This window comes from Chryseobacterium sp. RU37D (assembly GCF_900156075.1).
Taxonomy (GTDB): domain Bacteria; phylum Bacteroidota; class Bacteroidia; order Flavobacteriales; family Weeksellaceae; genus Chryseobacterium.
In genome coordinates, this window is record NZ_FTMM01000018.1 from 1 (window position 1) to 57,671 (window position 57,671).

A 57,671-nucleotide genomic window follows, 5' to 3' on the forward strand; every position below is an offset into this window, starting at 1 on the left:
ATAAGATTTGAAACGTTGGATATTACTTGGAAGAATCTGCATTTTTTAGCATTTTCTTTAAGATTAATCAAAAAATTAAAAGTTTAAACAACTTCATTGATAATACTTTCATCCTCATTCTTCTATCTTCCAACTTTTGACAAAATCAGGATAATTTAAAATACAATTATCATTTAGTTCAAGATCAGTTTACAAACAATATCTACTTTCGCTTCCAATAAAAGTGAACATGAAAAAATTCTTAGTACCCTTTCTTGCTAGTGTTACTTTAACGGCCTGCAATGATGATAATGTGAGCAATCAGGATATTAACTACTCTAAGCTTCCACAGGAATTTCCTTTCTCCACGCTGGTAACGTTAAACGGAATTAATGTGATCAATGGCGGCTTTGGTTCAGGGGCTACGGCCCATCCCAGCCGGAAAGGAGAATTTTATGTAATCACCGATCGTGGCCCAAATGTAGCCTATTCCAACGGTATCAAAATCCTTGTTCCAAATTTTACGCCGACGATTATGCATTTTAAAATTAATGCAGATGGAAACATAGAAGTGATCAAATATATTAAACTTAAAAATCCTTCCGGGCTGCCCATTACAGGCCTTCCAAATCCTACAGGTATGGGAAGCACGGGAGAAACTGCCTATGCTGCAGATGGAAGTGTCTTGGGGACGGATTCTTATGGGCTTGACAGTGAAAGTATTGTAGCTGCAGCAGACGGAACATTTTGGGTTTCTGATGAATACGGCCCTCATATTGTTCATTACAGTGCAGATGGAGTCGAAATGGAAAGGATCAGCCCTATCGGTGTGAATACGGGTACAAGAAAACTGCCGGCTGTTTTTGCAAAGAGAAGACCCAACCGTGGAATGGAGGGAATGTGCATGACACCCGACGGGAAAATACTGGTAGGAACGATGCAGTCTACCATGTATGTACCGACAAAAGCGCTCGCAATCAACACTACGCTGACCAGAATTGTAACGTTTGACATCGCAACGGGGCAGACAAAACAATATTTATATAAACAGGATGGCGGAGCTTCTGATTCTGTCTGTGATATTACTCCGATAAGCAATACGGAGTTCTTGGTCATTGAACGGGATGGGAATTTCGGTTCTGCTGGCGGACTTAAAAAAGTTTACAGAATAAATATAGCCGGAGCTACGGATGTTTCCGGAACTGATCTTTCGGCCGTGGACGGAATGAAGATCAACGGGAAGGCACTGGAGCAGTCTACCTGGGATGAAATCAATACCGCAGGAATAAAGCCCGTAACTAAGGTTTTAGCTGTTGATTTAGTTGCCAAGCTGGGTTATGAGCATGATAAGTTTGAAGGAATTGTGTATTTAGGAAATAATAAGCTGGCTGTTTTTAATGATGATGATTTCGGTGTTGCCGATGATGGAAATGGAAATCCAAAAACGAAAATTCTCCCTAAAACTGGGAAACAGGATAAAGGGACAATGTATATAGTCGATATTCAATAATTAGATTTTGTAAAAAGTGGCGGCATCGAAGATGCCGCCGCTTTTTAATTATTTATATCTGTGGGAAAAATAAATTAATTAAAAGCTTCAATAATTTTAGAGAAATCTTCTAATTTCAAAGCTGCTCCGCCAATCAATCCACCATCAATGTCAGGTTGAGAGAAAATTTCCTTTGCGTTATCAGGCTTTACTGATCCGCCGTAAAGAATGGAAACTTCATCAGCTACTTCCTGTCCGTATTTCGCAGCGATAATGCTTCTGATGTGAGCGTGAATTTCCTGAGCCTGTTCAGGAGTTGCTGTTTCCCCGGTTCCGATAGCCCAAACCGGCTCATAAGCGATCACTACCTTTTTGATTTCTTCAGCAGAAAGAGTGAAAAGTGCCACTTCGGTCTGGTTTTTTACTACTTCTAAATGCTGTCCGGCTTTTCTTTGGTCTAATGTTTCTCCGTTGCAGTAAATAGGGATTAATCCTTTATCTAAAGCTAATTTGATCTTTCTGTTGCAGTGAGAATCGGTTTCTCCGTGATACTGTCTTCTTTCGGAATGGCCGATCAAAGAACCCGTTGCATCAATTGATTCCAGCATATCTGCAGAAATTTCTCCGGTATAAGCGCCACTTTCATGCTCACTCATATCTTGAGAAAATACACCGATTTCGTCTTTTTCGAAAATATCTTTCGCCATCATTAAATATAAAGACGGAGGTGCAATCCACACTTCACAGTTTGTCGTATTGTTGTTTTTATAGCTTAGTAACTGAACCATTAATTGTTGGGCATCAATTACATTTTTATTCATTTTCCAGTTTCCTGCAACTATTTTTCTTCTCATAGATTTATTTAATTATTTATTTATTAATTCCTTCTAGTTTAAACATGAAAGCATATACCAAAGCTAGATCCTTAAGATAATCAAATCTTCCGGAAGCTCCACCGTGACCATAATCCATATCTGTTTTTAATAACAAGACGTTTTTGTCTGTTTTTAGATTTCTCATTTTTGCGACCCATTTTGCAGGTTCAAAATATTGCACTTGAGAGTCATGCAGACCTGTTGTTACTAAAATATTAGGATAATTTTTCTTTTCTACATTTTCATACGGAGAATAAGACTTCATATAGAAATAAGCCTCTTTATTATTAGGATTTCCCCATTCATCGTATTCATTGGTCGTCAATGGAATGCTTTCATCAAGCATTGTATTCACCACATCTACAAACGGAACCTGTGAAACTACACCGTTCCATAAATTTGGATTCATATTCACAACAGCTCCCATGAGTAATCCTCCTGCACTTCTTCCTTGAGCATACAAATGTTTTGGAGAAGTATATTTTTCTTTAACCAAATATTCTCCTGTGTTGATGAAGTCGGTAAAAGTATTTTTCTTCATCATCATTTTCCCATCCTCATACCATTGTCTCCCCATTTCCTGACCACCTCTTATGTGTGCAACTGCAAAAGCAAATCCTCTGTTTAAAAGACTTAATCTGGAACTATTAAAGGTGGCATCCATAGAATAACCATAGGAACCATAGCCGTAAAGAAGGAGAGGGCCTTTACCGTCTTTTTTATATCCTTTTTTATAAACAATGGAAATAGGAATTTTAGTACCGTCATTAGCTGTGGCTAGGAGCCTTTCTGTTATGTAATTTTGCTTGTCATAACCACCGACTACTTCCTGTTGTTTCAGTAATGTTCTTTTTCCTGTTTTTAAATCCTGTTCGTATTGAGAATTAGGAGTAATCATAGATGTGTAAACAAACCTGAAATTATCTGTGTTGTACTCAGGATTGTCTGCTCCTGAGATTGTATAAGTTGGCTCATCGAACTTCAAAAATTCCTTTTTACCGGTTTTTCGGTCAAAAATTACAAGCTGAGTAAGCCCATTTTGCCTTTCTGTGAATACAAGATAATTTTTAAATGGGTCAACATTCTGCATAAGTACATCATTTCTGTGTGGAATAAAATCTTTCCAGTTTTCAACACTTGTTTTGTCTAAAGGAGTTTCTACAATTTTGAAATTGAGTGCATCTTTATTGGTTCTGATTAAGAATTTGTCTTCTAACGAGGTCACCGTGTACAAAACATTTTTCAATCTCGGCTGGAAGATTATAAATTCTTCATTTGGTTTATCAGCATCTAAGAATCTTGTTTCAGAAGAGGTTGTTGCGCCTGAATAGATTAGAATAAATTTTTGATTTTTTGATTTGTATACAGAAATATAGTTGGTTTTATCTTTTTCTTCATATACTGTAATATCTTTATTGGAATCTGTTCCCAATGTATGTCTTTTAATTTTTTCTGATAAAAGGGTAACAGGATTATTTTGCGTGTAAAAAATAGTTTTATTATCATTAGCCCATTCGGATGAACCACTGGTATCTTTAATTCCCAGATAGGTTATTGTTCCTGTTTCAAGATCTTTTAGAAACAGCTTATATTGTCTTCTTGAAACATCATCAACAGCATAGATCATTTTACTATTATCCGGACTAATGCTGAAGTCTGTAGCAGAGTAATAAGGATGACCTTCGGCAAGCTTATCTACATCAAGAAGGATTTCTTCAGTAGCACTAAGACTGCCTTTTTTTCTGCAATATTTGAAATACTGTTTTCCTGGTTCCGTTCGGGTATAATAATAGTAGCCATTTTTGAAGACGGGTACAGACTCATCTTTTTCCTTTATTCTTGCCTTCATTTCTTGAAAAAGCAGATTTCTGAAAGACTCTGTATCCTTCATCATTTCTTCTAAATAGCTGTTTTCAGCTTTCAGATAGTCAACTACTTTAGTAGAATCTTTTCCTTTCTTAAAATAATCGATCATCCAATAATAAGGATCGTTTACCTTATCAGAGTGAATGTCTCTGATGTGTTCCTGCTTATCGGCAATTGGTGCTTTAAGGTCTGGCCACTTTTGAGCTTGCATTGTTGAAATACTCATGATTAATAAACCGAAATAAATTTTTCTCATATTTATGTATTATTTATTAAAAGTCAGAAATCAGTATTATTTAGTTCTTACTGATTTCTAGCTTTTTTAGATTTAATTAATTTTCCAGAGGTTTTTCAAAAGCGTATAAAAAATATGCTCTTCATCAGTCACTTTATTATCGGCTTTAATCAACGTTTTTGCAAATTGTATAAAACTCAGACGCTCTTCTTCCGTGGAATCATCGTAGAAGCAGCGGGCATGGAATTCAAAATGATCTTTCCATTCTTCCGGCTTTAATAAAGCGATTACTTCGAGCTCATTATCCAAATTTATTTTAAAAGGAAACTCATCAGCAAGATACTGCTGGACAAGCATTCCTTCTTCTGGGGCAAACTCCCCGTCCACAGAGGAAAGTATCATTAATAAGTGGTAACCGGCGATCGGTTTATTTGACTTTTGCATTTTTAAATTTATAGTTTAAAGTTTAGTGTTTAATCTTTTTTATTTTGGGTTTCGGGATTCTCGGTTAAAATCTACGATTGGTTATTTCACATAATCTTTTGCAGGCTGCTTATCCACAATTTTGCCATTTTGTAAAACTAAAACAAAAGGATTGCTTCTCGCGATAGTTTTAATGGCGGTTCCGTCCATCATCATATTTTTAATGGTTTTAAAAGTATTAGGATCAGTGGAAACTCCATATACTACATTGGCTCCCTGGCTATTAACTTTAGCTTCTACCTGCTTTAGCAGATTTTGGGAAACATCTTTCGGGTGATAAGAGAAAACAAGGATAGCTTTTGGGGCATTGATGACCTCGTCAGTTACTTCCATTCCGGTTGGATCTTCAATTTTAAACTTTACGATTTCAGATTTATAACCTTCTTTTACCAGCACAGATTCATTTTTTCCTTCTTCAATTTTCCATGGTGACCCTTCTGCCCAATATTCTGTTTTCTTGATATAATCGTCTTGGTTTACCTTTAAAACCTCTCCGGTTTTCTGATTTTTAAGAGAGTAAAAAGTTTTATATTCAGAAGGGTTTTTGTTGATTTTTTCCTTTTCAGCTTTCAAGTCTGTCCCGATTTTATAATCACGGAAATCAATAAGCGGCTCATGTGCAATTCCTTGATACATTACGTAAACCATTACAAAAGAAAATACCCCTAAAAGAATATACTTAAATGTATCCGGTGAATTTCTTCTTTGGTCAGAACTATACTCGTCTTTTCTTCCGAACTCTTTTCTGTGGAGAATAAATACTATAATTAATCCTGAAAGTAGTACAATATCCTTAATAAAGCTCTGCCATGGTGTAAATTTTATAGCATCCCCGAAACATCCGCAATCCGTTACTACATTGTAATAAGCGGAATAGAAGGTAAGGAATCCAAAGAAAATACAAAGGGCAATTAATGTGGAAAGGGTGAACTTAAGCTTTAATTTTAATAAAAGCATAAACCCTAAAAAAAGCTCTAAAACCACTACAATGATTGACAGCGGAAGGGCAAATTTTTCAAAAAAAAGCATATTAAAAACAGCAGGAGAGAAGTATTCTTCCATTTTAAAGGAAAAACCTACCAGATCCACCGCTTTTACAAATCCAGAAAGGATGAAAATAACAGCAATAACGAAACGTAATAAACCTTTTATCATATTAAATAGTTTTAGATTCAACATTGTTTTCTTTTTCAGAGAATTTTATTAAGCAGAATACTGCGTAGTTCAGCATATCAAAATAATTGGCGTTTAGGCCTTCTGAAACAATGGTAACTCCTTGATTGTCTTCAATTTGTTTTGTTCTTAAAACTTTCTGGTAAATTAAATCCGTAATAGAAGAAATTCTCATGTCTCTCCACGCTTCCCCATAATCATGGTTTTTTCTTTCCATTAATTGCTGAGCTTCAGCGGAATATTTATCGTAAAGATTCAAAATCTCCTCTTTATTTTCGTTAAAATCATTAGAAAAGCCTTTTTCAAGCTGTATAAGTCCAATAATTGAATAGTTGACAATAGCAATGAATTCATCTTCTTCGCTTTCATCAACCATTTTTTTGTCGGTCATCTGTAATGTACGGATTCTGTTGACTTTAATATAAATCTGGTCCGTAATAGAACTTGGCCTTAAAACCCGCCACGCAGCACCGTAATCCTGTAATTTTTTGCTGAAAAGTTCACGGCACTGATCAATAATTTTCTCGAACTGTATTGATGTATCTGACATAAATCCTCTTAATCTTCCAAATATACGAATTAGGTTTTAGGTAGCAGAGATCGAGGCTCAGTTTTTTGGCTTGAAGTTGGAGTTTATAGAGCAGAATAGTATTTTTGCGATATGCAAAATCGTTTCTCATCTATCAATTATCATTCATTAAATTGTAACGGAAGACTGGTTGATCTGTCGACTCCAAAAATCATGGGAATTCTGAATCTTACACCGGATTCTTTTTCTGATGGAGGACAATTTAACAACGAAAAATTAGCACTAGAGTATGCCGGGAAGTTACTGAAAGAAGGTGCGGAAATTATTGATATCGGGCCGCAGTCAACACGCCCGAAAGCAGATTTTTTAAGCAGCGAAGAAGAAATAAGAAGAATCGGGAATGTTATTTCTTTAATAAAAAAAGAATTTCCGCAGGCATTGGTATCATTAGATACTTTTTATGCTGAAACTGTAAGGTTCGGCTTTGATGAAGGAATTGATATTATTAATGATATTTCGGGAGGCCATTATGATGATAAAATGTTTGATACAGCGGTAGAAACAAAATTGCCTTATATTTTAATGCATGTAAATCCTTTATATGAAATGATGCACAGTAAAATAAAATTCGCGGATATTACTCTTTCTGTGAATCAGTATTTTTCTGAAAAAACGTTGGAGCTATTAGAAAAAGGGGTGACAGACATTATTATTGATCCCGGTATTGGCTTCGGAAAAACGGTGGAAGATCAGATTAAAATAATAGATGAGACAAGATTTTTAGGTTTTGAAAAATTTCCTTTATTAATTGGGATTTCGAGAAAATCTTTCATTTACAAGCCTTTGAAAAAATCACCTTTGGATATTAATAACGAGACACAAAAACTTCACATGAAAGTTTTAGAGCAGGGCGCAAAAATTTTACGCGTTCATGATATTGCTGAAGCAAAGAAAACAGTTGATGCTTTTTTGAGCTATCAATTATGAGTTAATACTTATGAGTTTGAGGAGTTATAATTAATTAAGGTTCGCTAGCTTATCTGCAAACTGTTTTGAAAATTCTTTTCTGTCTTCTTCCAATTTTTCCTTATTTGATGGTAAAATGTAGTTGAATAATGTTTTTTCTTCATTATCCAGAAAGATGATTTCTTTTTCATTTCCGTCAATCATTTGGGAGAAAATTTCCCACATGGAAGTGTCTTTTAGCTTTAATAATTCGAAGAATTGTTCTGCTTTTATTTCTATTTTCTGCATTGTATTCTGATTATTTTTGTTGCTCATTACTAATTTCTATTTATCTACCACCCGTCAAAAATCCTTTGAATTTTTACCACTCCTCCGGAGGAGAGAAATTTTCAATGTACGAAATTAAAATTCTAATAATTTTAATTTAAACTGCACGGCAAAGTTTTGCATAAAATTTGGGGTTGTATAGTATCCGACTCTGTAAAATAATCCCAGATTAAAGTAAGAAGAAAGAAAATTATTCCATTCAAGCCCAACTTCCTGATAGAGATGATCCAGGGGTCTGAATTTAAACTGGTGATCTTCCGGGTGATTCATATTTCCAATCGTTCCTCTTAAAACAAAATCAAAGCTTGTAATATTCTTCCCGAAACTTTTAAAGTAAAAAGGAAGCTTATGGGTAAAATAATACGCTATAAACTTATCATTGTAGTATTTTCCGCCCTCCAATGTTGCAAAACCAAGGAATGAGGTAAGGTTAAAGTTAAAATCTTTTCCTGGTGAAGCAAGCCCGTTCATTGTGAAGTTTTTCCAGATCGGGGCACCCCCGAAAACCATTCCTCCGTATAATCTGAAACCGGTAGTTCCTAGCATTGTTTTGAAATTATGTACGAAAAGCGCATCAAATCGGGCATAGGTAAGGTCTCCACCGAAAATTTTATAGCTTTGTTCATAATTAAAATACAGTTCAGGATATTTCTGGTCTATCAGAGATTTTCCCTGCGGTGTCATTATATTGGTGGAATTTGGAGAATATTTTAAAGTAAATAACGTATTAATGTTATCAAACGACGAGCCTCTCTCCCTGAATGAGTAATCAAATAAGGCTTCTTCAATATTTCTTCTTGCTGCGAAAACGAGTGTTAACCCGTTGGTTATATCATTTAGATAAGAAACGGATGCTCCTTTGTATCGGTAATAACGGTCGTTATTCAGGTTATTTCCAAAATTGGCCATTCTCATTTTAAAATTCCAGAGTCTTCTGTAAAATTCGCCGGAAGCCGTCACATCATCATAATAATCAAGCCTGAAATAAGAATCTTTTACTAAAGAAGTTTTTATATCGAGACCGATTCTGTATTTCCATTTATCATCTTTGAGGCCGTAAGCAAAGGTGTAATCAGGAGAAAAATAAGGACTGAAATTTTCATTAAGTTTAGCTTTTAATCCTAGCCTGAAACCCTCATACGAGTTGAAATTTACGATTTCATCCACTGCAAAATCCAAAATCCCGACTCTGATCTGTCCGTTTAGTAATCCGCTTAAAACCTGTGCCTTACTGTCAATATTGTATTTTTTTCCAAGACTGTCAATGGTCGTATATGTATTTTTTTCGCGCTCGGTGAGAGGATCGGTCCTATATTGGTCCAATGTTTTTCCGGTTATGTTTTTTACGGTAAATGTATAGCCTTCAAAATCTTTTTTATCATTTTCAGCCGGTGATTTGTAATCGAAATATTTTGAGCTTAAAAAAGCATAAGTCCCGAAACTTTGTTTATCTTTTTTCTCATGTTTTTCTTCGGGATGTTTTTTGTCTTCTTCCTGCATTTTCATGTTGCTCATCTTCAATTTTACGGTTTCGCGGGCAAGAAACCATTTATTGTTGAAGAAAGTCCATGTACTGGTAATAATCCCTTCATTTTTATTTTTACTGAAATTTTCGATTTTTTTGATCCCGTAAGTTTTAGTATCAATGTAAATTGCACCGTTATATTTTCTTTTTTTGTCTGGTTTTTTATAATTAACCTCTCTGAAGCGGATGACGAAATTTTTTCTTCCGTCCATTTCAATAGTGTCTGTTAAAAAGAATCTGTAAAGGCCTCTGTTTTCTTGTTTCAGCTGATCCGGAAGCTTGTCTCTGTTGCTTTGCTGAAGAGCGATCATTTCATAAATAGGCTGTTTAAGGCCGGAAATCCTGTTATCCAGAATGTTGATCTTTTCACCGTAAGTTTTAGAATATAAAAATTCCTGAGCCCTTTCCCAAAGGAATAATTTGCTTTTGGAGAATATTTTTCGGGCAGAAATATTATTTAATGAATCTTTTGTCCTTTTTTTCTTGAAGAAGTCACTGTTTTCAAAAAATTGATTGAATTGCGAAATGCTGTCTTCATCAATATCCAGTGAAACTTTTTCATACGATTTGTAAGAGTAGGAATCAAGAGTTTTTGGAGAATTTTCCCTGAAAAAATGATTTACCTTTTTTAAAATTTCCAGAGCCTTGGGATCGCTTTTATCCTGAATGATAACACCTTCAATAGATGTAACTTTTGATTGTGAAAAACCAAAAATGCAGGTCTGTAAAAATAAAAGCAATAAAATCCTTTTCATAGAAAAAACTGACTCAAAATTAATAATATTTATTGTTACATAAAAGTTTTATTAATTGATATTAATATGATGTCTCATTGGATTTTTCTCTTAAAAAATAAAAAAGAAACTCCCGAAATTCCCGGGAGTTCCAAATGTTGAGATAAATTTAAACTTAAAGGTTCATTTTTTATATGAGATCTTTTGTCACTTTAAAATTGGGTTTACGAAGAACATTATCATAAGTGGATGTCAATGGGGCGTCCCTGTCGATTGCATAAGAAAATACTCCGCCTTTTCTTCCGTGTACAGGCTGCCAGGCTGCAAAATCATAAGCTCTTCCGGTACCATTCTGAGGGTAGGTCACATCATTCCAGTAATTTCCGGGATATCCGTTTTCCTCATAAAATGAGAAGCCGGGAAGGAATTTCTCCATGCTAATATACGGTGCATACATTCCCGAAATTGTTGTAAGATAAGATGTGCTGTTTCCATAAGCCTGAAGAAACACAAAGTTGTACCGGGAAGATGTCTGAGTAAAAAAAGAGGTGGGAGGCATATTGGTATCGTATACAAATATTTTACCTGTTGAAGATTTGGGGCCAAAATATTTTGAAAGAGCTTTTGCTGCTGCTACGAATTTGGTAAGGTTCGCCCCAATAGGATTGCTCTCAACATCTATATCGATGCCGTCCAGATTGTATTGGCCTACCCATTTATTATATATTCCTTTTGCCCAGGCAGAATAACCGATAGAATCCTGAGTTCCGCTGGTTGTTGCGCTGCTTAGATCTCCAAGGGTAATGATTGCTTTTGTTCCTCTTTTATGGAGATGAGGAACATATTTTGTCTTCAATGTATTCCAGTAAGGATTATTGTCCGGAGTAAAGTCCGGAAAAACCATTACCATATCAAGGCTGTCCGGAAGCCACCTCATTGTAGGGAGATTTCCGCTTGCTGTAGCGCTGTCACGCCATGTCCGGTAATATCCTACAGAGAGCTGATGATTACTGTTTTTGTAAGCAATAAGCTTTTCGAAATATTGATCTTTGACTGGTGCAGATGGTTGAAAATCAGACTCATATTCACTTCTACATTGGGTAAGGAACATCATACCTATGGTAAAGCACCATACAAAATAGTAATTTGTAGTTTTCATCATTTGTTGATTTAATTTTTACTTCTCTAAAATAGGAAAAAAACTTAAATCAACAAATGAAGGTGGAATATTTTGTAAATAATTAAATATTTAAAGCTTTTTGATAAGCATTCTCTAATCCGTCAATATTTTTTCCTCCTGCTGTTGCGAAGCCCGGGTTTCCGCCGCCGCCGCCCTGGATTTCTTTAGCCAAATCTTTTACGATAGCACCAGCCTGATAATTGGTTGCCAAGTCATCAGAAACGCCAACCGTAATCATCGGTTTTCCGTCTGCATCAGAAAGAATAATCGTCACAGAAGCTGGGATTTCTTTCTTCAATTGGAACACGATATCCTTTACAGAACCCGCATCAAGGGAGGTTTTCTTCACTAAAAGCTGCTTGTCGCCTTTTTGTTGGTAAGCGTTTTTCCAGTCACCGATTTCCCCTTTTGCTTTTTCTTTTTTCAAGGCGTCAACCTCAGATTTTAATGAAGTGTTTTCTTCGATTAATTTTTCGATGGATTTTACAATATCCTTAGATTTTAACAATTGAGAAAGCTCGCTGATCTGTTTTTCCAAATTTTTGAAATATTCCTCAGCTTTATCTCCCGAAATAGCTTCAATCCTTCTGATTCCTGCTGCTGCAGAGCTTTCAGAAACAATTTTAAAATAACCGATCTCTATTGTGTTTTTTACATGGGTACCTCCACAAAGTTCTTTTGAGCTTCCAAACTGGATCATTCTTACATTATCACCATATTTTTCACCGAACAAAGCCATTGCGCCTCTGTCCAAAGCCTCCTGAATAGGGATATTTCTAAATTCCTGTAAAGCAATGCTTCCCTTGATCTTTTGATTCACTTTATCTTCAACCAAAGTGAGTTCTTCCTCTGTCATTTTACTGAAGTGCGAGAAATCAAAACGCAGATAATCAGGGCCTACAAATGAACCTTTCTGCTCAACATGCGTACCTAGAACTTCTCTTAAAGCTTCGTGCAGTAAGTGCGTTACAGAGTGGTTAGCCTGAGAATTTTTTCTGTCGGTTGCATTTACTTTTGCGTAGAAAAGTGCGCCTGCATCTTTTGGAAGGCCATTGATCAAAGAAATAATCAAACCGTTTTCCTTTTTTGTATCTAAAACTTCAAAGCTTTCTGCAGCATTTTCAAGGACACCTTTATCACCGATTTGCCCTCCGCCTTCCGGATAGAAAGGGGATTCGCTTAATACAATCTGATAAAATTCGCCGTCTTTATTTTCTACTTTTCTGTATCTTGTAATATAAGTTTCAGATTCAAATTGGTCATAGCCGACAAACTTTTCGTCTCTTTCCTCTAACGAAACCCAGTCGTAAACTTTTTGGGCAGAATCAGCTTTTGAACGTTGTTTTTGTTCATTTAAGGCCTGTTCGAAGCCTTTTTCATCAATGGTTAATCCTTTTTCCTCAGCGATAATTCTCGTTAAATCATCCGGGAAGCCATAAGTATCGTACAATTCGAAAACTTCTTCTGTTGGAAGCACCTTAGTATTGTTGGCAATCGTCTGCTGGATGAGTTTTTCAACTCTTATTAATCCGTTTTCAATCGTTCTTAAGAAAGATTCTTCTTCACTTTTAATTACTTCCTTTACCAAAGTTCCCTGTTTTTCAAGTTCCGGGAAGAATTTACCCATTTGTTCCTGAAGAACGGCAACTAATTGATAAAGGAAAGGTTCTTTCATATCAAGGAATCGGTAAGAATAAGAAATTCCTCTTCTTAAAATTCTTCTGATCACATAACCGGCACCCCCGTTTGAAGGCAACTGTCCATCTGCAATCGCGAAAGAAACCGCTCTGATGTGGTCTACCACAACACGGATGGCGATGTCTTTTTCAACTTCTAAAATTCCAGTATATTTTTTACTGGAAAGTTCCTCAACTTTAGCAATTAAAGGTGTGAAAACATCCGTATCATAGTTGGAAGATTTCCCCTGAAGCGCCATACAAAGACGTTCGAAGCCCATTCCTGTATCCACGTGCTGTGCAGGAAGTTTTTCCAATGATTTATCTGCTTTTCTGTTGAATTCCATGAATACCAGGTTCCAGACTTCCACTACCTGAGGATGGTCATTATTCACCAAAGTGATTCCGGGAACCGCCGCTTTTTCTTCCGGTGTTCTTAAATCAACGTGGATTTCCGAGCAAGGTCCGCAAGGCCCACTTTCACCCATTTCCCAGAAATTATCTTTTTTATTTCCGTTAATAATTCTGTCTTCTGAAATATGAGATTTCCAGAAATCATAAGCATCCTGATCTCTTTCCAGATTTTCGGATTCATCACCTTCAAAAATGGTTACATAAAGATTCTCTTTCGGAATTCCGTAAACTTCTGTTAGCAATTCCCAGGCAAAAGCAATAGCATCTTTTTTGAAATAATCACCAAAAGACCAATTCCCCAGCATCTCAAACATGGTATGGTGATAAGTATCTCTACCTACATCATCCAAATCGTTATGTTTTCCTGAAACTCTCAGGCATTTCTGTGTATCAGCAATTCTTGGGGCTTTAGGCTCTTTGTAACCTAAAAAATAGTCTTTGAACTGCGTCATTCCTGAGTTGGAAAACATAAGGGTAGGGTCGTCTTTCAGGACAATAGGTGCAGAAGGAACGATAAGGTGGCCTTTACTTTTAAAATAATCTAAAAATTTTTGACGAATCTCTTGTGATGTCATAATGATATATTGCTTTGCTTTTTACAATTTTTTGATAGGATGCAAATTTAATATTTTTTAGCTGATTTTTAGGAGCTTTTTCCCGCTTTCCGTTACAATCTTTTTTTCAAAAAAGGATTTCCACTGCAATCGGGGCTAGGGGTGAAAGGACTGGTGGCTTCGAGTTCCCTCAGCCACCATAGAAATGACAGTCTTTTTCACTCATTTATTTTTTTAAGAAACCTAACAGGTTTTCAAAACCTGTTAGGTTTGATCGCATAAAATTTTGTTGATTTCCTTTTAACTTATTATCTTCGTTACCGTCTGAAAAAGATAAAAGTTAATATGACAAAAAACGAAACACTCAAAAGCTGGGTTGAGCAGCATTCTGGGCCACTGCTGAGAAGGGCAATCTATCTGCTTTCGGATAAAGTAGAGGCGGAAGATATTGTTCAGGAAGTTTTTATTGCTGCCGTTTCGTCTTATGATTCATTTGAAGGGAAAAGTCAGCCTTTGACGTGGCTCATGACTATTTTAAACAGAAAAGTAGCTGATTTTTACCGAAAAAAATATAAATCTGAGCCGGAAATCAAGCTGGATCACTTTTTCGACGAAACAGGATCCTGGAAAAACAATGATGTTTTGAATGACTGGAATGCTTCGGAGAAAGAAAACGAACTCCTGGATGATTCGGATTTTAATAAAACATTAGAAGATTGTATAGAAGATCTGCCTTCCAGATGGAAAATTCCCATGAAGATGTATTACCTTGAAGAAAAAAAAGCACCCGAAGTGAGTCAGGAATTGAATATTTCTACGACTAATCTTTGGAAGATTTTACAGCGAAGCAGAATGCAGCTGAGAGAGTGTCTGGAGTTTAACTGGTTTGCAAAGTCATAAGTCATTAAAAATGTTACAAAAATTCATTCATATCATTTTTTTACCATGCAGTGAAGCAACTTTACTCATGGAAAAGCGAAATGCGGAAAACATTTCTCCGAAAGAGAATTGGAAACTTTCTGTACACCTGAAGATATGCAAATGGTGCAGGGCTTATAAAGAAAAACTGGAAATCTTAGATACGATTCTTAAAAGAAAGTTTTCAAAAGAAGAAGATGTGAAAATTAAAGATTCTGAAATTCAAGGTTTTAAAGATGAAGTGCTAAAAAAATTAAATATTTGAGAATAATTCTGTCAGGATTTTAAAATGGTTCCGACTATACTTTTGAAAATAAATAAAGTATTAATTTAAAATCGTAAAGATATGAACGGAACTATAAAATTCAACCAAAAAAGCCCGACTTATAAACTGGGATATTATATTTCTCTATTCGGAGCGGCACTTATTCTCTTGTGGATTGGGATTTTTAAATTCACTCCCACAGAAGCTCAGGCTATAAAACCTTTAGTAGAAAACCATTTTCTCACATGCTTTGTATATGATTTTGCAAGTGTTCAGACTGTGTCAAATGCTATCGGAGCGATAGAAATTATCATTGCCTTACTGCTGGTATTTAGTGTGAAATTTGCATCATTGAAAAGGTTCGCGGGAATAGGTATGGTGATTACCTTTTTGATTACGTTAAGTTATTTATTTACCACTCCGGGCGTCTGGAAAATAGTAGACGGAGTTCCCGTGACAGATTTTTTCATCTTGAAAGATCTGATGCTTTTAGGTTTTGGTTTAATGATATTAAATGAAAGAAAATGAATACAAATAACAAGATAAAAATGAAAAATATATTAATATTACTCGGAATGTTTCTGGGAATAGCAGTATTTGCAGCCAGCTGCGGAGATTCAAAGAAATTGAAATCTTCAGAAATTAAAAAAGAAAATGAGACCAATATGGATACTAAAAATGTAAAAGAAATCTATTTTGCAGGGGGATGTTTTTGGGGTACGGAGCACTTTTTTCAACAGATCAGAGGGGTGGTAGGAACTGAAGTTGGCTATGCCAACGGAAACAAGGAAAATCCTACTTATGAAGAAGTGATCAGCCATACGACAGGCTTTGCGGAAACCGTAAAAGTGAAATATGATCCTGAGCAGGTGGATCTTAGGCTTTTAATTGATTTATATTTTAAAACAATTGACCCAACAAGCTTGAATAAGCAGGGCAACGACCGCGGAGATCAGTACAGAACAGGAATTTACTCTACAGATAAGGAAGCGGAAGCTATTGTAAAAGAAGAAGTTCAGAAATTAGCTAAAAATTATACAAAACCTGTACTGGTAGAAACAATTCCGTTGAAAAATTTCTACAGAGCGGAAGATTATCATCAGGATTATCTGGATAAAAATCCAGGAGGCTACTGCCACATCGAGCCGGGGCTTTTTGAAATGGCAAGAAATGCAAACCCTCCTAAAAAACAAACCCAAGAAACAAAATACCAAAAGCAGGATAAAAAAGTTTTAAAAGAAAAACTGACTGCAGAACAATACAACGTAACTCAGGAAAACGGTACGGAAAGACCTTTCCAGAACGAATATTGGGACGAAACACGTGAAGGAATTTATGTAGATATTACAACAGGAGAACCATTATTTATTTCAACCGATAAGTTTGAATCCGGCTGTGGATGGCCAAGTTTTTCAAAGCCAATTACGAAACAATTAATTGATGAAAAATTAGACCGTACCCACGGAATGACAAGGGTAGAAGTAAGAAGTAAAACCGGAGATGCGCATTTGGGACACGTTTTCAATGACGGACCAGCCGATAAAGGCGGACTTCGCTACTGTATCAATTCTGCTTCCCTGAAGTTTATCCCAAAAGCGGAAATGAAAGAGAAAGGCTATGGAGAATATATTTCTCTTCTTGATAAAAAATAAGTGTAATAAAAAGTGTAAGTGATTGAACGACTGTCGAAAGGCAGTCTTTTTTTGTAACTGTATACATGAAAAAAGTGATCCAAAACCAGACTACCTTATTTTTAAATGAATATGACAGACTTTATTTAAGCATTAAGAAATTAAGATTAATTGCTTTGGAAAATATAGATAAGAAATTAAGATTAGTTTTATCCCTAATAAATCTTATGTAAAATCAATGAATTGATTTCTTAATTCATAAAAAAAGCTATTCGTCTCTTAAATTCTTAATGTTAAAAATATCTTAATTTAAGTTCGGACAAATTTAATCTTTCAATCAAGAGATTACCAATCTCTTTTTCTCAAAACCCAATAAGATCCTAAAATAAAAATCCCGCACCATACCAAACACGCAATCAGATTTTCTGTAGGATAATGGAATTCGTATTTTAAACCCATCATTTTGGCCATATTCAGCCTTATCATTGGATTGGGAATTAGTCTTGACATACTTTCCAAGGGTAAATAATCCGTATAGAAAATACTGTTTTTAATAGCTTCCATTTGCTGTGCCCCTTTCAAGCCGCCTATTTTCTGGTACATTTCAATCTTATTTACAATATTTTCAGCGATCCAATACACAAAAAAGGCAAGGAAAACAAACATGGATTTTCTCAATACAACAGAAAGAAATAAGAGAAAACAGAAGAAAGTAAATAATTTCACAAAATAATTTCCGATAAAGAAAATCTCCTCAAACACTTTTTCAGAGTTCGTTGTGGCAGAATAGGTATAGCCTAGAAACATCGTAATTGCAAAAACAATAATGGTGGAAATAACAGTGAAAACCGTAATGGTCCATAGCTTACAAAGAATAAATTCTTTTCTGCTCAATCCGTCAATAATGTTTTGCTTAAACATTCTGTTGCTGAATTCCTGCGAAATGGAAAAAACAATGATTAATCCTAAGAATATTTTCAATAAAGCAACTATCCATGTCGTAAAATTCCATATTTCAGGGAAATTATACATTCCCTGTTCTTTCAGGTTGATCGGACTTCCAAAAAGGTTCATATCAAACAACCCGATGCAAAGAAAAGCAATAAGGATCGCAAAATAAAGAGCGGTAAAAATCTTGAATGGTCTATAATTCAGATTTTTATAATATTCTAGTTTTAATAATTTTATCATAGTTACTTTGTATTTTTTACAAGTTCAAGGAATTGAGATTCAAGAGACAGTTTTTTTCTTACCAGATGTGATAAAAAAATACCTTTTTCAGTAAGCTTCTGATTTAAAGTTGATGCCGAGATGGATGTATCATCCTTTATCTGGGCTTTCAGGAGGTCACCATCCTGATTCACCGCTGAAAACCATTGCAATTCATTCAAAGTATTCAAGAGCAAGGTATTGTTGTCGGCTTTCAATTCAAAATAACCGTTATTGGCTGTCATTTCATCCACCCTTCCACAATAAATGGAGTTTCCTTCTTTTAAAACAATTACATGGCTGCATATTTTTTCTATTTCATCTAAAAGATGACTTGCAATAATGATGGTAATGCCCTGTTTTGCAATATTGCTGATGATCTCCCTGATCTGGATAATTCCCTCAGGATCAAGCCCGTTGGTAGGTTCATCAAGAATTAAAACTTCAGGGTTGTTCAGCATGGCAGAAGCAATAGCAAGACGCTGTTTCATCCCAAGTGAATAGGTTTTAAAGGTATCTTTTTTCCTTTCCAGAAGGCCGACTGTTTTTAAAACTTCGTCAATTCTGGATGATGGTGCTCCCTTAATTTCCGCAACAATTTTCAGGTTGGTTTCTGCACTCAGATAAGGATAAAAATTTGGCTGTTCGATAATTGCCCCGATTTTTTTCAGTGTTTCAGAATCGGTACCTTCTTTCCCAAACCAGGACCATTCTCCCTGTGTAGGATTAATGGTTGAAAGAAGCATCCCAAAGGTTGTGGATTTCCCGCTTCCGTTTGGTCCTAAAAGCCCATAAACATTACCTTTTTCTACATCAAAAGAAATGTTGTTTACAACGATTCTCTTAAATTTTTTAGTCAAATTCTTTACTGACAAAATTTTTTCCATGTAAATTGTTTTACATAGTAGTAGTCTATATAAACGATATATTGTTACAAATTATATCCTACATCAATAAAGTTTAAGATTTAAAAATGCTAAATTTGGTAGAATTAATCGATAATTATGAAGCTAATCGAATTGGCGAAAGAACTCAATGTTTCCGCCGAAGCCATAAAACAGTTTATCCAGGATTTTGAGCTGGAATTGGTAGAATGCATCAGTACAAATTTTGAAGTAAAAAAAGATTTTGAAAAATTTGCCCGCGAAAATATCGATTTTTTAAGGCTTTACGAAAAAGATCTTGACAAAACCAAAACGGTAGAACAGATCGCAGAAACCATCAATCAGCCCAAAGAAAAAGTAGTTGAAGCTATTAAAGAATCAGATCCTAATATTTTTGATAACGGATTTTTCAAATCATCTATCTCAAGCTACGGGATTGATAATAAGTTAGGCGGGAACTACCAGTTTGTCTATGATTATTTCGGACATAAAACAAGCCTTCAAAAAAGGGATTTCATAGGGTACAGAGATTTGTTTTTCTATATTTCAAGTGTTTTGGAGCCGTTTTTAAATCCTCAGCAGATTAAAGACTGGGGGATCAATAAGCCGGCAGGAATTATTTTGTACGGACCTCCCGGAAGTGGAAAAATTTTCTGGGCCAATAAAATTGCAGAAATTATTGGTTATCAGTTTAAAGAAGTTAAAAAATATTATATGGGGACTTCATTTGTGGATGGAAATGAGACCAATTTTAATGATTTTCTGTTAACCATAATGAAAGAGGATAAGGTGCTGATGTTCCTTGATGATTTTGATGAGATCATGATGGCAAGAAAAGCTGAAACCAACGTCGCTTCGTGTAACCTTGAAACCCAGGAATTAATTCTTCATTACATCGGGAAATTCGAGCAGGAAGACCTTCTGATGATCGGTTCTGCAAAATCTGTAGCAGAAATTGATGAAGAAATCCTGGCTCCGGGAAGATTTGATGTGATGATCCCTGTTTTCCCACCCAACCACGAGGAAAGATCAGAGATTATCCTGTATGCAATGACCAAAAACCTTGAAAAAGACTCCTTTTTATTTAAAATTTTAAGAAACAATAAAGCAGATAAAGTTCCTTTCTGGCACGAGGTTTCTTCTCAGATGAAGGCTTTCAGCAATACCATGCTGATTGATTTTACCCAAAGCTTAAAGAAGAGGATTAAAAATCAGTATCAAAGAACAAAAAATGAAAAACTTAGCATTGATCAAAACCTTTTGAACCGTGCGCTAAGGGACGCTGCCGGAAAACTTACCGAAGAATACCTGGATCAGAATGCCAATTTCCTGCGAGATGTCATTATCAATAATTTTGACCAGTTTCAATACAGGGTTCAGAGCCTCAAGGCAGAACTCGATGCTTATAAGGTAGTGGAAGAACCAAGAAGGGCTATTGGTTTTCATCACAATGGTGAGGGTGAAGATGATTCTATAGGATAATTTAAATTTTATATTAAAAAATACAGAATTATATTCTTTGTTTTTTAGCTTAAATAAGTAATAATAATAGCTTTGAAAAATAATCCATTCATTGTTATGGAAAGAATGTAAAAAAGTACACATTTGAGCTTTAAAATACGGACGTATGTTTCAGGCAAGCTTAAACGGAAGCTATATGCTTCCTGCTTTTTTCGATCTTTTTGCTGTTTTTCTTTTTGCATTTTCCGGATCGATAAAGGCCATTGACAGAGGATATGATTTTGTAGGGGTTTATATTGTAGCGATGGTTACAAGCACGGGAGGCAGCCTCATAAGGGATACCCTTCTTCAGAGTGGGGTTCCAGCTCCTTTGCTCGATTATAAATATCTTTTATGTATTTTTTTAGCAGGAAGCTTTGCTATGGTTTTGTACAGGCAGAGCCGGCATCTTACGATTTTAATTAATATTATTGATGCTGTTTCTTTAGGTATGTATGCTGTTTTTGGAACTCAGAAAGCTATTTCCTTGGGTTTAAGTATATTTTCAGCGTTTATCCTTGGGTTTATTAATGCTGTTGGCGGAGGTTTACTCAGAGATATTTTAATGAAAGAAGAGTCTCATTTTTTCAAGCCTGGACAATACTATGCAGTAAATTCTATTGCAGCCATTACAGTTTTCCTGCTTTTAGGAGTCTGGGTTGGTCTTCATGCAGAAGTAGCTGCTATTATTTCTATTATTTTTTCAACGCTTCTTCGATATTTTGCCGTAAGGTATAATCTGCAGACAAAAGCTGTTAAAAACTGGAAGTTAAATAGATAATACATGGAGATATAAGCAATTGCTTTTTTCTAATACATAAATAAAAAGCTTCTTCAAAGCCATACAGTCTATGGTTATCAACAAATATCGTATTTTTGCAAAAAATAAACATTCGTGATTAACAACGACCAGATAAAAGAAATTCAATCAAGAATTGAAGACCTTCATAAATATCTTCAAATCGACAAAAAAAAGGTAGAAATTGCCAATGATGATGAAAAAACTGCGGCTCCGGAATTTTGGGATAACCCGAAAGAGGCGGAGGTGTTTCTGAAACAGCTTCGTTCCAAGAAAAAATGGGTGGAGGCTTATGATGAGATCAGCACTCAGTTTGAAGATCTTCAGGTCTTGACAGAATTTGCAAGAGAAGATCCTGATTCTGAGAAAGAGCTAGATGAAACCTTTCCTCAATTAGTCGAAAAAATTGAAGATCTTGAATTTAAAAATATGCTTTCCAATGAAGGCGATGAGCTTTCTGCGGTTCTACAGATTACAGCCGGGGCAGGAGGTACGGAAAGCTGCGACTGGGCTTCCATGCTGATGAGAATGTATACCATGTGGGCAGAAAAGCAGGGGTATAAAATCCGTGAGCTGAATTTTCAGGCTGGTGATGTTACAGGAGTAAAAACCGTGACGTTGGAAATTGAAGGCGAATTTGCCTTCGGGTATCTGAGAGGGGAAAACGGGGTGCACAGACTGGTAAGGATTTCGCCTTTCGATTCCAATGCCAAACGCCATACAAGCTTTGTTTCCGTATATGTTTATCCTTTGGTAGATGATACAATTGAAATTAATATTAACCCTGCGGATATTAGCTTTGAAACAATGAGAGCTTCCGGAGCGGGAGGCCAGAATGTAAACAAAGTTGAGACGGCGGTTCGTCTTCGCCATGCTCCTACAGGCATTATTATTGAAAATTCAGAATCACGTTCACAGCTTCAGAATAAGGAAAAAGCGATGCAGCTCCTTCGTTCACGGCTTTATGAAATGGAATTGGAAGAACGGATGAAAGCCCGAAACGAGATCGAAGCCAATAAAATGAAAATAGAGTGGGGAAGCCAGATCAGAAATTACGTGATGCATCCTTACAAACTGGTAAAAGATGTACGTTCAGGTTATGAAACTTCCGATGTGGATTCTGTAATGAACGGAAATATCACACCATTTCTGAAAGCGTTTCTGATGGCGGATGGGACGGCGGCTTCAGATGCCGATTTAGACTTATAAATCATCTTTTAAATTTAGTTAAAATCTTATAATATATTTCCGTTTGACGTTTATTAGTACTATTTTTGTTACTTATCAAAACGTATGGAAGATTTCAATAGTTGGAAAGATTTATTAAATCCGGAGTTTTATATAAAACTTGGAGGATTTTGGCTTATTTTATTTATCATTTTTGCTGAAACCGGGCTTTTTGTAGGTTTTTTTTTACCAGGAGACTCGCTGCTTTTTGTTTCGGGAATTTATGCTGTTGATATCATCAAAGAGACTTTTGGCTCCACCGGAAGCGACTTTCTCGATACGTTTATTCTGGCATCGGCTGTTGCCCTTGCTGCAATTATCGGTAATGAAGTAGGATATTATTTCGGAAGAAAAACGGGTTCTGCTTTATATAAAAAACAGGATACGGTTCTTTTTAAGAAGAAATACCTTTACCAGGCACATGATTTTTTTGAGAAAAATGGAGCTTTGGCGATTATTATGGCAAGATTTTTACCGGTGGTGAGAACTTTTACACCTATTGTTGCCGGTATTGTAAAGATGGATAAAAAAGATTTTCTCAGGGATAACATCATTGGAGCCGTTTTATGGTCATTCTTATTAATCTTTGCGGGGCATTATTTAGATAAGCTATTTATCGAACAATTCGGGATCGATCTAAAGAAAAAACTTGAATTAATCATTATTGTTATTGTTTTAGTAACAACTTTGCCTGTGATCATTAAATTTTTGTTTGGAAAAAAACAAGACTTCTCAAAATATGAAAATCATAATTTTGACGACGAAGAATAATTAGAATTAATTAAATGAACTATATAAAATAGCCTGCTCTGTAGAGTGGGTTATTTTTTTAGAAATCATTCCGGCTTAGTTATTACAATTACTGATACCTAATCTTGAATCCATTCCAGGATATTGGGATAAATAATGCTATCCCTTTTTCTTTTGCTGAAAAATCTGGGTGCATGGCCTGTATTTTTCATAAAAACCAATTTATGCGCAATATTTTTCGATTTTAAAGCCGAATCCAGAGCCAAACCCTGACGTTGGCTGACCAAAATATCCTGATCTCCCTGAAAGATAAGGGTGGGAATATTAGAAATATTGGCGATTGGGCTTGCTTTTATAAACTCTTTAGATAAATTTTTACGTTGAAATTTCTCTCCTACCACTTTCTGAATCGTTGGCGATGAGTATTTTGAATAAAAAGAACGCAGATATTCTGGTGAATAAAAGTCTGTCGGAGCGCTAAGTGATATAATTTTTTTAACCTGGTCCGGGTTTTGATAGCCATACAGCAATGCCAGATGACCTCCTGCACTTTCTCCCAGCAGGATATAATTATCCGGCAGGAGTTCAGCCTTCTCAGCCAAAGAATTAAATTTTATAATGGCTGATCTGATGTCTTCCAGCTGTTCCCTGTAAGTGATTTTTTTTGATTTTGAAACCAGCCTGTAATTCATATTAATACTCGGAATATTATTCTTAAAAAGCATTTTCTGAATCTGGATCATGTGTTCTTTCCGGCCGTATTTCCAGGCGCCGCCGTGAACAATCAACACAACCGGAGAATTTTCAGGGTAGCTGGAAGGCAGGAAAACATCCATTTTCTGTCGCTTGTGTTCACCGTATTTCAGATTGTAAATTTTCTGATCATTATGAGTTCCCACCCAAACCCGGAATTTTAAATTGCAGGAATTTAAAACAAAGCCAATGATCCCTAAAACAAATAAATGGTATTTAAGAATCAGCTTTTTCATGGAATAAAAATACAGAAATTTTAAATTTAATATTTAAGTTTTAAGATGATTTTGTACAGTTATTTTAAATCTGTCCGTCAACCTTCGCAGTGGATGGATATGTATTTATTTTAAAATATAATTCCCGAATTTTGTTGAATTAATTTAAATAAAGCCAGTTCAGTCATATTAATAATCGAATTAAATAATTATTTTTGCTCTTTAACTATTATTAAAAAAATATTAGATCTATGGCGTCCGGTTTTTTTGCAATTTTGGATGATATCGCAGCTTTAATGGATGACGTTGCCGTTACAAGTAAAATAGCCACCCAGAAAACGGCAGGTATTCTGGGCGACGATCTGGCTGTAAATGCTGAAAAGGCTACCGGCTTCCTTTCTTCCCGGGAACTTCCGGTTTTATGGGCTATCACAAAAGGTTCTTTTATCAATAAACTGATCATTCTGCCTGTTGTATTTTTACTCAACTGGCTGTATGCTCCTGCCATTAATTATATCTTGATTCTTGGAGGCTTATACCTTGCTTTTGAAGGAGTCGAAAAGATTATAGAATTTCTTTTTCACCGCGATAAGGAAGGTCATGAGGTGGTAGAAGAAATAGTGGAAGACGAAAAAAGCGATGAAGAAATAGAAAAGGCAAAGGTAAAATCGGCAATTACAACAGATTTTATTTTATCCATTGAGATTGTGATTATTGCTTTAGGAACGGTTTTGGAAGAAAACCATCCTTTCATTACACAGATCTTAGTGACAAGTTTGGTTGCCTTTATTGCCACGGTAGGAGTTTATGGAATTGTTGCCCTGATTGTAAGAATGGATGATGCAGGATTTAAATTAATTAAAAAGAGTAATAATAAAGGATTTTTTGGAAAGTTGGGGAATATATTGGTAAAAGCATTGCCCATTGTTATAAAAGCTTTGGGGATTATCGGAACAATTGCTCTGATTATGGTAGCAGGAGGTATTTTTGCACACAGAGTAGAATTCCTTCATCATATTTTACCTTCCTGGTCTTCCAATGAGTTCCTGACTATTTTGAAAGAGATCATTCTTGGACTTGTGGGAGGACTAGGGACTGTTTTATTTTTTACCATAGGAAAAGGGGTTGTTACTTTGGTGAAAAAAAAATAATATTGTTTTATAATATTATCTATATTCGTTAAATCAATATTATTGTAATTAATATTTTAAAATTATTGTGATGAAAAATAATGCACTGAAAATAATACCCGGTAAAACTTTCTGATCATGAGAAATTTATCAATTGATATACTCAAGATTGTACTTGCTTTTTTTGTGGTTTTTTTACATATGCATCTTCTGAAATATTCTTATCCCACCCTATGCTATCTAACGGTTAATGGACTTTTCAGAATTGCGGTACCCGTTTTTCTTATTATAACAGGATATTATTTTTATTATATAGATAACTCGATAAAATTGAAGAAATGGGCAATCAGAACATTTCTGCTTTATACTATCTGGACAATAATTTACATACCTTTTTGGAGGGATAATAAGGTTTTCCCTTATTTGGTATTTGGATATTATCATCTTTGGTATTTGATCGGGACCTTCTTATCGGGTCTTGTTTTATATTTTTTAAGAAAAAAGTCTGCGAAAACATTGATATTGCTGAGTGTTATTTTCTTTAGTTTAGGGTATATGATCCAGCTTTTAGGATGTTTGCATTATTTCAAAGGAAAGTTGGATCTTACGCTTAATTCTTTCCCTTATTACAGAAATTTTTTATTCGCCTGCTTTCCGTTCCTTACGATCGGATTCCTAATTCAAAAACTAAACATCCGGATCATGAAAAAGAATTCCTATCTGCTCGTAATGAGTTCTACACTTTTAGTAATTCTGGAGGCATATTTTAATTATAAATTTATTAGCGCTGAAGCAGATATAGATCTCCTATTTTCTTTATTAATAGCCTGTCCGATATTGTTTTTGTTTTGTAAAAATATCACAATTAAAACAGATTCTAAGATTTTAGCGAGCTTATCAACAGCTATTTATCTGGTGCATCCTTTATTGATGGGATATATACTCAGGTTAAATATCCCTTCTTTTAAAACAATAATATTTATTGCTATTTTAATTGGTGTAAGTTTGGCTTTAGTTTTTGTTAATAAAAAAGTGAAGTATTTACTTTGATCAATTAGCTTTAATTAAATAAAAAGAGACTTAATAATTTTAAGCCTCTTTAAATATTTTAATTAAATAAATCTTTCACCTTATCAAAGAAAGTTTTTTCTTTTCCGGAAGGCTCTGCAATCATTTCTCCGCTGTCCATTTGCTTTTCAAAGAAATCTTTCTGTTCTTTGTTAAGATTTTGTGGTGTCCACACATTGATGTGAATGAACATGTCGCCTTTTCCATAGCTGTCAATGCTTGGAAGGCCTTTTCCTGCTAATCTCAGGATTTTTCCGGATTGGGTTCCTGCATCTACGGTAATTTTCACTTTTCCGCCCACGGTAGGAATCTCTTTTTTCGTGCCCAAAGCGGCTTCCGCAAAAGAAACATACAATTCCTGATGAAGATTATCGCCTTCTCTTTTGATGACTTTGTCAACTTCTTCCTCGATGATTACCAATAAATCTCCCGGAATACCGCCAAAAGGAGCATCATTACCTTTTCCTCTTACATTTAATTGGATTCCGTCTCTTGCCCCTGCAGGAATATTGATAGAAATTTCTTCCTCATCTTTTACCAATCCCTGAGCATTAGCTCCGGCCGGAATTTTATCTGCCACTTTACCAATTCCCTGGCAGGTTCCACAAGTAGTCTGAGTTTGCATCTGACCGAACATGGTGTTCATTACCTTTAGCTGAACTCCGGAACCACCACAGGTAGGGCAGGTTTTTGAAGTAGCACCTTCAGCCATCTTCATTTTTTTTACTTTGATGGTTTTTTGGGTTCCGTTCACCATTTCTTCAAGATTCAGCTTGATTCTGATTCTTAAATTAGAACCTTTCACCTGCTGACGGCCGCCGCCAAATCCTCCGAAACTACCTCCGAAAATATCTCCAAACTGACTGAAAATATCTTCCATATTCATACCGCCACCGAAACCTCCGCCGCCGAACCCGCCATTTCCGCCAACTCCTGCGTGGCCGAACTGGTCGTATCTTGCACGTTTCTGTTCGTCACTCAAAACTTCATAAGCTTCTGCAGCTTCTTTGAATTTATCCTCAGCCTCCTTATCGCCTGGATTTTTGTCCGGGTGATATTTAATAGCCATTTTACGGTATGCTTTCTTTATTTCGTCGGCTGATGCAGATTTGCTGATCTCAAGAACCTCGTAATAATCTCTTTTTGACATCTTTTTAATAATTGATTATTGATAAATGATAAAAGATATTAAGTTGAAAAATTGAAATATACATCAATTATCACTCATCACTTACCATTTATGAATTTAGTTTCCTGTTACTACTTTTGCAAAACGAATCACCTTATCATTCAGGGTGTATCCTGTTTCGATTACATCTACGATTTTTCCTTTCAAATCTTCCGATGGAGTCGGAATTTGGGTGATAGCCTCATGGAAATCTACGTTGAAAGAGTCTCCGGCCTTCACTTCCATTGTTTTCAGGCCTTTTTCTACCAATTTATTTTTGAATTTGTTATAAATTAATTCAACTCCTTGTAGATCAGCAGGATTTCCATTTTTAGCGATTTCTTTGATTGCTCTTTCAAAATCATCCAATACTCCAAGCATAGAAATCATCATATCTTGGTTAGCATACTGGAAAAACTCCATTTTTTCTTTAGAAGTTCTTTTTTTATAGTTTTCGAATTCTGCATACAATCTGATGTAACGGTCTTTTTCTTCTGCCAAAAGTTCTTCTGCACTAGGTTTTGCTGTCACATTGTCCTCAGATGCTGCTTCATTATTAATGTTCGTATTTTCCTGATTATTGATGCTTTCTTCGTTGATATCCTGATTTTCCATAATTCAATATTTATTTTCCTTATTATTGACAAAGATTCTGCCAAAGGGAAAACCATGACAATTAGTCAGGAAATGAGTATTGAGAATTTTATATATAGTAATTTTTAAGAATAAAAACGTATTTTTTAAGATATAAGTTTTTGCTTTTTGTATGGATTAGATTTTATGATAACCCAAAGGAGTACCAGAATCAATAATGCTTTTCCAAACAAAAATCCGTTTCCGTAATCATTTAAGGAGGTAAATTGGAAGATAAGTAGATCTGCAATAATATAAATGTTGTATACTGCAATACTCATTGCAGAAAAGAAAATTAATTTTTTCATAATAAAAAATTGGCGGTGAAGAACATTCACCGCCAGTTGATTATTTTGTAATAGTTGTAGTTGTAGGAGTATAAATTCCAAAAGTAACTGCTGAGATCAGTCCGTTTAAAAAGGTCTGCTTTGTGTTAATTGTGTAATTTTCAGCACCATCAGCCATTTTTTTAGAATCTGATACAGAAACCGGTACTAATCCTTCGAGAATATAATGATTCCATTTAGAAACTTTAGCTGTACCTTGAGCGCCTTTACCTACAGCACTTGTGTAAGAATAGCATGAAGTTAAAGTAACTGAAGCTACAATTGCAATTGTCATCGTTTTAAGTGTGTTTTTCATTTGTTTAAATTAAATTATTTATAATTAATTAAAAGTGGTTTTATATTATCAATTTACGTGCCATCGTTTTTTTATCGTTTTAATATTAACAGTAATCTGTGGGTTTGTTTAATAAGTAAATAATATTTGTGTTTATGTTTTTTTTTGGATTTAATTTTTAAATAATAATTGAACGTAAGATTTTTGATCTTAATAAATGATTTATTCGCCAAAAAATGTTTGAAATAAAAGGTAAAGATTTAATACAATAATAATGAAAGAAATAATCCAGACGCTGATTTTTAAAACCGGCTTATTTACAAATTCACCCATTTTGGCTTTATCACTCGTAAACATTACCAGAGGAACGACAGCAAAGCTCAACTGCATGGATAAGATGACCTGGCTTAGAACCAATAATTCCGTTGTACCTTCTTCACCGTAAAGAAGGGCAACAATCAAAGCTGGGATTACTGCAATTAATCTTGTGATGAGACGTCTTAACCAAGGCTTTAATCTGATATTCAGAAAACCTTCCATTACAATCTGGCCGGCAAGAGTTCCCGTCAATGTAGAGTTTTGCCCGGAAGCCAATAACGCTATGGCAAAAGCAATACTTGCCATAGAAGCACCTAAAATAGGAGTCAACATTTTATATGCATCATGAATATCTGCAATATGCTTATTTCCGGTAATATGAAAGGTGGCGGCAGCTAAAATTAAGATGGCAGCATTGATGAAAAACGCCAGCATCAAAGAAAAAGTACTGTCTAAAGTTGCAAACTTTATCGCTTCTTTCTTTCCTTCTTTAGTACGCTCATAATCCCTTGTCTGGACGATGCTGCTGTGAAGGTATAGGTTGTGGGGCATCACCGTTGCTCCCAAAATCCCGATAGCTATATAAAGCATGGCAGGATTTTGAACAATCTCTTTTTTAGGAACCAAACCTCCCAGGACTTCAGTAAAAGCCGGCTGGGAAATTATAATTTCGTAAATGAAACAGGCGAGGATAATAAAAATAAGTCCGCCCACAATACTTTCAATCCAGCGAAAACCTCTTGACTGTAGCAAAAGTATAACTAATACATCTAAAGTTGTTATAACAATTCCCCAGGTTAAAGGTATTTGAAACAATAGATTTAAAGCAATAGCAGAACCAATAACCTCGGCAAGATCACAAGCTGCAATGGCAATTTCGCAGAATATCCAAAGAAAAAAATTGGTCGTAGGGTTGAAATGATCTCTACAGGCTTGGGCAAGATCCCTTTCTGCAACAACGCCCAGCTTTACGGATAAATGCTGTAAAACGATGGCAAAAACATTCGAAATTAAGATTACTGAAAGCAGGGTATACCCAAACTGTGCTCCTCCCGCAATATCTGTGGCCCAGTTTCCGGGGTCCATATATCCTACGGCCACCATCAATCCAGGGCCTGCAAATGCTAAATATTTTCTCCAAAAACTAGCATTCTTAGGAATTTTTATCGAAGAATAAACTTCTGATAAGGAGTTGGATGTTTTATCTTGTCGCCAGGCGTTTTTTAAGTTCAAATTCATAAATGTTAGAAATGACTAACAAATTTAATTAAATTAAAATAAATAGAAAAATCAAGTCACAAAAAAATCCCGGAAAATTAATTCCGGGACTTGTTTTTATAACTTTAAGATTTATTTTGTAAATCTTACAGACATTTTTCTATCTGTAGCTCTTTCTGCGTCAGAAGCAGAGGCATCCACTTTTGCAAACTGGCTTCCATATCCTTCTGCACCCAGCACCTGATTTCCAACTCCTTGTTTTTCAAGCGAGCTTTTAATAAAGTTAGCTCTTTCTGCGGAGATTTTCAGGTTGGTAGCTTCATTGCCTGTTTTATCGGTGTATCCTCCGATTTTGATTTTTGCATCAGGATAAGCTTTCAAAATAGCTACTAAATTTTGTAGCTGGCCTTCTGATCCGGCTTCCAGCTGATTTCCGCTTCCTGATTTGAAGTTGACATGATCAAAATCAAACCATTGGTTTTTTAAAGCATCATCATTGGCTGCATTTGTATATGCTCCGGATTTCATGAAGTTGATCATTTGGTCTTCCATTCCCCCTTTGTAACCCTTCAGGTTTGTACCATTTAAGCTAATATTTTCATCAACTCTTGCATTGGTTGGGGTTGACATTGAGGCGGTAGTATCAGAATGAGCTACCGCTGTTGCCGTGTCTTGAATTACAGCTGTAGAATTAGCAGTTGATGATACTGTTGTTGTTTTATTTTTCTCACATTGTTTCCATAGGAAATATGCCGCGGCAATTAAAAGTAAAAGTGGCAACAGCCATTTCCAGATCGAGCCTCCTCCGTCATTATTATTTCTGTCAGGGAATGTTCCGGTAGGAGTGGTACTTCTTGTTACTTCTATTTTCGGTTCTTCCAGACTAGCAGATTTTATGGTATCATTATCATTATCAAACTTATATCCTTTAGCCCAATCACCAATGTTTAGAGATGCTAAAGAAAGTCCTGCAGGCAATAGTGAAGAAAGAATCCCTTTATGTTCGCTCAGAAGGCTTGATATTCCGGATTTGTCCAAATTATTATCAGCAGCATATTTCCCAATAGATCCTACTATAGCTCCAGTTACTAGATTTAATAAAGAGCTTGAAGAATTGTTGCTGATTCCTGCGTAAGTAGCAATTGCATTCACAACTCCACTGATTTTGTCACCGAAGATAGAAGACAATAGACCTGGAATCCATGAATTGTTGGAAGAACCTCCCATTAAATTTCCTAAAATTCCACTGGATGAGGCATTTGTAATAGCATCCAAAACTCCGGGATTACCCGAATTGTTGGCCAATCCTCCCAGAACTGCAGGTAATAACCCGCCAATTGCTTTTGAAATTGCCGATTCACTTTCTCCATACTGCGATGCAGCCTGAGATACTAATGCAGGTCCCAATTGACCTTTAATTAAATCAATAACATTTAAAGACATAATAATTTATTTTGAAATTAATGTTCTATAAATTTAAATAAAAAATCGTCTAAATAGTATATTTAAATAAAAAATCTTTAAAAAACATAAATTTTTTAAAAAAATTATCAATTATTATGTTAAATTTTAATATGCCTTTGCGAATAAAACTCTTCTTTTAGAAGGCTTTCCAGAGATAAGAGAAATCCCTTCTTCAATATCATCATCCAATGGGATACATCTAATGGTTGCTTTTGTTTCTTCCTTAATTTGCTCTTCCTCTTCAGCTGTTCCGTCCCAGTGTGCATAGATGAATCCTCCTTTTTCTTCTAAAACTTTTTTAAACTCTTCATAAGTATCAACTTTCGTGATATTATTTTTTCTGAACTCAAAAGCTTTATTGTAAATATCCTGTTGAATAGTTTCCAATAATTCTTCGATGTAAGAATCCAATCCTTCGATAGAGCGAACTTCTTTCGTTAAATTATCTCTTCTGGCGATTTCCACGGATCTGTTTTCAATATCTCTTGGTCCCATAGCGATTCTTACAGGAACACCTTTCAGTTCGTATTCTGCAAATTTCCAGCCTGGTTTGTTTTGGGTATCATCGTCGAATTTTACTGAAATTCCTTTTGCTCTCAATTTAGTTTGAATATCCAATGCTACTTCACTGATCTGCTCCAGTTGCTCTTCACCTTTAAATATAGGAACAATCACCACCTGAATCGGTGCTAAAGTCGGAGGTAATACCAAACCGAAATCATCGGAGTGTGTCATAATCAAAGCTCCCATCAGACGGGTAGAAGTTCCCCATGATGTTGCCCATGCATGCTCTATCTTACCTTCTTTATTGGTGAATTTTACGTCAAATGCTTTTGCGAAATTTTGTCCTAAAAAGTGTGAAGTTCCCGCCTGAAGAGCTTTCCCATCCTGCATTAATGCTTCGATACAATATGTTTCATCAGCACCCGCGAATCTCTCAGAAGGAGTTTTCAACCCCTGGATTACAGGAATGGCCATAAAGTTTTCTGCAAAATCTGCATATACCTTATTCATTTTTTCTGCTTCTTCAATTGCTTCTTCCTTTGTAGCGTGAGCAGTGTGACCTTCCTGCCATAAAAATTCTGCAGTTCTTAAGAATAAACGGGTTCTCATTTCCCAACGAACAACGTTTGCCCATTGGTTAATTAATATTGGTAAATCTCTGTAAGACTGAATCCAGTTTTTATAAGTGTTCCAGATAATTGCTTCTGAAGTAGGGCGAACGATCAGCTCTTCTTCAAGTTTGGCATCCGGATCTACAATCAGTTTTGAGGGATTGTCAGGATCGGTTTTAAGTCTGTAGTGAGTAACTACGGCACATTCTTTAGCAAAACCTTCTGCATTTTTTTCTTCAGCCTCAAACAAGCTTTTGGGTACAAAAAGCGGGAAATAAGCATTTACGTGACCTGTTTCTTTAAATTTTTTGTCCATCTCATCACGCATTTTCTCCCAGATTGCATACCCATATGGTTTTATTACCATGCAACCTCTTACTCCTGAGTTTTCAGCCAGGTCGGCTTTAACAACCAACTCATTATACCATTTGCTGTAGTCTTCGCTTCTTGAGGTTAATTTTGCCATTATTTTTTAAAATTTTTTTAACTTTTTACTATTATTGTTATCTAAAAATAAAAATCTATTTTTGATAGATTTTTTACCACATGTTTGGTACATTTTTGGTACAGATTGCAAATATAATTTAAATTAAAAATCTTTACGTTATCATGAAAAAAAATATACATAAAAATTTGTTTGGTATGTTAAAATCTAAAGGGATTCTAGCAATATCAGGCGGATTATTACTTGTATCCTGCGGTACTCAGATGGGTGGCTATAGCGAGACAGACGGAGTTTATTACGACCCGAATAAAGATACACTTCCTGAGGGTGTAATTATTAATGACAGAGGAAACAGAGTAGGAGAAGACTATAATTATTACCAGGATGATTCTAATGTTATCCAAAACGCAGAAGCCAATTCAAAAGAAGGAAGATACCAGGACTGGAATAATTATAATTGGAATACCACTACAAATGATTCTGACTGGGGAAGCTATGCAGGGAGTCAAACCAATTACTATAATAATTCCTGGGGCTGGGGATCTCCTTGGGGTTGGTATGGTGGATATAGCCCTTACTGGGGCTACGGCGGCTGGGGTCTTGGTATTTCCTGGGGCTGGGGAAGCTCGTGGGGTTGGGGCTGGAATATGGGCTGGGGGTATTCACCATACTGGGGGTACAATCCTTGGGGCTGGGGTGGTTACTACGGCGGATATTACGGATATCCTTACTGGGGATATGGCGGATACTGGGGAAATTATTATTACCCTAACTACAGAAGAAGCGGAGCCAACGGAAGAGGATTTAATACCTACAACGGAAGCTTTTCCAATAAATATGGTTTAAATTCAGGTGGTTTCAGAAGAAGCGATACCAATACCGGAGGTTTCAGAAACGGAAACACTGCTACAGGAGGATTCAGAGGATCTAATACGAATGACGGTTTCCGAGGTAACGGAACAAATGGCGGATTCAGAGATCAAAGCGGTGTAAGAAGCCAGCAAGGTGGATTCCGTAACCCAAGATCTGTCTATAACCAACAATCTCCTCCTCCTAGAAGTAATGACGGAGGTTTTAGAAATGACGGTGGCTTCAGAAATAATGGAGGCTTTAACAGCTCTAATAGTGGTGGAGGCTTCAGATCAGGCGGCGGCGGCTTCGGCGGCGGCGGCGGTTTTAGATCCGGCGGCGGAGGCGGCGGCTTCAGAGGCGGTAGATAATCTTAAAATTAATAACTATTAAAAAAATAATGTTGAAAAAATCTTTAGCGATAATGAGCATTTCTGCGGCTTTTTTTGCGCAGGCTCAAGATGTTTCCGTGATAAGGAATACAGTAGATGTTTACTCAGGTTCTGTAAATGTTGGTTCTGCTAAATTTAATGCAATGGCGGGTTCCAACGGGGCTTTAGGGGGAGATGCTAATTCTTTACTTACAAACCCGGCAGGTCTGGGGGTGGCTATTTCAGGAGAGATTTCGGGAACGCTTTCTATAACAAATAACAAGAATACTTCCTCTTATCTTGGATCATCTTACGGATATAAAATTAATAAAGGAGATCTTGGAAATGTTGGTGCAGTAATGACATTTCAGCTAATGTCTGAAAGTGCCTGGAAGTTTATCAATATCGGAATAAATTATTCTAATCAGTCTATTGAAGATTATGTTGAAACTCCGGGGAACAGTAATTGGATTTATGATTTCCCTAATGGTGGAAGTTCTTCGTTCGGAAGACATGCCTATGACAGATATGGATATGTTTCCAAAACCAGCTTTGGTGTAGGTGCTAATTATAACAACAACCTTTATTTAGGAGCGGGATTGAATTTTTTAAATGCATCAGTTGACCAGTCTGATACTGCAATATTTAATTCCCTGAGTAATGGAGGATCGGAATATTTCAGCAAGCAAAATACACCATATTCGGAAAGAGGAAATGGATTTTCTGCCTCTTTAGGGGTGATCGGAAAATTAAGCCCGAACTTCAGAATAGGGGCAGCATTGGAAACACCAACATTTTGGAATATTGACAGAAGCTACAACTTCTACAATGATGCTATCTACGGTGATGATTATGCTTCAGAAAGCAGGAAATTAACTTCTCCGTTTAAGGCAACCGTAAGTGCGGCTTTCATTGCGAGTAAAAGTTTTGCTTTAAATGTTGATTATACACTAGGATTAACAAAGCCTAAATACAAAGTGTATGGTCCTGCTGAAACAGAATTGAACAATTTCTTTAATGATAATTATAAAAACTTATCAGAATTAAAAATAGGTGCAGAATATAGAATTAAGCAATTCAGATTGAGAGGAGGGTACGCTTATACCTCTAGTCCGTTTGATGCATTGACGGTAAGCAGATATACTGATAGTGGTGATAATAAGGTGGATCAGTCATATAATAATATGATCCTGAGTGACAGGAATGCTTTGTCTTTCGGTATCGGGTATGATTTCAGATCTTTCTATATTGATGCTTCTTATCAAAATATAACTTCAAAATACAATAACCCATTATTATATGGTGTAGTTGATAATAATTATGAAGCTGGATATTATTCACCAAACAGGCTGATCTCAAGCAATGCTTATGTAGTATCAGATGTGAAAAATGTCAAAAATAACTTCTTTCTTACATTTGGATGGAAATTCTAATTTCCAGAGCATGATGTAATGAGTGATTAAATTGAGGCTCCGGATCAAAGATCCGGAGCCTTTTAAAATACTATAATATGAATATATTAATCGGGGTTCTGAATTAAATTAGGCTGAATCTGTATTTGCTGTTCCGGGATATATTCCACAACTCTATTGTGAGTATAAGGTATTGTGTAGAAAGGGTTGGTCCCGTTAAGATGTGAGCCAGGGTATTGTCTGTTCATGTCTAATTTATTTCTGTAGACATCGTTTCTTCGGTGTCCTTCGAAAGCTAATTCCAGTCGTCTTTCATCAAGAACAACATTTAAAAGGGTTTGTCCTGCCGGAACGGAAGTGTATGTCGGGATTCCTGCTCTTGTTCGTATTACATTTACATCAGCTAATGCAGAAGTGGTATTTCCCTTTTTAGCATAAGCTTCAGCTCTATTCAGATACATTTCGGCTAATCTTACAACAAGAGGTGACCACAATTGAGGAACTCCTTCCTGTAAAGAACATTTTAAAACAAAAAATTTAGGATAGCCATTTCTTTTTTCTATATCATAATCTAGATAAATATACACTTTAGCTCCTGAAGAATTGATAAAATAATAGTTGGTTTTATCAGGCGTGACTTCTGTGTAAACCTGATAATTCACATTATCCATCGTGAAATAGGTATTCCCATTTTGCTGGAAAGTCTTTTGGAAAATGTAATTGTAATTGATGCCACCGGAAGCATTGGTACCTTTCTGAACCCAATATGCCACCGGAACCTGCGGTGAAGCATATTTAGGTGAAATGAACTTTAATCTGGCATCTTCAGGATGCTGATTGATAAGATCTAAATAAGAGGAAGAAGGGTACATTTCACCCCAACCCACATTCTGAATAGTAGAATACATCGATCCTATACTTTCCCAGCCATCCGTATAATCACCATCTTTATTAAATTTAAAAGCAAAAATAGTTTCTGCATTAATTTCAGGAGTTTTTGTTGAATATAAAGGTAATTCTGTCTTGGATAAAAGAGAAAATTTTCCTGAATTGATTACTTTGTTTGCATATTCTATAGCCTGATCATTATTTTCCATGTATAAATAAACCCTGGACAGCAAAGCCTGTGCAGCTTCTTTGGTAGCGTAAATGTTGGGTTTATTTATAGTCATCAGCTGTTCGGCTTTTTTAAGATCGCTTATCACTTGATCATATACAGCACCCACGGTAGCTCTTGGAGGAAGATCATTTACATCATCAGACGTTTTTAACGGGACACCTAAATTTGCAGGACCTTGATTATAAGGCCTTCCAAACATATTAACTAAGGAAAAGTATACATATGCTCTCAGAAAATAGTTTTCACCAATTAGCTGATCTGTGTCTGCATCTTTACCCTGGGCAAATCTGGTGATGATCTTGTTGCAACCTATAATAGCTTTGTAGCCGGTATTCCAGGTTATATTGGTGCGGTAATTATTTTTAATATTTTTGTAATTGTAGTAGTAGAAGAAGTTATCGGAAGTAGTTCCGCTAATGTCGATATTATCTCCACTATATTCGTTGTATCTGTATAAATTATTGTAGAAGCCTCCGGAGCCTCCGTCACCTTTCAGCAAGGCATAATTTCCAAGGGTGATGGTCTGCAGCCCTGTTGGGTCGTTCAAAATAACATCAGATTCTTTTGAGTCATAAGGTGAGCGGTCGATATTGCATGAAACTAATGACACCATTACTAATGAAATAAATATTTTTTTCATAATTATTTAAATTTTAAAAAGAAAAGTTTAATCCTAAAGAATATCTTCTAGGAATTGGATAGATAGCTCCTGCACCTCCTGAATAAGTTGTTTGTCCGTCTGCAGGACCAATTTCAGGATCTACACCTGAGAATTTGGTGATGGTAAGGAGATTTTCTCCCATAATATAAATGCTTGCGGACTTAATCCCTAGTTTCTCTATTAAAGATGAGGGAAGATTATATCCCATTCTTACAGATCTTAATTTTACATAGCTTGCATCTTCCAAATAACGTGATGAGGTATTATTTGTTAAGTTATTATTATCAAATAAAGCGATAGGGTGTGTGGCAATATCGCCAGGTTTTTCCCATCTTTTCCATCCGTCCTGGAAAACCATTTGATTATAATAAGGATAAGTACCGTCAGAATCGAAAAATTCTCTGTAGTAATTATAAATCTGGCCGCCTTGAGAAAAATAAACATTAGCGTTCAGATAGAAATTTTTTATGGTAAGATTGGTAAAGACGGAGCCGTAATAATCTGGTGTGGCGGTACCTACAATTTGTCTTGTAGCCTGGTTGTAATTGGTGGTAGCGCTTGTGGTTCCGTCTGCATTTACAACTTCCCACATTCCCATTCCATTATCCTGATTTACTCCCAGCCATTTTCTCATATAGAATGAGTTTACATCAAACCCCGGGATTGCAGCATGATTGTTTGCTAAAACCTGAGTTCCGTTATTTCGCGTGGAGGTAACAACGTTTTTATAAGTGCTTATATTAAATCCTAAATCCCAGGTAATATCTTTATTTTTAATAATAGCATAGCTTGCATTAAATTCCCAGCCTTTATTTTTTACATCTCCGATATTGAGATATTGCCGATCTGCACCTGTTAGAGGGGAAAGTGTAACTAGTTGCAATAAGTCTTTTGTCTTGTTGTTAAAATAATCAATATTAATGCTCAGCCTATTGTTAAATGCCCTGATATCTGTTCCAATGTTGTTTTGGATGATAGATTCCCAGGTTAGATCCGGATTTCCTAATTGATACACTGTTGCTCCGATCTGGCCGTCATATCTTTGTGTTAAAGCATAAAGATCCTGCCATCCGTAGTTAGGATCCGGGGTATTTCCTACAAGTCCTCGGCTGGCCCTTAATTTCCACTCATTAATTTGTTTTACCTGGAAAAATTTTTCCCGGTTAACATTCCATCCTAGGCTGTAAGAGTAAAATAAACCACTTCTATGGCTTGCCCCGAATGCTGAGGAAGATTCATTTCTTAAAGATCCCTGAACAAAATATTTTTTATCATAGACATATTCAGCATTGAACAAAAATGCATTGTAAGCCCTGTCATACTTGGTTCCGGAAGGTTTTACCCCTGTTGCTGCCCCGGTGTCAAATACATCGGTTCATGGTACGACTCCGTATACACCGGCGGTAGAAGTTTTGAAAAACCTGTCGGTGTATTCATAGGCGGCAAGGGCATTCAGATTATGTGCACCAAAATCTTTATCGAATTTCAACATCTGGTTAAAAAACTTACTGATATCTCTGATCGAGGATTCTGTCAAAGCACCTTTTGTACTTACCCCGGCCAAAGACCTGGGATCTGTATAGTACATGGTATTAAGATTTTTATAAGTAACGTTGTTAGTAGTAACAAACTTTAAATAATCTGTAATTTTGATTTCTGCATCCATATTTCCGATCAGGTCCAGCTGGTTGCTTTTACCATAATTCCATTGCAGGTCATAAAGATAGTTGGCGTGATCTCTTCCGTACCAGGTATCGGTAATAGGATTTATATAATTTCCATAATCATCTGTAGGTTTGTCCCAAGGTACATTAAGGTACATTTCAAATAAAGATGCTCTTACATCTTTTCCTGTGGTGTAGGATAAGCTTACTTTAGGTTTTAAAATAAGCCACGGTTTTACGGTCTGCTCATGATTGATTCTAAAAGACAATCTATTATAATCGTATCCTTTCACTGTTCCGGTTTCATCATAATAATTCCCTGAAATATAGGTTTTAGAGTTTTGAGAACCGCCCCTGAAGTCAATGGTGTAGTTTTTCGCAACTCCGGTTTGTGTCCCGTTTTTCAGCCAGTCATATCCGGGAGTTCTAAGGCTGGAGGGTACTGCATTGGCAGGAACATTTTTTAAAGAGTAAAAATTATCGTACAGTTGTACACCGTCCATCAGTTTAAACTTTCCGTTGGTAAAGGTATTAAAAGACGTATTCATTGATACATTTAGGCTTCCTTTTCCTGAACTTCCTGATTTTGTAAAAACCTGTACAACTCCATTAGCTCCTCTTGAGCCGTATAACGCGGTGGAAGTTGCATCTTTTAGAATATTAATGCTCTCAATTTGGTTAGGATCCAGATTGGGAGTTCCTGTCATAATAACACCATCCACTACCCAAAGTGCGGCGGTAGGACCATTAATAGTTGAAGTTCCTCTTATTTTTACAGTTGCAGTGGAGCCGGGAGCTCCGTTTTGCATGATCTGTGCTCCGGCGGCCTTTCCCTGTAGCATGCTGGAAACATCAGAATTGTTGGTATCTTTCAGCTTTTTATCCGAAATTACTGAAACGGAGGCTGTAAGACTGGATCTTTTCTGGGTTTTATAGCCAATAACTACTACATCCTCAATTTTTTGCTCTTTTAAAGAGTCCTTTTCTTGAGTGTTTTGGGAATAGATAAACCCTGGCATCAAAAAAAATAGAACACCTATTCTTTGTGAAACGGTAATTTGTTTTTTCATACAATTGCGAATTTTAGTAATCACTAATGTATAAAAAATCTCTATTATATTGCTTGTAATTTATTAAAAAATGTTAAAGAATTGAATTTAATATATTTATAAGTTTAATTAATTATTTAATATTTATTTTTTTTTTATTAAAAAAGAAACATTTTAATAATTATTGAATTTATTTTTTCGTTGAATGTATTTTAGAAATTAAATATTTTTTTCAAGCGCGCCAATTCTGCTCAATTTATATGAATAATTGAATGTAAATTCAGAATTAAAAGAAGAATATTAATTTAAATATCTACTTAAAGTGAATTATATATATGATTCTATAATCGCTAAGACCTTATGATTTTTCCTAATGATGATGCCCCGCATGCTCATGACTATGGAAAAGATGCATAATTAAGGCCAGAGAAACTCCCAAAATTACTAATCCAATCTTCGTCCAGTCAATATTATGGTTTTTATTGCTCTCAAAAATGATGACAGAGGAGATGTGCAAAAATATACCTCCAACAATGGCTAAAAAGTAGGGCTGTAAGTCAGGATTAAAATAATTTCCCAATAGCATTCCCAAGGGTGATGCCAATGCAAACAGCGCGACAATCAATAAGGAAGGATAAGAAGGATATGTTTTGGATTCATATTTCCTGTTAAATAAAAAAGCTCCCAGGATAAAGGAAATCGGAAGGTTATGGAAAACAATTCCTAATAAATAAGGTGATAATTCGTGATCCTCATTCGCCAAAGGAATTCCTTCGATAAAGGCATGGATAAAAAGTCCTACCATCAAGGCGACAGGAAGAATGTTGTGTTCGTTATGATGATGAAAATGTCCGTGCTCGAATCCCTTCGTAAGAGCTTCTAAAACCATTTGCAACAGAACTCCTGTGATCACAAAAATCCCAAGATTATTTGCTGTTTCGGAAGTGTACACCTTTGGAAAAACTTCGTTGAGACAAATAGTAATTAAAAAACCGGCACTTAAAATCAATAAATTTTTTGCGATTTTTTCTTTTTTACCGAAATATTTTCCAAGGAATACCCCTGAGATGACACTTAAAATCAGTAAAAGAACGGTTATCATTACTTTTTTTTAAATAAATTAATGCAACGTGGTGAAGTTTCTTTATCAAATTCGTTCAATTGATAATCCCCCCAGATTTTTATTCTTTCAAAACCGCATTCTTTAGCATAAGAATTAATGGTTTCTAGGGTATGAAGTTTTACTTTTTCAAAGAAATGAAACTGCTGCCCTTTATCTTCAAAACGAATATCTTTAACGATATGTCTGCCTTCTATTTTCTTGAGGATTTTAAACTCAATATGATCTCTTTTAATCGTTGATTCCGAAACTATTTTACTTCTTACAAACTTTTCATTCAAGTAATCCAGAACAAAAAACCCTCCGGGTTTCAAAACATTGTAAACCGATTGGAAAACTCTTTTATCATCAGCTTCGTTATCAAAATATCCGAAACTTGTGAAAAGATTGAAAACTGCATCCATAGGATCAGCATCAATCGGGTTTCTCATATCGTGTACATCAAAAAGTAAGGTCTGGTTTTCAAACTGCTTATTAAATTCTATGCTTTGTCTGGAAAGGTCAAGACCCAACACATCATACCCAAGTTTATTAAGAAAAACCGAGTGTCTTCCTTTTCCGCAAGCCAGGTCTATGATTTTAGAATTTGGTGGAAGCTGCAAATCTGCAGTCAGTTTTGTTATGAAGTTTTCTGCTTCAGTATAGTCTCTGTTGCTGTACAATAAATGATAATAAGGGGTATCAAACCAAGATTCAAACCATTCCATATTGCAAAAATAACTAAATTTGTGGGTAAAAGAAAAGTATTTGAATATTGAAAGATTGAAAAATTCAATTAATTGAAAACTGAATGCCTAATCTTTTAATTTTTAAATATTTAAATCTTTTAATTATTATTTATGGAAACAGAAAATATTCAGATTCAGATAAAAACATTCTTTGGATTAGAACAAATTTTGGCAGAAGAGATCAAAAAGTTGGGTGGAAGAAAAGTGGAGGTAAAAAACAGAGCCGTGAACTGTGAAGGCGATTTAGGCTTTTTATATAAAATTAATTATTCTGCCAGAACTGCTTTAAAAATTTTAGTCCCGATTTATGAATTCAAAGCTTTCAATCAACATCAGTTCTATGACAGGCTTTTTAAGTTCAATTGGGAAGAGTTTATGGATATTGACCAATCTTTTGCAATTGATTCTACTGTAAATTCTGAAACTTTCAAACATTCCCAGTTTGTGACTTTAAAAATGAAAGATGCAATTGTAGATTATTTTCAGGAAAAATTCAAAAGACGCCCAAATGTAGAGCCGAAAAATCCTGACATCAAATTTCATCTTCATATTGACCGGGAACTGGTGACGATTTCGTTGGATTCTTCCGGGGATCCCTTATTTAAAAGAGGGTACAGGAGAGAGCAAGGTTTGGCACCAATCAATGAAGTATTGGCAAGTGGAATGCTACAGCTTGCAGGCTGGGATGGAAAGGGTAATTTCCTTGATCCGATGTGTGGTTCAGGAACGCTTTTAATTGAGGCTACCATGATTGCAATGGATCTGCCGGCACAGATTTTCAGAAAAAGATTTGCTTTCCAAAACTGGAAAAATTATGACTCTGATTTGTTTACTAAAATTAAAGAATTCAGGATCAACAGGGTAAAAGAATTTACCGGGAAAATTGTAGGCTACGATATCGATGCAAGAATGCTGAATGCCGCAAGAATCAACATTGAGGCCGCAGAAATGGAAGATGTGATTGAAGTGAGAAAGCAAAATTTCTTTGATTCTAAAAAAGAACTTTTTCCTTTATTGATGGTTTTCAATCCACCGTATGACGAAAGAATTTCAATTAATGATGATGATTTTTACAAGAAAATAGGGGATACTTTTAAGATAAGCTATCCCAATACATTAGCCTGGCTAATCTCGTCTGATCTGGAAGCGGTGAAGAAAATCGGGCTTCGTCCGTCGAGGAAGATCAAGCTTTTCAATGGTAAGCTGGAAACGAGATTTTTGCAGTATGAGATGTATGAGGGAACAAAAAAAGTACATAAATCAGAAGAGAAATAAAGAAGATAATAAAACTTGTCAAAATTTATTTAAGGTAATATGTGAAGTTGCTATCTTTTTTGAGACAAAAAGTTTATACTCTTAATTAAGAGTATTAAATAATTCAAGATGTTGAAATCCATGCCCTGATTTTGATTTAAAAAGTTTCGCAAGAAGCAGCGCACGTGTTCTTGAAATCTTTTTATGATATCAAGAAGTTCTTTCATATTCATAGTAATATTTTTACAGCGCAGCAATATCTTTAATTTTGAGAGCCTGAATAAATCTATCCACTACAGAAAGCAGATATTTTTTATTTTCTGGATCAAGTTTTTCGAATTATTCAGGGTTTTTGAAGATGATCTGACTTTCAACCTTTCCCTGCTTAATAGTCCAGATGGTAGTATACCTGTTTTCCCCAGAACCATTGATCATATAAAGGAAAATATGATCATTATCGATCGCTGCTACTCCTACATTATTAAAATTCATTGTAGGCTGAAACAGGTTTTTAATTGCCTCTCTTACAAAAACAGAACCTCTTCCGGGCTGCTGTACCCGAATGGATTTGATTTCAGTAAGGTCTTCCGGAAGCTCTTTACCCACTCCCCAAGGCTTTACTTTATCGATTTTAGTGAAATATCCGTTGGCGTCTTTTTCCTGCTTTTTGATTTTTGCGTAAGAAGGATAAACGTCGATGATTACTTTTGTTCTCTGGTTTCCTGGAATTTTCGAATTGGTATCATCTGTGAAAATTAATGATTTCCCATTCTTAGATTTTGATGGAGTAAAATGAGGTAGCTGATCCACAAAAACCACACGGTTTTTATTCACCATGCCTTCCTTAGTGATGCTGTCGTATCTTACAAAAAGCTTTTCTGTGTCATCTTTTTCAGGATATTTAATCCATATCCATTCAGTTTCTCCGGGAGCAGGTTTTACATAAATGAAAACATCGCCTGTTTTCATGCGGATTTTATCGATGATTTTTCGGTAATCATCTTTGTGAACACGTACCATGGCATAGCCTTCCTCAGCCTTTACCACCCCGAAAGGGATTTTATTCTGCGCATTCATAAACACAAAACAAAAAATACTGAAAATAGATATGTAAAACTTTTTTACCGAAATCATCTTATAATTTTTGATCTTCAAATATATAAATTAAACCTTTGTAATTTATTTAAAATAACTAAACTATAGAGTTTTTTCATTAATCAAACCTAACGGATTTCAAAAACCCGTTAGAACCTAAAGAAATATCGTTTGTCAAATTAAGAATATATTCTTTCACCTTCTCAAACTTAAATTCTTTCCAATTCATCAGCATCAATCGTCGTTTTGAATGTTCCATAATTCACAATTACTTTGTTTTTAGAAATCTTTTCAATAGTTCCTACACTAGTGCTTCCCGAAATACGAACCCGTTGCCCGATCTTCATCCAAAGCGCGCGGTCGGTTTTGCGTTTTTCTTCCAGTTTTTCGTTGGTTTCCGTGATTTTTTCGATGACTTCTTCTTTCTTCAATTGCTGCGTGATTTTTCTTTTCACCACCTGAAGGCGTTTGCTTTCATCTTTATCTGCTCCTAATTTTCTAAATTTTTCCTGCTCCAGAAGCTTCACAAAATCTTTGACAACATCTTTTCTTGACTTTCCTTTGGTATAGCTGTCGATGAAGGTTTCAATCTTATTTCCGAACTGCAGCTTACGATGTTCTTCTTCATACAATTTCTGGAAATTGAATAACTTTTGTTGAAGTTGTTCGTTCAGTTTTTGCAGATTATCGCGTTTATCTTCAACGGATTCTTTTCTTTCGGCAAGATCGGTTTTAAGCTTTTCAACCTCAAATTTTTCCTGTTGAAGTTTTACAATCGTTTTATCTAAATTCACGATATCATGTTCTACTTTTTTCTTCGCAGAATGAATGATAAATCTCGGAATTTTATTCTTTTCCGCGACCTCAAAAGTAAATGAACTTCCAGCTTGTCCCACTTCCAGCTTGTACATTGGCTCCAGCGTTTCTTCATTAAACAACATTGCTGCATTCTGGGCATTAGGAAGCTGTTCTACCGCCAGCTTAATGTTGGTGTAGTGGGTTGTAATGATGGCAAAACTCTTTTTATCGTAGAAAAACTCAAAGAAACTTTCTGCCAAAGCGCCACCCAATTCAGGATCAGAACCTGTACCAAATTCGTCAATTAGTAATAATGTTTCAGAATCTGCCTCACGAATGATTCCACCCATTTTCTTTAACCTTGATGAATAGGTCGATAGATGATTTTCAATAGATTGATTATCACCAATGTCGGTCATGATTTTGTCAAAGAAAAACATTTCAGATTTTGGATGAACCGGAACTAAAACACCACTCTGAATCATTAGTTGAAGCAACCCTACGGTTTTCAAAGTGATCGATTTTCCTCCTGCGTTCGGTCCTGAAATACAGATAATTCTGTTTTGATCCGTTAATGTCAGGGTTTGAGGATAAATTGTTTTGTTTTCCGCTTTATTTCTTAAAAACAGTAAAGGGTGGAACGCTTCTCGTAATCTTAAGGTTCTATGGCGGTTGATCTTTGGTAAAACACCGTTGATCAGTTCTGCAAATTTTGCTTTAGCTCTCGTTAAATCAAGATCGAAAATATACTTCTGATATCTCCAAAGCTGAGGTTGGAATTCTGCCAGTTCTGCGGTTAATTTTCGTAAAATCTTGTCAATTTCCTTTTTTTCTTCCTCTTCGCTTTCCTTTAATTTAAAATAATGCTTTACAACGCTGTCGGGCTGCATGTAAGTAATGGAACCTGTTTTTGAAAGTCCTAAAACTCTTCCTGCCACTCTTTTTTTGTACGCAGATTTTACAGCTAAAACCCTTTGATCGTCAATAATGGTTTCGCGAATATCATCCAAGAAATCACTTTGTCCGTAATTGAATAAAGCGCGGTTGAAATTTTCCTGAATCGCTTTTCTTGCCAGTTGAATTTCGGCTCTCAATCCTTTTAAAATAGGGGAAGCCTCGCTTTTTACCTCGCCAAAACGGTTGAAAACCTTATCTACTTTATCAATAATTTCTTTTTTGAATTCCAAAATAGAAACGTCTTGTATCAATGTAGGAAAGGTTTCGGGCATGGTTGGGAAAAACTTCTGCAGTTTTCCTATCTGTTCCGTGATGGTTTTGATTTTGATGAAAGCGCTGTTTTCAAGACGGTAATTTTCGATCAGCATTAGCTTTAGCTCACTTTCAATATCTTCATATTCATCAAACGGAATCGCATTTGAACTTTCAAAACTCGATAAATATTCTGATGTTTTTTTCAAAGAAAGTTCTGCCTCGTCTATTTCCATCGGACGAAGTTGAAGAATTTTTTCTTTTGTTTTCGGAGAATACGCAAAAGGACAAATTTCCGCGAGCAATTGCGGAAACTCTAATTCGTTTAAATCTTCTTTATTTATATACACACTGCAAATTTAGTGAGAAAATGTGAATTTAATTTGAAAATGAGTTAATTTGAGAATTTGAAAATATCTATTAATCAGGAATTCTTACATTTGAGATATGAAACTAAACACTGAAAGGCTGCAATTAAAAGAAATCAATGAAAGTCACGTCGACGATATTCTGAAAATTCGAAGCAACGAGGTTATCAACCAATATGTGCAGAGAAAATCTCCGAAAAATAATTATGATGCGCTTCAGTTTATTTTAACCATTAAAGAAAGGACTAAGGATAATCAATCTTTTTATTGGGGAATTTCGCTTAAAAATCAATCGAATTTAATTGGAACAATTTGCCTGTATAATTTTTCTGAAGATCGAAAGGTTGCAGAAGTCGGATACGAATTATTACCAGATTATCACAGGCAAGGAATCATGTCAGAAGCTTTGACTGCGGTTGTAAATTTTGGTTTTAATGAATTACATTTGCAGGAAATGGTTGCAATGACCAATAAGTTTAATGAAAACTCGAAAAGTCTTCTTTTGAAATATGATTTTGTTTTGGAAGAGGGGAGAGAAGATGAAGGTTTTCCGGATAATTTGGTGTTTAGTTTGAAGAAGTAACGTCTCATTTGTCATTTCAGCAAAGGAGAAATCTAAACTTTTATTCACTAAATTTGTTGTCTAATAGAGATTCTTCACTACGCTTTGCTTCTTTCAGAATGACAGCTTGGCGTTAAAATTGAATTCTAATTATATCATTCTCAAATTTTCAAATTGAAACCCATGACCTGGACAGAAATACTAGCCCCAATAAAAAACACCCCATACTTTACCAATCTTTGGGAAAAAGTAAAACAAGAATATACAACGACAAAAGTTTTTCCACCGAAAAATCAGATTTTCAGAGCGTTGGAAATTACACCTTTCGAAGATGTTGAGGTGGTAATTATTGGACAAGATCCATATCATAATGATTACCAAGCGAATGGTTTGTGTTTTTCTGTTTCAGAACAGGTTGCAGCACCGCCATCTCTTAAAAATATTTTTATTGAATTAAAAGACGATTTAGGAATTGAAAGAACTTCCAAAGAGCTTGACGATTGGGGAAAACAGGGCGTTTTGTTATTAAATGCAACCTTAACGGTTCGCGCACATACGCCAAATTCTCATAAAGATTTGGGTTGGGAAACTTTTACGAATTATATCATTAAAGAAATTTCAGATAAAAAAGAGAATGTTGTTTTCGTATTGTGGGGCGCTTTTGCACAAAAAAAAGCCGAACTTATTGATCCGGCTAAACATTTTATTTTAAAGTCTGCACATCCGTCTCCGTTTTCCGTTCACAGAGGATTTTTTGGGAGCAAACCTTTTTCAAAAATTAATGAATATCTGGTTTCAAAAGGTAAAAGACCTATTTCGTGGTAGAATCTTCACCTCCTTTTTTAATGGTAATTCCGATTTTATATTTCCCGTTTAAGGCTTTTGTGCCTTCATCTGCTCCGGGATAAGGCTGAACATCGGCTAAAGAAATCGTGTATCCGTTGAATTCTGCGGATTTATTGTAATTTCTGCCTTTGTTATCCATGCTTGCAAGATTCAGAGTCATTGGTCGGGTTGCAATTCCCATCACTTCAACCTGTGCCACGGCAACTCCGGCCCAAATACAATTAACACCTTTTGGGCAACGGCTGTCTTCGGAAACCCCTTTGAAAGTCACGTTCATTTGGTATTCTTTCAGGAATTTATTTTCACCTTCGTTGAGGTAAATAATTTCGCCGTCTTTATTGGTAATTTTAGTAACTCCAGTTTTATCAACGTTCACTTTTGTTGAGGTTTTGGTTTCTTTTTGAGCATTACAGTTCGTTAAAAACAATAATCCTAAACTTAATACAATAATTTTATGTAGCATGATTTTCTTTTTAAATAATATTCAGCATATCTAAACTTACTACCAAAAACATTGCCACAGCCACCACAAAACTGAATCCTGTTCCGTAAATAAATCCTATAAAAGCTCCTTTTGTAGATTTTAAAGCCTTGTTCATATCTTTACTGTCATGTAGAAGTTCGCCTACAAAAACTCCGGCAAACATTCCGATCAGAAAACCTAATGGAATGGGTAAAAACATTCCGATAATCATTCCGATTACAGATCCGATGCTTCCCCAACGTGTTCCTCCGTATTTTTGATTTGTTTTTGCTGGAATAACATAGCTTAAAACTATAGAAATTACCGTTAAAATTCCAAAAGCCCAGATGTAAATCATCGAAAGATCAGAATCCGTCCCGAATTTGTAGATTAATAAACCACACATGCTGAGTAATAATCCTGGTAAAATTGGCAAAAATGTTCCTAGAATTCCTAAGGATAATAAGACCAGACAAAGGATATTGATTAATGCTGTATCTATATTCATTACTAAAAAATATACTTGCAAGATAAAAAAAAGTGGCCTTAAAAAAAGCCATCTTTTCAGTCTAAGTTAAAAATTTATTATAAGTTTAAGATTACATATTGAAGAGTCACGTCTCAGTAGTTGTTATAGATCATCTCCACGCAAACAATTATTAAAAGAGTGAAAGCACAATAAAATAAAAAGTAGTGGTTTTTCATATGTTAATTAATTTTGATTTTTTTTAAATAATTCATTAATAATTATGTTATTGGTTGACTTATTATTTGTTCTTAAGGATTTAAGAGATTTTAAAAATAGTAGGTAAAAAATTCATAAAATATTTAAAAGTAATTAATTGGAGGTGAAAATTGATGAAAATTTTTTCATTACATCAATATTTATTTCCCTAAATTTGCTACAATGAATGACCAGCTAGAAGAAACCAGAGATCTGCTGCAAGAGCTAAGTGATCCATTGTACAAATATATAAGCCAGATCTCTCCCACTGGCCTGGAATGGATTTTTCATTTGATCATAAAATTATTATTGCTAACCGCAGTGTTTTTGATCATTGATTTTATCTTTAAAATTTTCATTAATAGTATTTTCCGGATTTTCCATGACCAGGAAAAATATCCTGTTATCAAATCTATTTATCAATCGAAGGTTACTAATTCATTAGCTCACCTTTTTGCTCTTTTAATTATTGGAAGCATTCATGAATCAATTTTTGCAGGGGCTTTAAAAAATACTACAATATTTATAAGAAGATCTGTAAATCTCGGTGTAGTAATGATCTTTGCGGGAATGCTGTACAGGGCTTTAACCGCGTTCAGAAACTACTTTATAATCAAGCAGGATTTCTACAAAATCATGGCGCTTAATGCGATTTCCGAAACCGTAAAAATTCTTGGAATTTTCATATTTTCAGTAGTTGGAATCTGTGTTGTTTTTGGGATTAAAGGGACGACTATTGTTGGTAGTTTAGGAGCTATAACAGCTGTTTTGGTACTTGTTTTCCGTGATACGATCCTGGGATTTGTGACCGGGCTTCATGTAGCTACTTCAAAGAATCTAAAAGTAGGTGATTGGGTAAGTATTCCAAAATATACTATCGAAGGAAATATATCAGATATAAGCCTCTTAACAACAAAAATTGTGAACTTTGATAAAACAGTTTCCACTATTCCTACATATGACTTGCTTACCACTGAAATTAAAAATCTTCAGGTAATGTCTGAATCCAATACAAGAAGGATAAAAAAATCAATTTATTTTAATATTAATTCTTTTAAATTTTTAACCGAAGAAGACATCGGGCGTTTAATGGATATTAATTTGATTTCGGAATATCTTGAAGGAAAAAGCTTTGAACTGAAAAAAGAAAAAGAAAATCTTAAACATAGTGATAAAATTATTAATGGAAGACAGCTCACCAATATTGGTGTTTTCAGGTACTATGCCCAAAGATATTTAGAGAATGAGCCTGATGTAGATCAAAAAGGTGCAATGATGGTACGTCAGCTGGATATTACTCCGCAAGGTTTACCACTGGAAATTTACTGTTTTGCTAACGATTCAAAATGGGAGCATTTTGAGCAGATCCAGGCGGATATTTTCGACCATCTGCTTGTTGCTTCAAAAGAATTTGATCTTCAGGTAATGCAGATGAGTGTAAAAGTATAGTGGGTTAGACATTTAAAATGGTATGGGTTTCAAATAAAAATTCCGGTGACTTTTCACCGGAATTTTTATTTGAAAATTATTTAGGCAGCTTATTTCTTATCCCACCAAATACGGCCCTGGATATTGCTTTCGCTTCCTCCAAAATCAGGATCATCATTCATCTGATTAAGAGCGGCTACCTGATTATTATAGTTTAAGTTATTCGCTGATGGAGTCGGAAGAACAACTCTTCTTGGCATTGTCAATGCAATTCCACCGGTTCTTGCAAGTGCTTCCAATTTCAAGGCGGTAGAAGTATTCGGCATATCCGTTCTTTTGATAAGAGCCCAGACTTCATTAGGCTGTTTGAAATAATTCAGATATTCCTGAATAATAATTTGTTCCAGCGCTTTTGACGGATTAAACTGTACGTCTGTAGCACTCAAATATGCTATTGCATCGCTTGCCGGTGTTGGGACATACTGATCTACAATAGCTTCTTTAGCAATAAAATTATAGGTGTCAATTGATGCTTTAATGCCGCTTTCATAAAGCATCTGAGTCGAAGTTCCTGTTGAGATAAGTCCTCTGGCCTGTAATTCTGCTTTTAATAAAGAATAATCTGCATAGGTAAGAATAGGGAATACAGCATTTCCTGTGCCTGAATCATATTCCGGCTGCCAGATACGGTATTGAAGCTTTGAGATTGTATCATATGTTGTACCGTTCAATGATCTTCTTGCCTTTGTGTAATAGCGGGTGGTACTTTTATCCGGGCTTGTAGGGCCTCCTACATATCTTTGCAGAGAGTCTGTTAGAACTACAGAATTCATTAGGCCGGCTGTTGATAATCTTTTTATGGCAGTTTTTGAATATGAGTTTTTTTGAAAAAACAGAGGCAGTCTCGGGTCATTATTTTTTGTCATATAATCTACCATAGGCTTTGCGGCCCAAAAACCGGTAGGATTAAAGTTACCATGTTCTGTAAATCTTTTTGAGCGCAGAGAAAAATCTTCATTAATATTCTTGATCTCATCTCTGGATAATACTTGAACTGCGATTGTTGTAAGCTTTGCCGGATTTCTTTTCATTAATCTTGAAGCAATTTTTAATCTTAATGAATTAGAAACTTTTTTCCATTTTAAAATATCTCCGTTAAAAAATAAATCTCCCGCGCCAGGGCTAACCTGTATAGATTGATTAGCTCCTTCTATGGCAGTGTAAACGGCATTCAGTTGGCTGTCAAAGATATCATACAACTGTTCTTGTGTTTCAAATTTTGGAGTTGCAGTACCACCATATCTGGCCTTAAAAGCTTCTGTATAGGCCATACTTCCGTTAATATCGGTAACATACCAAGCATAATATACCTTTAGAATGGTAGCAATACTTTTAATATTTACATATTTTGCCTGCTGATCTGCCGGCATCTGATCGATCTTGTAAATAATATCCGTAAGAAGAGAGCCGTGATCACCATAGAATATGTCTTTCCTGGTATTCATATTAGTGCCGTCATCCATAAATTCAGAAGTATTTGCTGAACCAGGTACTAAAGTCTGTGTCCAGGGCATAATTCTGCGGTAATAATCATAGTAATATTCAAAGCTGGCATCATATCCTTTTTTAATAGCCATTGGTAATAGTGCTTCCGGAGTTGTATTTACAATATCCAGTGGGTTTGTATTGGTTTCTGCAAAATCACGTGTACAAGAATTGAGTATACATAATGAAGCAGCTATTAAAAATATTTTTTTCATTTTTTTCATTTTTATTTAGTAATTGATTAGAAAGAAAAATCTAGATTAAAGCCTATATATCTTGACATAGGTGAGCCCCCGTATTCTGCAAAGCTTCCTGAATTGTTGTTATACATTCCTTCAGGGTTAATTCCGTCAGGAAGTTTATTATAGATGTAAAAAAGATTTCTTCCTATAAGAGAAGCATTTAAGGTATTGATTCCAAGAGGTTTTATTACTTCAGGTTTAAATGAATAGGTTAATCTTAGCTCACGTAAAGCTACCCATGTATTCTCAAAAATAGCATTTTCACGTATACCGCTACCCCAAGACCCTAAGCTATTGTAATATACTTCGGTACGTACAGGATCTATCCATCCGCTCTGATATACTTCCTGATAAGTTAGACCACCTACTTTACGCGTTATTCCCTGTTTATCTGTGATCTCAGTACCCTGAGCAAACACACCGTCAGGAATTACCCCAAACCGCGTCACTCCGCTGGCATCGGTATATTTGATACCGCCTCTTTCTTCATCTCTGTATTGTAGTGTTGTAGGAAGATTTCCGTATTGTACTCCATAATTATAGGTTGCAGATAAAATGTCTCCACCGACTCTGGCATCAATTAAAACACTTAATGCTAAGTTTTTATACTTAAAAGTATTTCTAAAGCTGGTCAGGAAATCCGGTGTGAGCTTTCCTACAGTTACATAGCCCTGATTTTGATAAACACTAGAACGCATGTATGTACCGTTTGGTTTTAGTACTTTCATACCATTTCTTGGATCATCTATTTTATTTCCTTTGGCGTCAAGAGCCTGATAAGTTGCGAAGGCGTAGTTGGTCTGTATAAGTCCGTATTCCTGCCCCGGAATGGCGATACTTTTTACATCTCTACCCATTGCCCACTGCAATACATATTCTTCAACTCCCGGAGCTAGTTCAATAATTTTGTCTTGGTTTTTGGCGAATGTAAGAGTGGTATCCCATTTAAAATTATTAGACTTTATAGGGACTGCATTTACAATGATTTCAATACCTTTATTTTGGAGATTTCCTGCATTGATTTGTTGTGAATCCACCCCAGATTCCTGAGGCATAGGAAGTGTTAGTAACTGATTAATAGTATTTGTCTTGTAAACAGAAACATCAAAATCTAATCTGTTATTAAAAAAGGCCATATTTAAGCCAAGTTCAATAGATCTGCTTAATTCATTTTTTAAGTTACCATTAGCAAGAGCTCTGCTGTTAAATGCAATCAAAGGAACACGCGCACCATCCGGAGTATTGTAAGCTGTTGGATCTCCTGCATAATAAAAGCCTGCACTTGTATTAAAAGGGAATGTATCCCGGCCTACCCAAGCCAAACTTCCTCTCAGGCTACCGAAGCTTACCCATGCGGGAACCTTAAAAGAGTTGGAAAATGTCCAGTTGGCTACAAAAGATGGATAAAAATAGCTTACGCTGCCATGTCCATCAGGGTATGCCAATGTTGAAGACCAGTCATTACGCCCTGTAATATCTAAAAACAATTGATCCTTCCATGCAAAATTAGCAAAAGCATATAAGGATTGGATCTTTTTAGGAGAAACATTTCCATCAGTATAGACTACTTCATAGCCAGAAGGATCCACTGAGTTTTGAATTTCAAATACTCCCGGAATTCTAAGTCCGTTATTTGTATATACTCTTGTAGATTTGTATTTTGAAGTAAAGCTTTCTCCTCCAATAGAAGCATTTAGTGTTAAATCTTTAGTAAGTTTGAAATTGGCATTGGCTAAAAATTTAAGTGTATTCTGCTCCTTTCTACCTTCTAAGATGCTGTAACCTGCTTTATCATAGTTTGGATATGAGCCGAAAAGTTTGGATTCATTAATGAAATTGTAGTTATTAAAGTTACCGCCAAGAGTAAGATTCAGCCAGTCTGTAAGTTGAGACTTTACTTCTAAACGACCTACATAATTGGTCTCTTTTTGAGTTCTGGTATTTTGAAATAGATCAAGATATTGTCCAGCCATTCCGTATGGGTCATCATTACCTCTTTTTATATCACCGGTCAGAGGATCTAAATAATTCTGGCTCCAGTACACTGCATCAAAACTCCTTGGGAGTCCATATATAAAGCTGAATAATGGGCTGGTATTTCCTCCCTGGGGTACAGGGTTTGCACTATATGCTCTGGTATAATTGAAACTCGCATCTAGTTGAAGGTATTTATTAAATTCATGTGTAGCACGCAGGAAATATGCATTTTTGATGAATTTGTTGCGTGGTAGAATTCCTTCTGCTTCCTGATTAGTATAATTAAATAGAAATGTTGATTTATCATTACCTCCGGAAAGCTCAATGGAATTTTTCCGGTCCATTCCTACCTGATATACTTCCAAATAGTTTTTAGGCTGAGGGTTGTATAAAACGGTTCTTCCGTCCACATCTCTTACGGGAAGGCCATCAAACTTTGGTCCGTAACTGTAGCCGGCAGAGTTTGGATCTATAAATCGTTCCCCATTACTGTCTGTTGGAAAGGTTGAACCAAGACCAGCACCGAATTCATTCTGGAGTTTTGGCCCTGCATATACACTTTGGGTAGTAAGTGAAGAGCTTATTTTCACACCAACTCCATTTCTGCTGCGTCCTTTTTTTGTTGTAATTACAATTACTCCATTGGATGCACGGGACCCATAAAGAGCAGAAGCCGCAGCACCTCGAAGTACAGACACAGATTCAAAAGCATCAGAGTTAAGATTTTTCATTTCATTACCAAAATCATATCCGGATCCCCATTCATCAGCACCAGTCACGGAATTATCAATAACGACTCCATCCACTACTACAAGCGGCTGGTTGTTTTTCCCCAATGATGTATTCCCACGGATTTGGATTTTTGCGCTGGACTGAGGCCCTCCGGATCCGGCTATAATCTGGACGCCGGGTAATTTACCCTGAAGGGCTTCCATAGGATTTACCACGCCGGCCTGGGAAATGTCTTTACTGTCAACTTTAGAAATAGAGTATCCCAGCTTTCTCTGGTCTCTTTTAATTCCAAGAGCTGTTACTACCACTTCTTTGATTTCTGTAGTTTTAGCAGAATCACTTTTTGTTTTTTGTGCACTAATCTGACCGGTAGTACCCAGCAAGAAACAGAAAGCACCTACACTAAGAGAGTTTTTAGCATTTAGTTTCATCTTGTGTTAAATTTAGATGTTGTAATATTAATAAAAAAAATCAAATATTTTATAATTTTATTAACATATTGTCATTGAAATTTGCATTATTTTGTATTTAATTGAATTTATTTGTTGTTTCTTTTAATTAATAGGGTTTTATTAATGAATTTTACTTGTTATGTTATGAATATTTACTTTTCTAAAAGTTAATTCTTGCAATAAGTATTTAGAGAAAAAAAATAGCTTATTAAAACCGGCCCAGTTTTGTTAAAATTTATTAGTATTTGTTATAAAATTTAGTGCTGATATTAGACTCGTGAGATTCGTCGGATTAGAGTATAAACAATCATGCTAGAAATATAACTCCGCATTTTTCTATTTTTTTATGCAGCAGAGAGTGATTTTTAATCACTAAATTTGTACAGTTTTAAAATTGGTTAAAAATTTATTTATATAAATCCTATTACATTAAATTAAAACAAACTATAATAATGTAAATTAACTTCCCATTATTCAGAACAAAAAATGACAAAACTAAGTGTAAATATTAATAAAATTGCCACGCTGAGAAATGCCAGAGGAGGAGAAATACCAAGTGTGATGGAAGCAGCAATTAAAATTCAGGAATTTGGCGGACAGGGGATTACAATTCATCCAAGGCCGGATGAAAGGCATATCACCAGGAAAGATGTTTATGACCTTAAGCCTTTGGTAACCACGGAATTCAATATCGAAGGAAACCCGCACCGTCCTTTTATTGATATGGTTTTAGAGGTGAAGCCCGAGCAGGTAACGCTGGTTCCCGATGCAGATGATGCCATTACATCAAATGCCGGCTGGGACACAAAAAAACATCTAGATTTTCTTACAGAAATTATCAGTGAATTCAAAAAAGCGGGAATTCGTTCTTCGATTTTCCTGGACCCGACACCTGGGTTAGTGGAATATGCTGCCAAGACAGGAACAGACAGGATCGAGCTTTATACCGAAGCCTACGCAAAATATTATACATCAAATAAAGAATTAGCTTTAAAACCTTACTATGATACAGCGGTTGTAGCAGCAGATTATGGATTAGGGCTCAATGCAGGTCATGATTTAAGCTTAGATAATTTAAAATATTTTGCCGATAACATCCCTAATTTGCTTGAAGTATCCATCGGTCATGCTTTGATTTCCGAAGCATTGTATATGGGATTAGAAAATACAGTTCAGGCTTATTTAAAGAGGCTGGCAAGATGGTAAAATAGAAGTTAGAAATTAGAGGTTAGTTTTATACAACGTTTACTAATTTCTAACTTCTAAAATTTTAAAAACTTATGAAAATTCTACATTCAAAAATATTTGGCGAAAATCTTTCGTCTACACCACTTTTGGTATTCCACGGATTATTTGGAATGCTAGATAATTGGGGAAGCTTTGGAAAAGATCTTGGAGATCAGCTTCCGGTTCATTTAATAGATCTTAGGAATCACGGGCGAAGTTTTCATTCCGAAAACATGTCTCATGATGATCTCGCGAATGATATTGCGAATTATATGGATCATTACGGAATCCAAAAAGCGTACGTTTTAGGTCATTCATTGGGTGGGAAAGCAGTGATGCAATTTGCTATGAACTATCCTGAAAGGGTGGAAAAGCTTATTGTTGTGGATATTTCTCCAAAAGCGTATCCTCCACATCATCAGGGGATTATCAAGGCTCT

49 protein-coding genes and 1 pseudogene (1 of these 50 running past the window's edge) are annotated in these 57,671 nt (G+C 35.6%); 20 read left to right on the forward strand and 30 right to left on the reverse strand.

Features of this window, described 5'->3' with window-relative positions; genetic code table 11:
* Window positions 1-229 precede the first annotated feature (229 nt).
* Complete coding sequence (locus tag BW926_RS09705; RefSeq protein ID WP_076446625.1) at window positions 230-1,489, forward strand: esterase-like activity of phytase family protein; 1,260 nt, start codon at window positions 230-232, stop codon at window positions 1,487-1,489.
* A gap of 74 nt (window positions 1,490-1,563) precedes the next feature.
* On the opposite strand, the gene tpiA is transcribed toward BW926_RS09705, so the two are convergent.
* The 5 genes from tpiA to BW926_RS09730 all read right to left on the reverse strand — a co-directional run bounded on the left by tpiA (window position 1,564) and on the right by BW926_RS09730 (window position 6,650).
* Window positions 1,564-2,322, reverse strand: coding sequence for a triose-phosphate isomerase (gene tpiA, locus BW926_RS09710; RefSeq protein ID WP_076446627.1), 759 nt, complete (start codon window positions 2,320-2,322; stop codon window positions 1,564-1,566).
* 16 nt (window positions 2,323-2,338) lie between these two features.
* Entirely contained in the window at window positions 2,339-4,465 is a 2,127-nt protein-coding gene (locus BW926_RS09715; RefSeq protein WP_076446629.1) for a S9 family peptidase, read from the reverse strand.
* Window positions 4,466-4,537: 72 nt separating this feature from the next.
* On the reverse strand, window positions 4,538-4,888 hold the full coding sequence (locus BW926_RS09720) for a TerB family tellurite resistance protein (RefSeq protein ID WP_076446631.1): 351 nt from the start codon (window positions 4,886-4,888) through the stop codon (window positions 4,538-4,540).
* 81 nt (window positions 4,889-4,969) lie between these two features.
* Window positions 4,970-6,082 (reverse strand): BT_3928 family protein, encoded by a 1,113-nt coding sequence (locus BW926_RS09725; RefSeq protein ID WP_076446732.1) that lies wholly within the window; start codon window positions 6,080-6,082, stop codon window positions 4,970-4,972.
* Between the two features lies 1 nt (window position 6,083).
* Window positions 6,084-6,650, reverse strand: a complete 567-nt coding sequence (locus BW926_RS09730; RefSeq protein ID WP_076446633.1) for a DUF1599 domain-containing protein — start codon at window positions 6,648-6,650, stop codon at window positions 6,084-6,086.
* A gap of 111 nt (window positions 6,651-6,761) precedes the next feature.
* On the opposite strand from BW926_RS09730, the gene folP reads away from it, so the two are divergent.
* Window positions 6,762-7,616 carry a dihydropteroate synthase gene (gene folP, locus BW926_RS09735; RefSeq protein WP_076446635.1) on the forward strand — a complete coding sequence of 285 codons (855 nt, stop codon included), beginning with the start codon at window positions 6,762-6,764 and terminating at the stop codon, window positions 7,614-7,616.
* 30 nt (window positions 7,617-7,646) lie between these two features.
* Here folP and BW926_RS09740 read toward each other — a convergent pair whose 3' ends face one another.
* The 4 genes from BW926_RS09740 to alaS all read right to left on the reverse strand — a co-directional run bounded on the left by BW926_RS09740 (window position 7,647) and on the right by alaS (window position 14,026).
* Window positions 7,647-7,910 (reverse strand): hypothetical protein, encoded by a 264-nt coding sequence (locus BW926_RS09740; RefSeq protein WP_410493253.1) that lies wholly within the window; start codon window positions 7,908-7,910, stop codon window positions 7,647-7,649.
* Between the two features lie 87 nt (window positions 7,911-7,997).
* Window positions 7,998-10,202 (reverse strand): hypothetical protein, encoded by a 2,205-nt coding sequence (locus BW926_RS09745; RefSeq protein WP_076446637.1) that lies wholly within the window; start codon window positions 10,200-10,202, stop codon window positions 7,998-8,000.
* 169 nt (window positions 10,203-10,371) lie between these two features.
* On the reverse strand, window positions 10,372-11,340 hold the full coding sequence (locus BW926_RS09750; RefSeq protein WP_076446736.1) for an endo-beta-N-acetylglucosaminidase family protein: 969 nt from the start codon (window positions 11,338-11,340) through the stop codon (window positions 10,372-10,374).
* Window positions 11,341-11,422: 82 nt separating this feature from the next.
* Window positions 11,423-14,026, reverse strand: coding sequence for an alanine--tRNA ligase (gene alaS / locus BW926_RS09755; protein ID WP_076446639.1), 2,604 nt, complete (start codon window positions 14,024-14,026; stop codon window positions 11,423-11,425).
* Window positions 14,027-14,350: 324 nt separating this feature from the next.
* Between alaS and BW926_RS09760 the strand changes: the two genes are divergently transcribed.
* From BW926_RS09760 to msrB, 4 genes are all read left to right on the forward strand, one after another.
* The gene (locus BW926_RS09760; protein ID WP_076446641.1) at window positions 14,351-14,905 is read left to right on the forward strand and encodes an RNA polymerase sigma factor; all 555 of its coding nucleotides are present in this window, start codon (window positions 14,351-14,353) and stop codon (window positions 14,903-14,905) included.
* Between the two features lie 10 nt (window positions 14,906-14,915).
* The gene (locus tag BW926_RS09765; protein ID WP_076446642.1) at window positions 14,916-15,188 is read left to right on the forward strand and encodes a hypothetical protein; all 273 of its coding nucleotides are present in this window, start codon (window positions 14,916-14,918) and stop codon (window positions 15,186-15,188) included.
* An 81-nt stretch (window positions 15,189-15,269) separates the two neighbouring features.
* A complete protein-coding gene (locus tag BW926_RS09770; protein ID WP_076446644.1) occupies window positions 15,270-15,716 on the forward strand; it encodes a DUF417 family protein in 447 nt (148 codons plus the stop codon).
* Window positions 15,717-15,736: 20 nt separating this feature from the next.
* Entirely contained in the window at window positions 15,737-16,840 is a 1,104-nt protein-coding gene (msrB, locus tag BW926_RS09775; protein WP_083672298.1) for a peptide-methionine (R)-S-oxide reductase MsrB, read from the forward strand.
* A 324-nt stretch (window positions 16,841-17,164) separates the two neighbouring features.
* Here msrB and BW926_RS09780 read toward each other — a convergent pair whose 3' ends face one another.
* Both BW926_RS09780 and BW926_RS09785 read right to left on the reverse strand, forming a co-directional pair.
* Entirely contained in the window at window positions 17,165-18,010 is an 846-nt protein-coding gene (locus tag BW926_RS09780; RefSeq protein ID WP_076446646.1) for an ABC transporter permease, read from the reverse strand.
* A gap of 2 nt (window positions 18,011-18,012) precedes the next feature.
* Window positions 18,013-18,915: an ABC transporter ATP-binding protein gene (locus BW926_RS09785; RefSeq protein WP_076446648.1), complete on the reverse strand. Its 903-nt coding sequence runs from the start codon at window positions 18,913-18,915 to the stop codon at window positions 18,013-18,015.
* A gap of 117 nt (window positions 18,916-19,032) precedes the next feature.
* Between BW926_RS09785 and BW926_RS09790 the strand changes: the two genes are divergently transcribed.
* From BW926_RS09790 to BW926_RS09805, 4 genes are all read left to right on the forward strand, one after another.
* A complete protein-coding gene (locus tag BW926_RS09790; RefSeq protein WP_076446650.1) occupies window positions 19,033-20,394 on the forward strand; it encodes an AAA family ATPase in 1,362 nt (453 codons plus the stop codon).
* Between the two features lie 145 nt (window positions 20,395-20,539).
* Window positions 20,540-21,193 (forward strand): trimeric intracellular cation channel family protein, encoded by a 654-nt coding sequence (locus tag BW926_RS09795; RefSeq protein ID WP_076446652.1) that lies wholly within the window; start codon window positions 20,540-20,542, stop codon window positions 21,191-21,193.
* A 114-nt stretch (window positions 21,194-21,307) separates the two neighbouring features.
* On the forward strand, window positions 21,308-22,420 hold the full coding sequence (gene prfB, locus BW926_RS09800; RefSeq protein ID WP_076446654.1) for a peptide chain release factor 2: 1,113 nt from the start codon (window positions 21,308-21,310) through the stop codon (window positions 22,418-22,420).
* 84 nt (window positions 22,421-22,504) lie between these two features.
* Window positions 22,505-23,209 carry a DedA family protein gene (locus BW926_RS09805; protein WP_076446656.1) on the forward strand — a complete coding sequence of 235 codons (705 nt, stop codon included), beginning with the start codon at window positions 22,505-22,507 and terminating at the stop codon, window positions 23,207-23,209.
* 98 nt (window positions 23,210-23,307) lie between these two features.
* Here the strand turns inward: BW926_RS09805 and BW926_RS09810 are convergent, their stop codons facing one another.
* The gene (locus BW926_RS09810) at window positions 23,308-24,177 is read right to left on the reverse strand and encodes an alpha/beta hydrolase (protein ID WP_076446658.1); all 870 of its coding nucleotides are present in this window, start codon (window positions 24,175-24,177) and stop codon (window positions 23,308-23,310) included.
* 230 nt (window positions 24,178-24,407) lie between these two features.
* Here BW926_RS09810 and BW926_RS09815 point away from each other — a divergent pair, with 230 nt between their 5' ends.
* Window positions 24,408-25,307 (forward strand): DUF808 domain-containing protein, encoded by a 900-nt coding sequence (locus tag BW926_RS09815; protein WP_076446660.1) that lies wholly within the window; start codon window positions 24,408-24,410, stop codon window positions 25,305-25,307.
* Between the two features lie 117 nt (window positions 25,308-25,424).
* Window positions 25,425-26,336, forward strand: a complete 912-nt coding sequence (locus BW926_RS09820; protein WP_083672297.1) for an acyltransferase family protein — start codon at window positions 25,425-25,427, stop codon at window positions 26,334-26,336.
* Between the two features lie 58 nt (window positions 26,337-26,394).
* Here the strand turns inward: BW926_RS09820 and dnaJ are convergent, their stop codons facing one another.
* The 7 genes from dnaJ to proS all read right to left on the reverse strand — a co-directional run bounded on the left by dnaJ (window position 26,395) and on the right by proS (window position 33,357).
* Window positions 26,395-27,504, reverse strand: a complete 1,110-nt coding sequence (dnaJ, locus tag BW926_RS09825) for a molecular chaperone DnaJ (RefSeq protein ID WP_076446664.1) — start codon at window positions 27,502-27,504, stop codon at window positions 26,395-26,397.
* A 96-nt stretch (window positions 27,505-27,600) separates the two neighbouring features.
* The gene (locus BW926_RS09830) at window positions 27,601-28,137 is read right to left on the reverse strand and encodes a nucleotide exchange factor GrpE (protein WP_076446666.1); all 537 of its coding nucleotides are present in this window, start codon (window positions 28,135-28,137) and stop codon (window positions 27,601-27,603) included.
* A 125-nt stretch (window positions 28,138-28,262) separates the two neighbouring features.
* Window positions 28,263-28,463, reverse strand: a complete 201-nt coding sequence (locus tag BW926_RS14550; protein ID WP_076446668.1) for a hypothetical protein — start codon at window positions 28,461-28,463, stop codon at window positions 28,263-28,265.
* Between the two features lie 40 nt (window positions 28,464-28,503).
* A complete protein-coding gene (locus BW926_RS09840) occupies window positions 28,504-28,797 on the reverse strand; it encodes a Bor family protein (RefSeq protein WP_076446670.1) in 294 nt (97 codons plus the stop codon).
* 201 nt (window positions 28,798-28,998) lie between these two features.
* Window positions 28,999-30,333: an Nramp family divalent metal transporter gene (locus tag BW926_RS09845; protein ID WP_076446672.1), complete on the reverse strand. Its 1,335-nt coding sequence runs from the start codon at window positions 30,331-30,333 to the stop codon at window positions 28,999-29,001.
* A gap of 111 nt (window positions 30,334-30,444) precedes the next feature.
* Window positions 30,445-31,755, reverse strand: coding sequence for an OmpA family protein (locus BW926_RS09850; protein ID WP_076446674.1), 1,311 nt, complete (start codon window positions 31,753-31,755; stop codon window positions 30,445-30,447).
* 126 nt (window positions 31,756-31,881) lie between these two features.
* Window positions 31,882-33,357 (reverse strand): proline--tRNA ligase, encoded by a 1,476-nt coding sequence (gene proS / locus BW926_RS09855; protein WP_076446676.1) that lies wholly within the window; start codon window positions 33,355-33,357, stop codon window positions 31,882-31,884.
* A gap of 176 nt (window positions 33,358-33,533) precedes the next feature.
* On the opposite strand from proS, the gene BW926_RS14400 reads away from it, so the two are divergent.
* Both BW926_RS14400 and BW926_RS09865 read left to right on the forward strand, forming a co-directional pair.
* Window positions 33,534-34,556 carry a prolyl-tRNA synthetase gene (locus BW926_RS14400; RefSeq protein WP_228403429.1) on the forward strand — a complete coding sequence of 341 codons (1,023 nt, stop codon included), beginning with the start codon at window positions 33,534-33,536 and terminating at the stop codon, window positions 34,554-34,556.
* Between the two features lie 29 nt (window positions 34,557-34,585).
* Entirely contained in the window at window positions 34,586-35,989 is a 1,404-nt protein-coding gene (locus tag BW926_RS09865; RefSeq protein WP_076446680.1) for an OmpP1/FadL family transporter, read from the forward strand.
* 86 nt (window positions 35,990-36,075) lie between these two features.
* On the opposite strand, the gene BW926_RS09870 is transcribed toward BW926_RS09865, so the two are convergent.
* From BW926_RS09870 to BW926_RS09885, 5 genes and pseudogenes are all read right to left on the reverse strand, one after another.
* Window positions 36,076-37,728: a RagB/SusD family nutrient uptake outer membrane protein gene (locus tag BW926_RS09870; RefSeq protein ID WP_076446682.1), complete on the reverse strand. Its 1,653-nt coding sequence runs from the start codon at window positions 37,726-37,728 to the stop codon at window positions 36,076-36,078.
* Window positions 37,729-37,741: 13 nt separating this feature from the next.
* A pseudogene (locus BW926_RS14555) lies at window positions 37,742-39,073 on the reverse strand (TonB-dependent receptor domain-containing protein); the annotation flags it as partial.
* 51 nt (window positions 39,074-39,124) lie between these two features.
* Window positions 39,125-40,483, reverse strand: a complete 1,359-nt coding sequence (locus tag BW926_RS14560) for a TonB-dependent receptor plug domain-containing protein (RefSeq protein WP_228403431.1) — start codon at window positions 40,481-40,483, stop codon at window positions 39,125-39,127.
* Window positions 40,484-40,832: 349 nt separating this feature from the next.
* On the reverse strand, window positions 40,833-41,561 hold the full coding sequence (locus BW926_RS09880) for a ZIP family metal transporter (RefSeq protein WP_076446740.1): 729 nt from the start codon (window positions 41,559-41,561) through the stop codon (window positions 40,833-40,835).
* A 2-nt stretch (window positions 41,562-41,563) separates the two neighbouring features.
* Entirely contained in the window at window positions 41,564-42,289 is a 726-nt protein-coding gene (locus BW926_RS09885) for a class I SAM-dependent DNA methyltransferase (RefSeq protein WP_076446684.1), read from the reverse strand.
* A 132-nt stretch (window positions 42,290-42,421) separates the two neighbouring features.
* Here BW926_RS09885 and BW926_RS09890 point away from each other — a divergent pair, with 132 nt between their 5' ends.
* Window positions 42,422-43,585 (forward strand): THUMP domain-containing class I SAM-dependent RNA methyltransferase, encoded by a 1,164-nt coding sequence (locus BW926_RS09890; protein ID WP_076446686.1) that lies wholly within the window; start codon window positions 42,422-42,424, stop codon window positions 43,583-43,585.
* 318 nt (window positions 43,586-43,903) lie between these two features.
* On the opposite strand, the gene BW926_RS09895 is transcribed toward BW926_RS09890, so the two are convergent.
* Together BW926_RS09895 and BW926_RS09900 are read right to left on the reverse strand one after the other, a co-directional pair.
* Complete coding sequence (locus tag BW926_RS09895) at window positions 43,904-44,698, reverse strand: hypothetical protein (protein ID WP_076446687.1); 795 nt, start codon at window positions 44,696-44,698, stop codon at window positions 43,904-43,906.
* 170 nt (window positions 44,699-44,868) lie between these two features.
* Entirely contained in the window at window positions 44,869-47,016 is a 2,148-nt protein-coding gene (locus BW926_RS09900; RefSeq protein WP_076446689.1) for an endonuclease MutS2, read from the reverse strand.
* 97 nt (window positions 47,017-47,113) lie between these two features.
* Here BW926_RS09900 and BW926_RS09905 point away from each other — a divergent pair, with 97 nt between their 5' ends.
* Together BW926_RS09905 and BW926_RS09910 are read left to right on the forward strand one after the other, a co-directional pair.
* On the forward strand, window positions 47,114-47,617 hold the full coding sequence (locus BW926_RS09905; RefSeq protein WP_076446691.1) for a GNAT family N-acetyltransferase: 504 nt from the start codon (window positions 47,114-47,116) through the stop codon (window positions 47,615-47,617).
* Window positions 47,618-47,779: 162 nt separating this feature from the next.
* Complete coding sequence (locus BW926_RS09910; protein WP_076446692.1) at window positions 47,780-48,421, forward strand: uracil-DNA glycosylase; 642 nt, start codon at window positions 47,780-47,782, stop codon at window positions 48,419-48,421.
* Here BW926_RS09910 and BW926_RS09915 read toward each other — a convergent pair.
* The gene (locus tag BW926_RS09915; protein ID WP_076446693.1) at window positions 48,408-48,905 is read right to left on the reverse strand and encodes a hypothetical protein; all 498 of its coding nucleotides are present in this window, start codon (window positions 48,903-48,905) and stop codon (window positions 48,408-48,410) included. The genes BW926_RS09910 and BW926_RS09915 overlap by 14 nt on opposite strands.
* 10 nt (window positions 48,906-48,915) lie before the next feature.
* On the reverse strand, window positions 48,916-49,413 hold the full coding sequence (locus BW926_RS09920) for a DUF456 domain-containing protein (protein ID WP_076446694.1): 498 nt from the start codon (window positions 49,411-49,413) through the stop codon (window positions 48,916-48,918).
* Window positions 49,414-49,812: 399 nt separating this feature from the next.
* Here BW926_RS09920 and BW926_RS09925 point away from each other — a divergent pair, with 399 nt between their 5' ends.
* Window positions 49,813-51,078, forward strand: a complete 1,266-nt coding sequence (locus BW926_RS09925; protein ID WP_076446696.1) for a mechanosensitive ion channel family protein — start codon at window positions 49,813-49,815, stop codon at window positions 51,076-51,078.
* Window positions 51,079-51,167: 89 nt separating this feature from the next.
* On the opposite strand, the gene BW926_RS09930 is transcribed toward BW926_RS09925, so the two are convergent.
* Together BW926_RS09930 and BW926_RS09935 are read right to left on the reverse strand one after the other, a co-directional pair.
* On the reverse strand, window positions 51,168-52,817 hold the full coding sequence (locus BW926_RS09930; protein ID WP_076446742.1) for a SusD/RagB family nutrient-binding outer membrane lipoprotein: 1,650 nt from the start codon (window positions 52,815-52,817) through the stop codon (window positions 51,168-51,170).
* Between the two features lie 26 nt (window positions 52,818-52,843).
* The gene (locus BW926_RS09935; RefSeq protein WP_076446698.1) at window positions 52,844-55,984 is read right to left on the reverse strand and encodes a SusC/RagA family TonB-linked outer membrane protein; all 3,141 of its coding nucleotides are present in this window, start codon (window positions 55,982-55,984) and stop codon (window positions 52,844-52,846) included.
* A 507-nt stretch (window positions 55,985-56,491) separates the two neighbouring features.
* Here BW926_RS09935 and BW926_RS09940 point away from each other — a divergent pair.
* Window positions 56,492-57,211, forward strand: a complete 720-nt coding sequence (locus BW926_RS09940; RefSeq protein WP_076446700.1) for a pyridoxine 5'-phosphate synthase — start codon at window positions 56,492-56,494, stop codon at window positions 57,209-57,211.
* Window positions 57,212-57,285: 74 nt separating this feature from the next.
* Window positions 57,286-57,671: the beginning of an alpha/beta fold hydrolase gene (locus BW926_RS09945; RefSeq protein ID WP_076446702.1), read on the forward strand. It continues 394 nt past the right edge of the window; only the first 386 of its 780 coding nucleotides appear in the window; it begins with the start codon at window positions 57,286-57,288; its stop codon lies off the right edge, out of view.

Excerpts from the sequence above, each read along its gene's own strand:
- BW926_RS09850 (WP_076446674.1), bottom strand. The coding sequence starts at position 31,755 with ATGTCTTTAAATGTTATTGATTTAATTAAAGGTCAATTGGGACCTGCA.
- BW926_RS14550 (WP_076446668.1), bottom strand. The coding sequence starts at position 28,463 with ATGAAAAAATTAATTTTCTTTTCTGCAATGAGTATTGCAGTATACAAC.
- BW926_RS09760 (WP_076446641.1), top strand. The coding sequence starts at position 14,351 with ATGACAAAAAACGAAACACTCAAAAGCTGGGTTGAGCAGCATTCTGGG.
- BW926_RS09820 (WP_083672297.1), top strand. The coding sequence starts at position 25,425 with ATGAGAAATTTATCAATTGATATACTCAAGATTGTACTTGCTTTTTTT.
- BW926_RS09785 (WP_076446648.1), bottom strand. The coding sequence starts at position 18,915 with ATGGAAAAAATTTTGTCAGTAAAGAATTTGACTAAAAAATTTAAGAGA.
- BW926_RS09720 (WP_076446631.1), bottom strand. The coding sequence starts at position 4,888 with ATGCAAAAGTCAAATAAACCGATCGCCGGTTACCACTTATTAATGATA.
- BW926_RS09770 (WP_076446644.1), top strand. The coding sequence starts at position 15,270 with ATGAACGGAACTATAAAATTCAACCAAAAAAGCCCGACTTATAAACTG.
- BW926_RS09935 (WP_076446698.1), bottom strand. The coding sequence starts at position 55,984 with ATGAAACTAAATGCTAAAAACTCTCTTAGTGTAGGTGCTTTCTGTTTC.
- BW926_RS09795 (WP_076446652.1), top strand. The coding sequence starts at position 20,540 with ATGTTTCAGGCAAGCTTAAACGGAAGCTATATGCTTCCTGCTTTTTTC.
- BW926_RS09910 (WP_076446692.1), top strand. The coding sequence starts at position 47,780 with ATGACCTGGACAGAAATACTAGCCCCAATAAAAAACACCCCATACTTT.
- alaS (WP_076446639.1), bottom strand. The coding sequence starts at position 14,026 with ATGACATCACAAGAGATTCGTCAAAAATTTTTAGATTATTTTAAAAGT.
- dnaJ (WP_076446664.1), bottom strand. The coding sequence starts at position 27,504 with ATGTCAAAAAGAGATTATTACGAGGTTCTTGAGATCAGCAAATCTGCA.
- BW926_RS09870 (WP_076446682.1), bottom strand. The coding sequence starts at position 37,728 with ATGAAAAAAATATTTATTTCATTAGTAATGGTGTCATTAGTTTCATGC.
- folP (WP_076446635.1), top strand. The coding sequence starts at position 6,762 with ATGCAAAATCGTTTCTCATCTATCAATTATCATTCATTAAATTGTAAC.
- BW926_RS09845 (WP_076446672.1), bottom strand. The coding sequence starts at position 30,333 with ATGAATTTGAACTTAAAAAACGCCTGGCGACAAGATAAAACATCCAAC.
- BW926_RS09930 (WP_076446742.1), bottom strand. The coding sequence starts at position 52,817 with ATGAAAAAAATATTTTTAATAGCTGCTTCATTATGTATACTCAATTCT.
- BW926_RS09915 (WP_076446693.1), bottom strand. The coding sequence starts at position 48,905 with ATGCTACATAAAATTATTGTATTAAGTTTAGGATTATTGTTTTTAACG.
- BW926_RS14400 (WP_228403429.1), top strand. The coding sequence starts at position 33,534 with ATGTTAAAATCTAAAGGGATTCTAGCAATATCAGGCGGATTATTACTT.
- BW926_RS09725 (WP_076446732.1), bottom strand. The coding sequence starts at position 6,082 with ATGATAAAAGGTTTATTACGTTTCGTTATTGCTGTTATTTTCATCCTT.
- proS (WP_076446676.1), bottom strand. The coding sequence starts at position 33,357 with ATGGCAAAATTAACCTCAAGAAGCGAAGACTACAGCAAATGGTATAAT.
- BW926_RS09890 (WP_076446686.1), top strand. The coding sequence starts at position 42,422 with ATGGAAACAGAAAATATTCAGATTCAGATAAAAACATTCTTTGGATTA.
- BW926_RS09790 (WP_076446650.1), top strand. The coding sequence starts at position 19,033 with ATGAAGCTAATCGAATTGGCGAAAGAACTCAATGTTTCCGCCGAAGCC.
- BW926_RS09925 (WP_076446696.1), top strand. The coding sequence starts at position 49,813 with ATGAATGACCAGCTAGAAGAAACCAGAGATCTGCTGCAAGAGCTAAGT.
- BW926_RS09815 (WP_076446660.1), top strand. The coding sequence starts at position 24,408 with ATGGCGTCCGGTTTTTTTGCAATTTTGGATGATATCGCAGCTTTAATG.
- BW926_RS09940 (WP_076446700.1), top strand. The coding sequence starts at position 56,492 with ATGACAAAACTAAGTGTAAATATTAATAAAATTGCCACGCTGAGAAAT.
- tpiA (WP_076446627.1), bottom strand. The coding sequence starts at position 2,322 with ATGAGAAGAAAAATAGTTGCAGGAAACTGGAAAATGAATAAAAATGTA.
- BW926_RS09840 (WP_076446670.1), bottom strand. The coding sequence starts at position 28,797 with ATGAAAAACACACTTAAAACGATGACAATTGCAATTGTAGCTTCAGTT.
- BW926_RS09805 (WP_076446656.1), top strand. The coding sequence starts at position 22,505 with ATGGAAGATTTCAATAGTTGGAAAGATTTATTAAATCCGGAGTTTTAT.
- BW926_RS09830 (WP_076446666.1), bottom strand. The coding sequence starts at position 28,137 with ATGGAAAATCAGGATATCAACGAAGAAAGCATCAATAATCAGGAAAAT.
- BW926_RS09810 (WP_076446658.1), bottom strand. The coding sequence starts at position 24,177 with ATGAAAAAGCTGATTCTTAAATACCATTTATTTGTTTTAGGGATCATT.
- BW926_RS09715 (WP_076446629.1), bottom strand. The coding sequence starts at position 4,465 with ATGAGAAAAATTTATTTCGGTTTATTAATCATGAGTATTTCAACAATG.
- msrB (WP_083672298.1), top strand. The coding sequence starts at position 15,737 with ATGAAAAATATATTAATATTACTCGGAATGTTTCTGGGAATAGCAGTA.
- BW926_RS09865 (WP_076446680.1), top strand. The coding sequence starts at position 34,586 with ATGTTGAAAAAATCTTTAGCGATAATGAGCATTTCTGCGGCTTTTTTT.
- BW926_RS09705 (WP_076446625.1), top strand. The coding sequence starts at position 230 with ATGAAAAAATTCTTAGTACCCTTTCTTGCTAGTGTTACTTTAACGGCC.
- BW926_RS09885 (WP_076446684.1), bottom strand. The coding sequence starts at position 42,289 with ATGGAATGGTTTGAATCTTGGTTTGATACCCCTTATTATCATTTATTG.
- BW926_RS09750 (WP_076446736.1), bottom strand. The coding sequence starts at position 11,340 with ATGAAAACTACAAATTACTATTTTGTATGGTGCTTTACCATAGGTATG.
- BW926_RS09740 (WP_410493253.1), bottom strand. The coding sequence starts at position 7,910 with ATGAGCAACAAAAATAATCAGAATACAATGCAGAAAATAGAAATAAAA.
- BW926_RS09765 (WP_076446642.1), top strand. The coding sequence starts at position 14,916 with ATGTTACAAAAATTCATTCATATCATTTTTTTACCATGCAGTGAAGCA.
- BW926_RS09730 (WP_076446633.1), bottom strand. The coding sequence starts at position 6,650 with ATGTCAGATACATCAATACAGTTCGAGAAAATTATTGATCAGTGCCGT.
- BW926_RS14560 (WP_228403431.1), bottom strand. The coding sequence starts at position 40,483 with ATGAAAAAACAAATTACCGTTTCACAAAGAATAGGTGTTCTATTTTTT.
- BW926_RS09895 (WP_076446687.1), bottom strand. The coding sequence starts at position 44,698 with ATGATTTCGGTAAAAAAGTTTTACATATCTATTTTCAGTATTTTTTGT.
- BW926_RS09745 (WP_076446637.1), bottom strand. The coding sequence starts at position 10,202 with ATGAAAAGGATTTTATTGCTTTTATTTTTACAGACCTGCATTTTTGGT.
- BW926_RS09905 (WP_076446691.1), top strand. The coding sequence starts at position 47,114 with ATGAAACTAAACACTGAAAGGCTGCAATTAAAAGAAATCAATGAAAGT.
- BW926_RS09920 (WP_076446694.1), bottom strand. The coding sequence starts at position 49,413 with ATGAATATAGATACAGCATTAATCAATATCCTTTGTCTGGTCTTATTA.
- BW926_RS09780 (WP_076446646.1), bottom strand. The coding sequence starts at position 18,010 with ATGATAAAATTATTAAAACTAGAATATTATAAAAATCTGAATTATAGA.